The organism is Anaerozeibacter quisquiliarum (assembly GCF_051162045.1).
Lineage (GTDB): Bacteria > Bacillota > Clostridia > Christensenellales > Aristaeellaceae > Anaerozeibacter > Anaerozeibacter quisquiliarum.
Window position 1 is genome coordinate 1 of record NZ_JBISDI010000031.1, and the last position, 45,629, is coordinate 45,629.

A 45,629-nucleotide genomic window follows, 5' to 3' on the forward strand; every position below is an offset into this window, starting at 1 on the left:
AAGAAGATAGGCGCCTACGAAGCCGAAGAGGGCTGTGCCGCGCTCTGTTCTCGCTCGAGCGCATGACTTTTCGCTCATGCCGCATAAGGTCTTATGCACTCTGCACCCGATAGAGCCCGTGGAATAAGGCTTTTCTAACCCATGCAAAAACGAATCCGCCCGGTTTCCCGAACGGATTCGTCTCTATCACCTTTGAGGTGATGTCGTGGTACCCCCAAGGGGACTCGAACCCCTGTTTTCGCCGTGAGAGGGCGACGTCTTAACCGCTTGACCATGGAGGCACATTGGCTGCCGAACTAGGATTCGAACCTAGACAATACGAGTCAGAGTCGTAGGTGCTACCGTTACACCATTCGGCAATGTGTCAACCGGACGCCGCTTGATACAGCCGCACCCAATCGACAAGCGATAGTATAGCAAATCTAGGCGCAATTTGTCAATACCATTGAACGTTAAATCCAGAACCGTCCCATTTAATTAGGCAACTCATCTGGCCGTTGATGGCATCGGTCGGCGTCAAGGCTCCGTACCCCGTGAATTCCAAGCCTTTGCCCGGAACGCTTCGTAGCGCTTGCGCGCCTCATCGTCTTGCGAGAAGAACTCCAGCAAGGTTCTCAATCGAAACGTGGTGTCCTTTTCCAGCGAGTGTTCCACAAGCTCCGCTTCCTTCAGCGGATTTGGGTTCCCGATGAATCCCAGGAAGCGCTCCACGATATCATGGCGCTTCAAGAGGTAAGCACCTTTTTCTTTGCCCTTTTCTGTTAAAAGAATGCTGTCATAGCGGTCGTATTCAAGGTATCCAAGATCGACGAGCCGGAAGATCATCTTGGATGTGGACGACGGCTTGACATGGAGCATCTCGGATAACCTGCCTACGCGGGCGTAGCCGCACTCGAGGCTCAGCCTAAAAACCATCTCCAGGTAATCCTCCAGCGCCGGCGTCATCTGGCCCTCGCGCCGGTTCACAAGCTGGTATCCGCGGACGGTTCGAAAGCCCGCGTCCGTAGTCTTCTTCATAGCTTCGCCCCCCATTCTAACAGCTTATTCGGAACGCTTCGGCCTTAGGCTTCATAGGATTAGGCAAGGGAAACACAATTTGCCATGACTATCAGAACGGGGGTGCCTAAATGGAGACGGATTTCATCACGCTGGGTCAACTGTCTATTGGCACGGCCGCCAGGGTCGTCTCGATCAAATCGAGCGGCCACGAACGAAGACGCATTCTGGATCTTGGGCTCACAGAGGGCACACGGGTGGAGGCGCTCTTGCGCAGCCCATCCGGAAACCCGGTTGCTTACCTGATCCGGGGCGCGGTCATCGCCCTCAGGGCGGATTCGTCGAACGGAATCATGGTTACGCAGAGCGTAAGCGAATGCATTTAGGAGGAAAGGCAATGGACCTGACGACTCAGTTTGCTCAAGCCGACGCCGGAACTTATGAGGAAGTGCGCATCGCAAAGAAGCTCTCCGGTGACAAAGTCGTCGCGCTGGGCGGAAACCCCAATGTGGGGAAAAGCACAGTTTTCAACAGCTTGACCGGGCTCAAACAGCACACGGGAAATTGGCCGGGGAAAACGGTCGTCAACGCGCAGGGGCGATACCGCTATGAAGGCCGCAGCTTCATCATGGTGGATATTCCGGGCACATATTCGTTGATGGCGAACTCGACCGAGGAAGAAATCGCGCGCGACTTCATCTGCTTCGGTGATCCTGACGTTACGGTCATTGTCGCAGACGCCACATGTCTTGAGCGGAACCTGAACCTGGTGATGCAGGTGATGGAGATCACCGACCGAGTCGTATTGTGCGTTAATCTGATGGACGAGGCGCGGAAAAAGCATATCCGAATTGATCTGGACGAGCTGTCCGCAAAACTCGGGATCCCAGTGATCGGAACCGCCGCCCGCAGCGGGAAAGGGCTAAAGGATCTCATGGCATCGGTCAGCAAGGTCGCCGAGGCTAAACAGGCGCTTCAACCCCTGCGCGTCGAGTATGGCGACGCCATCGAACAAGCCGTATCCATGCTGGAACCCGCGGTCAAACGCGCCATACAAGGTCGCCTCAACAGCCGATGGACAACCTTAAGGGTGCTGGAAGGCGATGTGAGGCTTATGGCTTCCATCCGAAAATACCTGGGTTACGACATTCAGGAGGATGCCGAGATCGCGGTTCAGCGGGGCGAAGCGAATCGATTTCTGGCAAGCCAGGGCATCGAGCCGGATGTCTTTCAGGATCAGTTGGTTACCCGGATTGTAAAAGCCTGTGAAACCATCGCCCGGGAGGTCGTAACGGCCGAGGACGAACAGTATCTCACCCGCGATCTACGGTTTGACAGAGTGCTCACCTCAAAGCGCACCGGAATTCCCATCATGATCCTGATGCTGTTCGGAATTTTCTGGATCACCATTGAGGGCGCGAACGTGCCGTCGTCCCTGATCGCGGACGTCTTGTTTGGTCTCATGGACCGCCTTCGTCAGTTCTTCGAGGCGATTTCGGCGCCCGCATGGCTCTCCGGTATCTTGATAGACGGCGTATACAAGACGCTGGCGTGGGTTGTGTCCGTCATGCTGCCGCCCATGGCCATCTTCTTTCCGCTTTTTACGCTGCTGGAGGATTTGGGTTACCTGCCTCGCGTGGCGTTCAACCTGGACAACCATTTCCGGAAGGCCTGCGCCCACGGCAAACAGGCGCTTACGATGTGCATGGGGTTCGGCTGCAACGCCTGCGGCGTGATCGGCTGCCGGATCATTGACTCGCCCCGGGAGCGCCTGATCGCCATCCTGACCAACAACTTCGTCCCCTGCAACGGGCGATTCCCGACATTGATCGCGATCATCACGATGTTCTTTGCCGGCGCCGCGGGCGGCGCGTTCGGCTCGGTCGCCTCGACGCTTCTTCTGACCGGCACGATCGTGCTCGGCGTCGTAACGACGCTCATTCTCTCCAAGCTGCTATCCAAGACCATCTTGGAGGGCGTTCCATCCTCGTTCCAGCTTGAGCTGCCGCCTTACCGGCGGCCGCAGATCGGCAAGGTCATCGTGCGCTCCATTCTGGACAGGACGCTCTTTGTGCTTGGACGGGCGGTCGTCGTGGCCGCGCCGGCAGGGCTAATCATCTGGCTGCTTGCCAACCTGCATGTCGGCAATGTCAGCATTCTCGCCGCATGCGCGCTCTTCCTTGATCCGTTTGCGCGTCTGATGGGGCTGGACGGCTATATCCTCATGGCCTTTATCCTCGGTTTCCCGGCCAACGAGATCGTCATTCCCATTCTGATTATGAGCTATATGGCAACGGGTTCCTTACTGGAACTGGACAGCCTGACTGAGTTGCGCACGCTTTTCGTGAGTCATGGCTGGACCTGGGTGACGGCCGTCTGCATGATGCTGTTTTCGCTGATGCACTGGCCATGCGGAACTACAATCCTGACGATAAAAAAAGAGACGCAGAGCGTCAAATGGACGATCGCATCGTTCATCATCCCCACGGTTACCGGTATCGCCGTATGTATGATCGTCGCCGGTGTGGCCCGCCTGCTTGGACTCGCATAACAATTGCGTTTGAGTACCATTATGCCCGAAGGCGAGCCGTCCCCCTCCAATTTTCCGCGCTCCAGCGCATCAGGCCGTAACCCCCAGGCGGTTTCCGTATCCAAGCCAAACCAAAGCCGTCGGAATGATGTGCTCCTCCAAATCCAGTATTGCCCGCACTTTTTACCGGAGACATTATGGAATTTCTCACTTCTATCATTTTAGGGCCAAAATCCCCGGCGGAGAATCGGAGCGTCTTGGACGCATCCGTCTGCGCCGGGGCATAAGTTGGATCGGTATCGTTCGAGGACATGTAATCCGTTCTCATCGACCGTGTCCGTCAACAGGGACGGGTGGGGTTATTATTGAAGGGCGCCTGCCTTCTGGTGGATGACGAACAGCTCGTCGACATTCTCGATGGTGTACAGCGGGTTGCCCACGTCTGTGTCGATCTGCTTTTCCGCGCCGGTCAACAGCTTATGGGAGGTGGAGAGGATCAGCTCGGCCAGTTCATAGGCATTCTGCAGACACGTGGCGGTCATGCGGCCTTCCTTTATCAAAAGGCACGCCTCGGCGGTACCATCCACGCCGAAGGACAGCGTGTCCTTGTAGGCGAGGTTGTCCTTGATGACTTCGAGCGCGCCGGCGCACATGTTGTCGTTCATGGCGGCGATCAGGCCGATGGTGTCGTTGGCGGTGACCCAGTCTTCCATCAGGGCCATGGCCTCGTCCTTGTTCCAGTTGGCATAGTCGTCGCCCACGATGGCGACATCCGGCCGCTTCTCGAAGAACTCCTTCTGCCAGGCCACCAGGCGCTCGTCTGCGTGGAAGTTGCCGGCCGGGCCCCGGAGGATGACCGCCTTGGCGCCCTGGGGCACATGTTCGAGGGCATAGCGGGCGTTGACAGCAGCCTGCTCATAGGGTTGGGCATCGACGGAGGAGGCGCCTTCAACGCCTTCGATTCGGGCGTTGGTGGTGATGCAGATGATGCCCGCCTGTACGACCTTCTCGGCATAGGGGCGCTGCGCTTCGCCGTTATTCGGCTGGATGATGATGGCGTCGTACTTGTTGGTGATGGCGTTCTCGATCAGGGAGTTCTCGATCTCGTCATTGGCCTGGCCGTCGAACACGTCCAGCGTGATGTCCGGGTACTTGGCGGCTTCTTCTTTGATGCCGTTAGCCAGCCAGGCCGCGAAGGAGTCCGCTTGGGCGCGGGCGATGTAGGCTACGCGATAGCCTTCGGCGCCGGCCGTAGCCGCCACGGACAAGACCAGAATCAGGGTCAGGACGACGAGTATCAGCTTCTTCATGAAATACCCTCCTTTAAGATGATTGGATTCCTATCTCCGATGCGGATGTCCGCATTGGTTCCGCTACCGTTTCGCCTCGACTTGTTCCTCGATGTTGCCGAGCTTTCTGCGGGTGCGCTTGGTCTTGGCGAAGATATCGTAGATGACGGCCAGTGCGATGATCAGGCCGCGGATGATCTGCTGTACGTAGGAGTTGACGCTGGTCAGGTTCATGATGTTGTTGAGGAAGCCCACGATAAACGCGCCAATCAGCGTGCCGCCGGCGGTGCCGATGCCGCCGGAGAAGCTTGTGCCGCCAATGATGGTGGTGGTCAGCGCGTCAAACTCGTAGTTCTGCGCGCCGTTGGGGAGCCCGGCGTTGACGCGCGACATGAACAGCACCGCCGCCACGCCCACGAGCACGCCGTTAATCAGGTACGCGTTCATCTTGACCTTTTTGACCGCGATGCCCGATGCGTTGGCAGCCTCCTCATTGCCTCCGATGGCGTAGAGCGAGCGGCCGAACTTTGTGTCGTTGAGCATGTACCATGTCATGGCGAAGAAGAAGAGCATGAAAAGGATCGGCGTTGGGATCATCCAGACGGAACCCTGCCCCAAAATCGTGTAGTCGCCGATCTGATAAACGTTCTGACCGGCGGTCAGAAGGAGCGCTGCGCCGCGCGCCATCGTCTGCATAGCCAGCGTGGCGATGAACGCAGGGGTTTTGAACTGGGTGACCATGAGGCCATTGAGCGCGTTGCAGATGACCGCCACAGCGACCGAAACCAGGATCGCCAGCGGCATCGACCCGGTCGCCTTGTAGCACATGACCGAAAGAGTGCCCGCAAATGCGATCACCGAGCCGCTTGAAAGATCCAAAAGGCCGCAGATAATCAAAATCGTCTCGCCGAAGGCGAGGATCGTCGTGACCGAAATCTGCCGGGAGATGTTGGTGAGGTTCCCCCAGGTCAGAAAGTTTTCGTTCAGCAGTGAGCAGACCACGAACAGCAGCATCAAAACCATGATGATGCTGTACCTGCTCCGAAGCGTGGCCCAGAAACCGGCCCGGTTGTTTTTTGCCTGCATATCACGCACCCCGCTTTTTGTCTGGTTGTTGCTTGGCCGTGCCAGTCGCCAACGCCATGATGGTTTCGGCGGAGAATTCTTCGCGGCGAAGCTCGCCGTTGATCCGGCCCTGTCCCATTACGTAGATCCGGTCGCACATGCCGATCAATTCCGGCAACTCCGACGAAACCATGAGAAGCGCCTTTTTGCCGCGGGCCAATTCAATCATCAGCCTGTAGATCTCATATTTCGCGCCCACGTCGATGCCGCGCGTGGGCTCGTCCATCATCAGGATTTCAGGGCCCACGACCATCCACTTCGCCAGCACGATCTTCTGCTGGTTCCCGCCGGAAAGCGCCTCGACGGTGGTTTCCAGCGTCGGCGTCTTGACGTTCATCCGGGCGCAGGTCTCCGAAACGGCGGACTGTTCGTGCCTCCTGTGCAGGCGCCCCTTGAAAATGAACTTCTTCAGGCTGGCCAGAGATACGTTCTCCAGCACCGAGCGAATGGGCACCAGGCCGAACCGTCGCCTGTCCTCGCTAAGCATGACCATGCCATTATCGATGGAGTTGCGGACCGAAAGCCACGAAAGCCTCTTCCCCTTCACCCGCACCTCGCCCGCCGTATGAGGGTCCAGCCCAAACAGCGCGCGCACGACCTCCGTGCGCCCGGCGCCCATCAGTCCCGCAAAGCCGACGATCTCGCCCGCGTCAACGTGGAAGCTGATGTCTGAGAAAACCCCGTCGCTCGAGAAGTTTTTGACGTCCAGCAGCGTCTCGCCCTTCGGGATGTGCTCGTAGGGGTACTTATTCTCCATGCGGCGGCCCACCATCATCGCAATCACGTCGTCGATGTTGAGCTCGCTTGCGGGCTTCGTGCCCACGATCGCACCGTCGCGCAGCACCGTAATCTCGTCGGCGATTCGGAAGATTTCGTCCAGTTTGTGCGAGATGTAGATGATGCTCGCGCCGCGCTGCTTCATGCTCCCAATCATGGCGAACAACCGTTCAATTTCCTTTTGGGTGATGGCGGAGGTCGGTTCGTCCATGATAATGATGTCCGAGTTGTTGGAAACCGCCTTGATGATCTCCAGCACCTGGATGTCGGAAACCGAGAGGTTCTTGAGCTGCTCGTCCGGCGAATAGTGCAGGCCTTCCTTCTGGAGAAGCTCCTGGGTGCGCCTTCGCATCTCGCCGCGGTTGACCCGTCCGAACCGATCCGTGGGCCAGCGGCCCAGAAAGATGTTCTCGGCCACCGTCAATTCCGGTACGTACGACAATTCCTGAAAGATCATCGATATGCCCAGTGCCCGTGCGTGGATGGGGTTTTCGATGGCGACGGGCTTTCCGTCCAGAAAGATCTGGCCCTCGTCGGGCGTGTAGATTCCGTTGATGATCTTCATCAGCGTGGACTTGCCGGCGCCGTTTTCGCCGCATAGCACGTGCGTCGTGCCCCGCTTTACGCGAAACGAAATCTTGTCCAGCGCCTTGACGCCGGGAAAGGATTTCGAGATATCGCGCACCTCAAGTTTGACGCGCGCGTCTCCATCGGCCATGAGCTCCCCTCCCCTCCCCTGGAAACCCTTGAGCAAATCCCTTTAGTAAAACCATTTTCTGTTAGTTGTTATCAATTATACACGACGTTCCGAGGCATGTCAATATATGTTTGACAACATACTAATACTATTTCGTGTGATATGCGCTATTGACATCGCCACGGTTTAACGATATATTTGTACGGTAAAGACTTTCGCAAACCGGATTCACTAATGTTTTATTGATATAAACCGGAAGGGGTATAGATCCTTGACGAGACAAAAAGCAGTCTCCAGTGAGATCCGAAAGATCAACCGGAACCTGATCTACCATTATTTGTACGATCACCCTGCCGTTTCCAAGCAGGAACTTTCCAATGCGCTGAACATGAGCATGCCCACGATCACACAGAACCTGACAGAGTTGATCGGCCAGGGGCTCGTGGTAAACACCGAGCCATTGCAATCCACCGGTGGCCGCAAGGCGCGGACGCTTTCGATCAATCCGTGCGCAAAGCATGCCATCGGGCTGGATGTGACAGCGCAGAACATCGGCGCGGTCATCGTGGATCTGGGCGGTTCGATCGTGGTGAGCAAGCGCATAGAGGCGCCCTTCTCCAGCACGGAGTTTTACTTCAAGGGCCTCGCCATGCTGATCGAGGAGTTGATCGATGAGGCCGGGATCGACCGCGGGACCATCCTCGGCGCGGGGCTGGCGGTGCCCGCCATCATCTCAAAGGACGGGCAGGAACTGGCTTATGCGTCCTTCATCAATTTCACCAAGGGGCAATTGCGCGATTTCTCCGAATTCATCAAGTACCCTTCCCGCTTTATCAACGACGCCAGCGCAGGCGGCTTTGCGGAGTTCTGGACCAACGCGGCGCTGCGAAACAGCGAGGGCCTGGGCGTAGCGTACCTATCCGTCAACAACAGCGTCGGTGGCGCGTTCCTGGTGAATGGGCGTATCTTCGAGGGCGACAACCAGCGCGCCAGCGAATTTGGCCATATGACGCTGATCCCCGGCGGGCGCACCTGCTACTGCGGCCAGAGCGGCTGCGTGGACGCATACCTGGGCGCGGGGCGCCTGACCGATGGCCATGGGGGCAGCCTGCGGGCGTTTTTTGAGTCGCTCGCGGATGGTAATCCCGCCTCTGTCGTCAGGTGGTCGGAGTATACGGACTATCTGGCCCTGGCGATCAATAACCTCCACATGGCGCTGGACACGGACGTAATTTTCGGCGGCCATGTGGGCGGCTTTGCGACGCCCTACATCGGCCCTCTAAGGGAGAAAATCGCCCGAAAGAACCCCTTTTCCCAAAGCGGGGCGTACCTGAAGGATTGCGCGTACAAGCGCGAAGCAACCGCGGTCGGGGCTGCGTTGCTGTACATCAGTGGTTTTATAAAGTCCATCTGAATGGTTTTGCCGCACAAAAGGCTTCGTGACTTCACGGAAAGCACAGCTGCCGCAGATGGCGTCCGTCCTGCGTCCGCTTAATGTTAAGAATTAACTTGCGCCTTGGACCCATCTCCCATATAATGGGTATCGGGAAATTGCCCCAAAAAGCGTTGGAAGGCGTTGTGAGGTCTGCAATGACCATTTGGGCGGATGGCGCAAACCTGACCCTTGGGGGGATTCCTTTTCATATCATCAAGCCGATAGGTACGCCGGATGCGAAGTTCTGCTCTGCATCCGGCGTTTTCCGTAGGACTGATACCGATAAAGAACATTGGCGTGTTGACGATATGGAGGTATGAAAGATGAAAAAGGCCAATCTCTGTTTGATGCTGATCGCCATGCTTGCGTTGATGCCGTGCCATACGGCGGTTGCGGAAAAGACGGCGAATCCCGCCGCGATGTTGACAACCGACGAACAAGCGGCATCGATCGCGTCGATCGAGGACATCGACGATGGGTTGTTCTATACGATGGACTACACCGCGGATTACAAGCTCGACGAAGTCTTGCGGGGAGGCATTGTCGATTCTCCGTCCATGGTGGCGTTTGTGCAGGAAAACCTGCTCTCCGGCGAGGCGCCGGCCAATCCTGACGCAGGCGCCGGTTGCAGCGCATTTGTCGTCACCACCGAGGACGGCCGTGTGCTCTATGGGCGCAATTTCGACTATAAGATGGATATGGCCGCCGTGCTGATCCGGACGGCGCCGAAGGACGGCTATAAATCCATCGGCATCGTGGATACAGGCTGGATGGGCTACGGGATTGGCAGCCTCGATGACGGTGCGACCGACCTGTCTATGGCCGTCAGCTTTCCCTATCTCATCATGGACGGCATGAATGAAAAGGGGCTTGCGGTGAGCGTACTCTATCTGGACGGCGACCCCACGCGGCAGGACAGGGGCAACCCCAAGATCATGACGACCGTTGCCATGCGCCTCGTCCTCGACCGCGCGGCGACTGTGGATGAAGCCATCGCGCTGCTGGATCGGTACGATATGCAATCCGCCTCGCCGGACGCCAACTATCATTTCCTGTTCGCAGACGCGACGGGCAAGGCCGTCGTCGTTGAATACTGCAACCATGCCATGTCGGTGGTCAATGAAACCTATGTAACCAACTTTTACCTCGATCCCTCTATGAATGGGTTCGGGCATGGGCAAAACCGGTACGATGTGATGGCGGCGGCATTGAGCTTCAAAAACCATGTGCTGACAAAGAGCGAGGCGATGTCGCTGCTGGAGTTGGTCAGTCAAGCGGAGACCAAGGAATCCACAAGCATGACCCAGTGGTCGGTGGTTTATAACCTTTCCGAGCTGGACGCGACGGTATCCATCCGCAGAGACTATGAAAAGCTGTTCGCCTTTCGCGTTGAATGACCTGCCCAGGGATACGGTTGACGCGTTCTGAGCACAAGGGGCGCTGCCGACGGCAGCGCCCACGCGCTCAAAACATCCTATTAGCTATCCTTCTGCCGGATGATCTTCCTTTGAATCTTGCCCGAGACCGTCTTGGGCAGTTCCTCCACGAATTCGATGATCCTTGGGTATTTATACGGCGCGGTCACGCGCTTGACGTGCTGTTGCAGTTCCTTCTTCAGCGCGTCGCTCGCCTGATACCCCTTTGCCAGCACCACCGTGGCCTTGACCGCCTGGCCGCGGTCGGGGTCGGGCACGCCGGTGACCGCGCACTCCACCACCGCCGGGTGCGCCACCAGCGCGCTCTCCACCTCGAACGGCCCGATCCGGTAGCCTGACGACTTGATGACGTCGTCCGCGCGCCCGATGAACCAGAAATACCCGTCCTCATCCCGCCACGCCATGTCGCCGGTGTGGTATACGTTGTTATAAAACGCCGCCTTTGTCGCCTCCGCGTCCTTGTAATACCCGACGAACAGCCCCGGCGGGTGACCGCGCCGCGTGTCGACGCAGATCTCCCCTTCCTCACCCGCCTCCACGTCGTTGCCCTCCGCGTCCAGCAGCCGGATGTCGTAGTGCGGCGAGGGTACGCCGATCGAGCCCGCGCGCGGCGGCAGGAACGCGCTGGTCAACAAGAGCGGCGTGGTCTCGCTCTGCCCGAAGCCCTCCCTCGGTTCGCAGCCGGTCGCCTTCTCAAATTGCTTGGCCACATCCGGGTTCAGCGGCTCGCCCGCGGCGGTGCACCACTTGAGCGAGGACAGGTCGTACTCCTTCAACTCCTCGCGCACCAGGAACCGGTAGATCGTGGGCGGCGCGCAGAACGAGGTCACGCGGTACTTCACCAGCACATTCAACAGGTCTTGCGCCGCGAACTTCTCAAAATCGTACACGAACACCGTCGCGCCCGCGATCCACTGGCCGTAGATCTTGCCCCAGGCGCACTTGGCCCAGCCGGAATCGGCCACGGTCAGGTGGATGGAGCGCTCGTTCAGGTTATGCCAGAACCGGCCCGTGATAAGGTGGCCGAGCGGATAGGTGAAGTCGTGCGCGGCCATCTTGGGCATGCCGGTGGTGCCCGACGTGAAGTACATCAGCATCACGTCCTGGTTGAGCGCGCGCTGTTCGGCCGGCAGGAACACATCCGAGGCCGATTCCAGCCGCTGCGAGAAATCGACGAAGCCCTCCCGCGCGCCGAGGGTCGCGGCCACCCTCACCTTCGGGCAGTCGCCGAGCGCCGCCGCGACGTGACTCGTCACTTCCTCCTCGCCCACGGCGATCACGGCCACCGCGTCCGAGGCGTTCAGCCGATAGACGATGTCCTTCTTCTGCAATTGCGCGGTGGCCGGGATCTGCACGCAGCCCAGCTTCATCAGCGCCAGCGCGATCACCCAATATTCCCAGCGGCGCTTGAGCAGCAGCAGCACGGCATCGCCCTTGCGCAGCCCCAGGTCGTAGAGCGCGTTCGCCGCCTTGTCGGACAGCCGCTTCAGGTCGCCGAACGAGAACACGCGCGCATCGCCCCGGGCACTCACCCAGATCATGGCGCGCTGGCCGGGCGCGTAGTGGGCGTATTCGTCGATCACGTCGTAGGCGAAGTTGAACGACGAGGGCACGTTCACCCGATAATTTTCTTGGAAATCCGACATCGACGCGTAGTCGGCATAGGTATAGCGTTCAATGAGGCGCATATCCTTCTACTCCTTGTTGGCGCCCACCGGGATGACCATCGCCAGCAGCTTGCACGGCACATCGCCCGCCGCCTGCATCGCGTGCGGGTAGATCGAGTCGTAGTAGGCCGAGTCGCCTTCCTCAAGCATCATGTCGTGGTTTCCCACCTTCAGGTGCAGCGTGCCCTCGAGCACGTAGTCGAACTCGTGGCCGGGGTGGCGGTCGGGCTCCATGTTGGGATTGATGCCCGGATTCACCGTCACCAGTAGCGGTTCGATCTTGCGCCCCGTGAAGTTGTAGGCCAGATTTTTGTAGATATAGTGGTGCTCGCGCACGATGTCCACGCCCATGTCCTTGCGGGTCAGCGCGCACACCGACAGGCGCGGCGCTTCGCCGGTCAGAATCGTGGTGGTGTCGATCTCGTACAGCTTGCTCAGTTTCAGCAGAAAGCTGATCGGGATGTCCACCGTGCCGCTCTCGTAGGAGAGGTAGTCGTGCAGGTCCACGCCAGTCTCCTTGGCGACCGCTTCGGCCGTCTTGTCATAGACCTCGCGCAGTTCACGGATGCGCCTGCCAACCTGCTTAACCTGATCGGTCAATGCTATCATCTCCCTTGTCGTCTATTACGTGATAGTATAATGAAGTGAGCCCCTGTTTATCAAGGGGGGCGGACAAACTTTATATATCGGCACCGGCCGATTGACACAGGCATGGCGCGGCGCTATAATCGAATACGGAATGTAAATGTACGAGGAGGAACGACATGGTTCGCCACATCGTGCTGTTCAAGATCAAGCCGGAATTCAAGGCGGAGATTCCGCAGCTGGTGCAAGCGTTCTACGGCATGCTCGGGCGCGTCGAGGGGCTGACCGCGCTCGAGTCGGGCGCGGATTTCCTGGGATCCGAGCGCTCCTACGACCTGGCGCTGGTCGCCACCTTTGTCGATCGCGAGGCCCTTGCGGCCTATCAGACCCACCCGGCGCACCTGCCGGTCAAGAAGCGCATGCACGAGGTGCGCGAGGCTTCGGTCGCCTGCGACTTTGAGCTATAAACTGAGAGGCTTCGCCGCGCGAGCGCTGCGAAGCAGGGCGAGCGAAATACCGAGCGCGCATTGCGGCGCGAAAAGGAGGATACGGCCATGCTCAACCACATTCCCAAGATCCTGCCCCCGGAACTCGTCAAGATCATGATGCAGATGGGCCACGGCGACGAGATGGTGATCGGCGACGGCAACTACCCCTGCGACGCGATGGGCACGCGCGTGGTGCGCGTGGACGGGCACTGCGTGCCCGAGGTGCTGGACGCGGTGCTCACGCTCATGCCGCTGGACGCCTATGTGGAAAGGCCCACGGCGCTGATGCAGGTCGTGCCCGGCGACCCGGTCGGCGAGCCCGAGGTGTGGGACACCTATGCCGGCATCCTCAAAAACCACGGCCACGACACCCCGAGCGAGATGGTGGAGCGCTTCGCGTTCTACGAGCGCGCCAAGCGGGCGTTCGTCGTGGTCGCCACCTCCGAACCCAGGCAGTACGCCAACATCATCTTGAAGAAGGGGATTGTGAAATAACCTTCCGCCCCACGTACATCAGGTGCTCCGCCCAGCTGAGCAGCGCTTCCCGCTCGGCCAATTGTACCGCCATGTCGATCCAGGCGTCGACGATTGCTTGGGGCTTTTCCATGATGCCCGCCTCGCAGGGAGAGAGGATGCCCTCCTGGCCGAAGAAGTGCAGCTTTTCGAGCGCGAATCGCGCCATGAAGGGCAGCACTTCTTTTTGGTTGATGAAGAACGCCTGCGTGAAGGCCTGACCGGCAAAGTTCCGATCATGAAGCACCGTCTGATAGAATTCGTTCTCTCCCTCGTCGAGGATCAGCTCGGGCGCGAACTTCATCGCGTAGATCATGCCGGCGAACAGCGCGATGAACGACGCAAACAGCACCCCGCCGGGCTTTAACCGCTTGAGGCTTTCGTTTACCGCCTTTACGCGGTCCGATTCCTCCAGCAGGTGGTACAGCGGCCCCATCAGCAGCACGCAGTCGAACGCCCCGCCCACCGCCTCGGAGGCGGCGCGCGCGTCGCCGACCAAGGCCACAAGCGGCAGGCCGAGCGCGGCGGCTTTTTCGCGCGCAAACCGCACGTTCTCGCTCGACAGATCGACCAAGGTCACGTCGCAGCCCCTTTCGGCCAGCCACAGCGCATAGCGCCCCGGCCCGCCGCCGATGTCGAGCACCTTGTCGCCCGGCTTTACATAGCGCTCAATGTAGCGGCGGGTGATGAGAAATTCCGGCCGGTTATCGATGCGCCCCCACTCCGCCTCCACCTCGCCGTCGTAATAATCGCGAATCGCCGCCGTCACATCCATGTCCAGCCCCCCTCGATCATGATGAAAAAGCGGATGGTAGCTTTTTGACGCTTCCATCCGCTGATACCCCTCAAAGGCCGCCTACCGGCGTTGCAAGGTAGCATGGACAAAAGCCCGGCGGCCATTCGGCTTGCCAGGATTCGCGCAGGTGGTAGAACAGAACAGCGTGCGCGTCGTCACGGCCCTTGCCCTCCCCGTCAGATTTTCGCCATTATAGCATCGGCCCCGGGCGGTGTCAACCCCTATGCAAACCCCGCCCAAAACCGCACCCCGCGCTCGGTGTTCTCGATCCGGCAGGTCGCACCGTGCAGGTTCAGGATGACTTTCACAAGGTATAGCCCCAGGCCGCTGCCGCCCGAGTTGCGGTTGCGCGACTGCTCGACGCGGTAGAATGGTGTGAATAGTTGCGCGAGGGACTCCTCGGGGATCGACACGCCGGTATTCTCGACGCTAAGCGAGAGGTCCCCGGCTTCTATGAGAATTGAAGCGCCGGGCGGCGAGTAGAGCATCGCGTTGTTCAGCACGTTCGATACGACCTTGGAAAGCAGCGCCTCGTCGCCCTGGACGACGGCGGATTCTATCCGCGTATCCGGCGTCAACCCCTTCTGCTCAAGCAGCTCGCCGTCCAGCTCGAGCTGCTTTTTGATGAGCGCGGCCAGGTCGACCGGCCTGGCCTTGAGCGAGAAGCTGCCCGACTCGATCCGGCTGACGGTCAATATCTCTCCGACCAGCCCTTCCATGCGGCCGGTCACCTTAAGCGCGCGCGCCAGGTACTTCTCCCGGTCGCGGTAGACGCCCACCTGCGCCAGCATGCCGTTCAATTGCCCCTGCAATATGGTGATCGGGGTCTTGAGCTCGTGCGACACCGCCGAGAAGAAATTGAGCCGCTGCCGCTCCAGTTCGCGCTCGCGCTCGATGTCGCGCACGAGCGACCGGTTGGCGTCCTCCAACTGCGTGAGCGCGCCCGACAGGTTGTCCGACAGCAGGTTGAGGCTATAGCCCAGCGCGCCGATCTCGTCGCTTCGGCGCTTTGTCCAGCGCGCGTCGAAGTCCAGCGCGGCGATGCGGCGGGCAATGCGGCTGATCGAGACGATCGGGCGCGTGATGTAGCGCGCGTAGAAAAAGGAACCCATGAGCGAGATCAGCGCGACCACGGCGGCCAGGAAGGGCAGCACGCGCATCAGCGCCTCGGTCGCCTGGTTGACCGGGCGCACCCCGCCCGAGACGCCCAGCGTGGCGCCTGTGCCGTCGGCAAACGCGAAGGCGTACAAGCCGCCCGGCTGCGCCGACACCGCTTCGGTGAACATCTCCACGGCTGCCATCGAGTTGCCGGTTGTGATCGGCGCCGCGCCCGGCTGCATGGCGGCGTCGGACGCAGGCACGGCTTGCGTCGCAGACTCGACGCTGTAGGCCGGGAACGCATCCTCACCCTGAACATCCTCGACGACCGTAACCGTCGTCTGCGTGATCGCCGTCTCGTACAGCGTCCGCCCCCATTCGTCCCAGACGTAGACCACCACGCCGGTGTCGCGGGCGAAATCGTCGAGCAGTTGCTCCCCTTCCGCCGGCGCGACCTTCGCGAGCGCGCCGACCAGCGTATGGCTCTTGTCCGCCAATTCGTCTTCCAATATCGAGGTGTAGGTGATCGGCGTCAGGTAGGCGATCGCCGCGTAGGTGATCGCACAGGCGGCCATCATCAGCGCCGAGGTCGTCAGGAAGATGCGCGCGGTTAGGCTGATTCTAAACCTTTTCAACGCGGTATCCCACCCCTCTGACCGTTTGGATGTAGTCATCCTCGAGTTTGCGCCGCAGGTTCTTGATGTGGCTGTACACCACGCGGTCGTCGCCTAGGTAGTCGTAGTTCCACAGCCGCGCGATCAGCATCTGGTAGGTCATCACCCGGCCCTGGTGCCCGATCAGCTCGCGCAGCAGCTCGAACTCGCGCGTAGTCAGCGCAAGCTCGCGTTCGCCGCGCCGGGCGGTGTAGGCGTCCAGGTCCAGCGTCAAATCGCGGTAGCGCAGCAGGTGCGCGTCCACCCCAGCGCCGCCCGAACGCCGCAAAATCGCACCGATCCGCTGAAGCAGCACCGGCATCGAAAAGGGCTTGGTCACGTAGTCGTCGATCTTAAGCTCGTACCCGCGCAGCTGTTCGGCTTCCCCGTCGAGCGCGGTCAGCATGACGACCGGCACGCCCGAGCGCCGGCGAATCCACTCGCACACGCCGAAGCCGTCGATCTTGGGCAGCATCAGGTCGAGCAGCACCAGGTCGAACGCCCCGTCCGCGAACCGGTCGAGCGCCTCCATGCCGTCCTGCGCGCAGACGGTCTCGTACCCGGCCTCGTTCAGCCAGGTCGCCAGCATTTCCAAAATATCGGGGTCGTCCTCCACAATCAGGATGCGTGCCATGCGCTCACCCTCCTGTGGGGCAGTATAACATAGATTTTTGGATTTCAGTTGAAGACGGCAGGAGAAAGCGGACGCCCCTGCACGCAGGGGCGTCCGCGCGTTAATCAATGCCGCGCCATCACTGCGCACGCATGCCGATTAGCTTGCCATTGCCTCGGCGTCGGGGCTTAAGTAGTCGCGGACGATGGTGACGTCGATCGTGCCCTCTTCGTTGTACAAGCTGGTCATCGATCCCGCGAAGTTGCCGCTCTCGAGGGGTTCGCCGTTGCTCTTGCGCACGTCCAGGAACCGGCGCACCAACTGGCCTTGATAGATCAGGGCGCCGGCCTTGGCGTCGTAGGTCAGACCGAACGGAGCGTAGGGGGCGTAGAAGGCCCGCGCCTCTTCGGCGCTCATGGGGGTTCCGGAGGAGGCGTGGGTGACGTTAACGCGCGGCTGCGTCCACTTGCTCAAGTCGCGCGCGGAGAATTCGGCGGCGCTCAGCACGCGCAGGCCGGTCAGCGTTCCGCTGGGATCGTAGGAACCGTCGGGGCGGCGGATGGCCGCCGGATCGCGCTGCGCCGCCACGTCGATCGTGCCCTGCGCGTCAAAATACTCGGTCTGTGTGCAGCTGTTTCCGTCATCCAGCGCATAGGCGTCCTCGAAGACGCGCACCCGCTGCCCTTGATGGTAGAGGATGCCCTGCTCGGCGTCGTAGCTGAGGCCGAACCGCGCGTAGCGGCTGAACGACTCGCGCTGCTCGATGGTCGAGATGGTGATGGTATCGAGCGCCTCGTCCGCACGGACGGCCTCGTGGGTCCCTATGTAGATAGCCTCCTGCACCGGCAGGATCTCCTCCGCCTCGACCGCCGTGATGGTGACCTCGCTCGTCGCCGCGCCGCTCACGGCGGCGGCGTCTTCCGTCAACACCGCCTCGGAAAGGTCGGCTTCGGTCTGCATCTCCAGCACCCGGTCGGGTTTCCCCGCTTCCTGAATCCGCACGCTGTCCTTGCCGATGATGAAGGTCTTCCCGTCCGCCTCGAAGCTCGATCGATCGCCGTAGACCACGTAGGTCTTGCCGTCCATCGCGATCGCCGTCGTCGCGGCCGCCGCGTTCGCGCCGAGCGCCGCCGTCAGCAATAGGGCGCCGATTGCCGTCCACCCAAGTTTTCTCATGGTACACCATTCCTTTCTTCGCTTGAGATGATGCCAGTATAACGATCCCGGTTGGATTTGGGCTGGACGCGGTCTGAATTTTGGTTGAAGATTGCACCCTGCCAACCGATAACAGAGTGCGCCGGGGAATAGCGCAGCAGCACCAGCGGCACCGAGGCCGGCATCGGCCGCTTGTGCCAGCGGCGGCAGACAGGCGCGGCGCGTGCATGCGGCGCTTCGCAATACTTCATGAACGGCCCTACTTGACAGCGCGCGCCATCCCGTGTATCTTGTTTACGCAGATGGAAGGGAGATGTATGACGGTGAGAAAAGCGATAGAGGCGGCGGGCGCGGCGACGGTCGGGCCGTATTCGCATGCGGTGGAAGCGAATGGAATGCTGTACCTGTCCGGCCAGACCCCGCTCGTGCCCTCGACCGGGCGACTGGTCGAGGGCGGGGCGGCGGAGCAGGCGCAGCAGTGCTTTGACAACCTGTTCCAGGTGCTGCGCGCGGCCGCTCTGACGCCGGACGATGTGCAGAAGGTAAACGTCTACTTAACCGACATGGCCGATTTTGCCGCGATGAACGCGGTGTACGAGCTTCAGTTCTCAAAGCCCTACCCGGCGCGCACCACCGTGGGCGTGGCGTCGCTGCCGCTGGGCGCGCGGGTGGAGATCGAGTTGGTCGCGAAGATGTAGCGGGGAGGCATGGAGATGAAGAGGATCGGGTTTGTCGGCGTGGGGATCATGGGCAAGTCGATGGTGCGCAATTTGATGAAGGCCGGCTTCGAGGTGGACTTTTTCGCGCGGAACAGGGAAAAGGCCGCGGATTTGATCGCCGAGGGCGCGCGGTTTCATGGGACGATCGGCGATTGCGCGAAGGGCGCGGATGCGGTGATTACCATCGTGGGGTATCCTGCGGACGTGGAGGAGGTATACCTCGCGCCCGGCAACATCATGGACAGCGCCGCGCCGGGCGCATACCTGATCGACATGACCACCAGCAGCCCGGCGCTGGCCGGGCGGCTGCACGCGCTGGGCGCGCAAAGGGGTTTGCGCGTGCTGGACGCGCCGGTGACCGGCGGCGACGTGGGCGCGAAGAAGGGTACGCTGTCCATCCTGGTGGGCGGCGAGCGAAGCGATTACGACGCCTGCATGCCCCTATTCCAAGCGATGGGCACGAACATCAACCACCTGGGCGCAGCCGGCTGCGGCCAGCACGCCAAGCTCGCCAATCAGATCATGATCGCGGGCACGCTGTCGGGCGTCTGCGAGGCGCTGGCCTACGCCAGGGCCAAGGGCCTCGATTTGCCGACGCTCTCGGCGGCCGTGGCCACGGGCGCGGCCGGCAGCCGCCAGCTCGACAACCTGGGCCCCAAGATCATGGCCGGCGACTACGCCCCCGGCTTCTTCGTCAAGCACTTCATCAAGGACATGAAGCTGGCCGCAGAGGAAGCTGAGCAAGGCGGGCTTGTGCTCGACGTGCTTGGGCAGGTGCTCGGCAACTTCGAGGGCCTGGCCGAAGCCGGGTATGCGGACCTGGGCACACAGGCGCTGATTAAGCATTACGAAAGGTAGCCGCGCGGTGCGTACGCGCCGGATGCTATCGAGCATGAACGAGCGCGGCGCATCCTGCTCGGATGCGTCGCGCTCGTTTGAAAACCCCGATTGAATCCCCGATCAGGCGACGGGCGGCGCGGCCTTGAGCGCGTCGTCCAGCTGCTTCTTGAGCTCCGTGATCTGGGCGTTCAGCTCGGCTTCCTTCTTGGCGGCGGCGTCCTGCGCGGCCTTGAGCGCCTGTTTGGCCTCATCGGCGGCGGCCTTCAGGTCGGCCTCTGCCTTCGCGACGGCATCCTTGGCTTCCTGGAGCGACTTCTCGGCGTTGGCCTTGAGTTCGGCTTCCTTTTTGGCGGCGGCATCCTGCGCGGCCTTGAGCTCCTTGGCGGCGGCGTCCTTGAGTTCCGCTTCCTTGGCGGCCAGATCGGCCTCGCCATTCTTCACGGCTTCGGCGACGGCCTCCTTGCCCTTCTTGATGGCGTCGGCCAGTTGCAGCTCGGACATCGCCTCGAGTTCGCCCTTGGCCTTGTTGGAATTGGCATACATGATGCCCAACACGACGGCGGCGACGAGTACGATCACAAACAGCACCTTCAGAAACTTGTTCACAATTTGCCTCCTTGCGGTGTAAATCACCGATTTATGGCGTAAGTGTAGCATAAACCCGCCGCATTTTCAATGCGCGGCGGGCGCTTAACCCAATTATATCGTCGCATGGCATCCCATGACTTGGCAATGCTATGATATAATGGGAAAAAACCGTGGGAGGCAGCTATGCACGTCTTCGACATCATCGGCCCAATCATGATCGGGCCGTCGAGTTCCCACACGGCGGGCGCGGCGCGCATCGGACGGGTGGCGCGTCGACTGTTGGACGAGGAGCCGGTGCGCGCGCGCATCGCGCTGTACGGTTCGTTTGCCGCCACCGCGCGCGGGCACGGCACCGACCGCGCGCTGGTCGCGGGGCTCTTGGACATGGGCGTGGACGACGCGCGCATCCGCGACAGCTTTGCGCATGCCGAGGCGGCCGGGCTGTCGTTTGAGTTCTGCGAGGCGACCGGCCTTCGCGACGCACATCCCAACACCGCCGTGATCGAGGTGGAAGGCCGCTCGCGCAAGCTCACGCTGCGCGCGGCGTCGGTGGGCGGCGGCGCGATCCGCGTGGACGAACTCGACGCGCTGCCGGTCAGCTTCACCGGCAGCGCGCACACGCTGATTATCGTGCATTGCGACCAGCCGGGCATGATCGCGCAGGTGTCGGGGCTGCTCGCGTATCAGGCGGTCAACATCGGCCAGATGCAGGTGTTCCGCCAACAATTGGGCGGCACGGCGGTGATGGTGATCGAGGTGGACGCGGTGCCTTCCGCGCGGTCGCTCAGCGCGCTGAACGCGCTGCCGGGCATCGAGCGGGCGGTGTTACTGAAAAAGCTATAGGAGGGCGCACATGCAGAAGCGATACGCGGTGAGCGAGCTGGTGACACAGGCGGGCGAGGGCCCGATCTGGCGCGTGGTGCTGCGCGACCAAGCGATCGAGGACGGGGCGCCCGAGCAAGTGCTGATCGATCAGATGAGCGAGGTCTTTCAGGTGATGCGCGAGGCGGCGGCGGAGGGCATGGACCCGCAACTGCGCTCGATGTCGGGCATGACGGGCGGTGCGGCGGCCAAGTACCGCGACGCGGTGCGCCTGGGGCGCACGGCGGGCGGCGCGCTGCTGGGCGAGGCGGCGTCGCGCGCGCTGGCGGTGGCGGAACTCAACGCCGCGATGGGGCGGATCGTAGCCGCGCCCACGGCGGGCGCGTGCGGGGTGCTGCCCGGCGTGCTGCTCGCGCTTAAGGAGGCGCACGGCATTGCCACCGAGGATGTGGTAAAGGCGCTGTTCACGGCGGCGGGCGTGGGCGCGGTGATCGCGCAGCGCGCCAGCATCTCGGGCGCGGAGGGCGGCTGCCAAGCGGAGGTGGGTACGGCGGCGGCGATGGCGGCGGCGGCGGCGGTGGAGCTGCGCGGCGGCACGGCGCGCCAAGCGGCCGACGCCGTGGCGTTCGCGCTGATGAACCTTATGGGGCTGGTCTGCGACCCGGTCGGCGGGTTGGTGGAGGTGCCCTGCGTCTACCGCAATGTGGCGGGGGTGTCGGTGGCGCTGACCGCGGCCGACCTGGCGCTGTCGGGCACCTGCTCGATCCTGCCCGCGGACGAGGTGATCGACGCGATGGGCCGCGTGGGCCGTATGCTGCCCGCCGCGCTGCGCGAGACAGGAGAGGGCGGCTGCGCGAGCTGCGTGGCCTCGCGGGCCTGAACAACTGCTAAAATGTCAATCAGTCCGCCTGTTCTACGGCGGACTGATTTGCGTGGTCTCGTGGGCGTAAACAACTTCTGGACACCACGACCCGGGCACACCTTCGGGCCTTCCATCATAATGTGCTTATGCCGGCAGGCGGACAGCATAGCCCCCGCGTCCGCTCCGGCGTACGCCATGTACCCGCGGCGATGGGGGGGATCCATCGATGATTGAAGAACTTACGCCCGATGCCCTGCCCCATATGATGGCATTGCAACAGGACTGCCTGGACTTGAAAGACCCGTTTACACCCACCAGCGCGCAAGGATACGAGCGCTGCTACCGTTTTCAGAACTTCTGCCTCGGGGTGTGGTCGGCGCGTCGCGAGCAACTGATTGCGTTTTTGTGCTGCACCATGCCCACGGCCCGCGCGGCGCGCAACCTGGGGCGCGGCCGTGTGCCCGACGCGCTGCTGGACAGCGTGGGTCATATGAACACGCTGCTGGTCCGCGCCGGTCATCGCGGCCAGGGCCTGGGCAAGCGGCTGATGCGCCAGGGCATCGAGCACTTGCGCGCGCGCGGCGCCGTTCAAATCTACGCGGTGGCCAGCCCGGAAAACGCCGCCTCCCTCCACATGCTGCGCTCGTTGGGCTTTGACGAGATCGAGCGGATGGAGTTGGATGGAGTCCCCAAGCTGCTGCTTGCCCTGACCGAGTGAGCGGCTGCCTACGGCGCAGCGTACGGCGGGACGCTGAACAGCTGCGTGAGCGTGGCCTCACCCCGGCCCGTGTTTTCGCCGAGGGCCCGGTAGGTGGCCAAATCGTTGAAATGCCACCACTCGGACGCCAGCGGCGTCAAGCCCGCGCCTGCGCAATAGCGTTGCAGTGACAGCGCCGCCCTGTTCATGGCCGGAGCAGGTGCTGCGCTTTTCCATGCGGTCTCCGATGAGGAGACCACCGGCGCGCTGAATGCGGCGGAGGCGATGCTCAACTCGTGGATGGGCGAGGGCATGTCGTATTCTTTGTATTTCACGACCGCGTTGTACGCACAGTCGCCCGACCAATGGTGCTTGACAGCCTCGACCTTGACCAGGCTCACGTCGATCGCGCAGCCGCGCTGGTGGTTGGATGTGCCCAGCGATATGAACCAGGACATCTTCCACGGCGGCGCGCTGATGCCCTCTTGGACCTCGGGATCCCGCTCGGCCAGCGCGGCCAGCGCCTCGACCATGGCGCGCTGCGCGCCGTCGGGGCGGTAGGCTTCGTAGAGCTTGAGCGAGTCGCCCTGCGCCAATGCCGCCTGCTGCGCGGCGCAAACTTTTCTGGCCATCGAGTACATCACCGGCATGATGAATTCCTCCCGGCCCAGCCGTTCGTCGTATGCCCGGGCCTGGTACAGCGCCTCGCCGGTGACGCCCGGCACCCTCTTGCCCGACGAATGCACCCGCGATTGGGAGGCGTTGGTGTTTTCATAGACGATGGACGGGATTACGTCGGGCAGGTTGACCATGCAGTACTTGTGCGCCAGATAGCCGGTGAAGCTGTCGTTTTCGACGCGCCAGTACGCGCCCTCCTCCTCGAGGATCCGAAACGCCGTGCCGGGCGGCACCTGCCGCAGTAGCGTCGCTTGGGCGCTGGGCTCGCTTCTCAGGTTCAATTGGATCGAGGAAAACCCGGTCGCCCCCCGGATCGGCAGCTCGAGCGCGCCCGCCGGCACCCGCACCGGCGCCTGGCGCGGCGATGCGGGCACGGGCGTCGGTGTCGGGGTGGGCGCGGGCGGCGCCGTCGGCAGCGATGCGGGCGCGGGCGTGGGAACGGGCGGCGCGGTTTCGGCCCCGATCTGGGCGGCGATCACCGCCCCCAGGACTGCGGCCGACAAGGCGGCCAGGAAAAATTTGGTGTGTCGCGGCATGTAAACTCCTCCCGCCTTGCGGCGCAAAACAAACGCCCGCTCCGGGGGCGCATGGCATGCCCAGGTAATCGCTGATTAAAGCGCGCGTGCGATGGCGAGTTGAATTTTCGTCAGATCGTGCTCGCAAAAGACGAAGGCATAACAACGCTACGTCGAGGATTTTGCGGGCGCGAGATGACGAAAAGGCAGCCGCCATCGCGCGTGGGATTTGATCAGCGCTTACCTAGTATGCGAAAACCCGCCGGTATCTATCCCGGCGGGTGCGTGAACGGCGAGCGTCATCAACCTACTTGAACACCTTGAACCGCCCCTCGAGCGGCGCGAACTGCTTGGCGTCGGGTTCGGCGGTCGGGTTGCCAAAGGGCATCTGCGCCAGCAACTTCCACTCGGCGGGCAGTTGCCAGATGCGCTTGACCTCGTCGTCGATCAGCGGGTTGTAGTGCTGCAACGAGGCGCCCAGTCCCTCGGCCGACAAAGCCGTCCACACGACGTATTCCAGCATCCCGTTGCTCTCAAGCGACCAGATCGGGAAATTGTCCTTGTACAGCGGGAACTGCGCCTGCAGCGCGCCGATTGCCGACTGATCCTCAAAGAACAGCACCGTGCCGTAGCCGGCGTCGAAGGCGGCCAGCTTTTGCGCGGTGCCGCCGAATGCGTCGGCCGGTACGATCGCGCGCAGCGTCTCCCGGACGATGCTCCACAGCCTTTCGTGCTGCTCGCCCAGCAGCAGCACCGTGCGCGCGCTCTGCACGTTGAACGGGGACGGGACGTGCTTGACCGCGTGCGCGATCATTTCCTCAATGCGCTCGTCAGAGATATGAACCTGCTTGTCGATCGCGTATCGGCTGCGCCGGCGCTCCACGGCGCTTTTCAATGTATGTTCCATAAAAGAACCCCTCCTTGAATTCCTATCTACCACATAGGCGATGGGTTCAAACATTGCGCCGATGCCCGCGCCATCGCCCTGCCGCGAGCAGCGCCGCGGCCAAGGCGAGCGCGGTCAGCAGCGCCCATTGGGGATACGTCGCGCGGAAGTACACCGCGCCCTCGCCCGGCGGCGGCAGCGGCGCGGGATCGTAGGGCAGGCCGTTTTGCGCGCACAGCCCGCGCACGTTGAGCAGGTTGATTACCGGCACGCCCCGCGCGGCGTACTCATAGGCGAGGCCGCGGTTGGGCGAAGTCGGAACCGGCGGCGGATCCAGCACTAGGCCGTTTGGGAAGGCCAGCGTGTAGGCGCTCTCGCCGCTGTTTGCGCTCGCGCCGCCCACGTTCACAAAGCAGCGAATGTCCTCCCCATACAGCGCAAGCCTCCGGGCGATGCTCTCCTCGAGCGAGGGCCGATCGATGAACTCGACGCCCGCCTCGGCCGCCAGACGCGCAACGAGCGGGCGTACGTCGCCGAACAGGAAGCTCTCCGGCATCCGGTCGCCGCTGCCGCCGGGCGATGTGGCCAGCAGGGTGTAGTCGACAAGGCCCTCGTCGCGCAGAATCCCGAACATCCGCGGCACGGTCAGCTCGGGCCGCGTAGCGCCGTACATCGACGCCCCGAACGAGGCGATCACGCGCACGTCGAGCCCCATCTCGCCGGCCGCGCACAGCGCGGCGATGGACAACCCCGGAAACGAGCCGCTCAGTCCCAGCGCGACCCGGTCGCCCGCCTTGAGTCCGGCCTGCTCGTAGTAGTGTACCATCAGCGCCGCGAAGTTGGGGTTGAGCGCGCTGCGCTTGGCTTCGATCGCGCCGGGCGTGGTGGTGAGAAACGTCCATTCGGGCCCGATCAGCCCGGTTTTATTGAGGTCGTCCGCAAGGATCTCGATGCGCTCGCGCAACACCACTTCCTTGAGGCGGGCCTCGGCCGCGAGCATCCGTTCGGCGGCGGCGCGCTGCACATGCGCGTAGGGATGAAGCGCCCGCCCGCCCAGCGCAATCGCCAGCTGGTGTCCCGCGATCAGCGCAAGCAGCGCGGCCAGCAGCCAGCCCGCGCCGATTCTGCCCGCCGTGAACGACCGCCTCATCCGAAGACCCCCGTCATCAGGATCATGCGAATCGCAAACGCCAGCAGCAGCGTGAGCGGCAGCGTCCTCAGCACGCCCTGCCGAAGCATATCGTTTGCAATCAGGCCCGGAACGATGTACCCCACCGCCCGCATGTCCTGCGGGATGGCGCAGGCGTAGTAGAAGCCCTTTTCCAGCAGCCAGCCGCCCAGCAGGCTCAAAAGCACCGACAGCATGAAGCGGCGGCTGCCGTACACGATCAAGAAGCGCGAAAGCAAGCGGACCGCGCCGTAGATCGCGAGCGCCATGAGCAGCGTGCTCAGCAGCCGGTAGGGCTGCTCCACGTAAAACGCCAGGTAGCCCGCGCTGATAAGCCCGCCGGTGTGCAGCCCCAACAGCTCCGCCGACAGAAAGCCAAAGATTACGCTCAATGCGATCGCCGCTTGCTGCATCGTCAGACCTCCCCTTGCGCGCGGCAGCGCTCGATGAAGTCGAGCCCCGCGCCCTTGATGTTCCCCAGGCACAACACGATTCCCGGCATGCCCAGCAGTTCCTCCGGTTCGCCGGCCGACGCGGGCACGCAGGCGCGCCGGCCGTAGTAGCGCGCCACCTTGCCCGCGTTTTCTCCGATCGCGATCAGGCGGAAAACGCGCCCCGACAGCGCGCATACGAGCGGCAGGAACGCGCGCAGTCGGTATTCGCGGTCGGCGCGGTTGTTAAACACAATGCCGATCGGCGCGCCCTCGAGGCCCCGCGCGCGCTCGATCTGTTCAAGCAGCGCGGCGCTCGACTGGGTGTCGTTGGCCGCGAACGCGTTGACCACCACGCACTCGCCGATTCGAAACGGCCCAGCCTGCCCCGGATCGGGCGCGGCGCGGCGCATGCCAGCAAGCGCGGTCGCGCGGTCGATCCCGAGCAAAGCGCACGCCGCGAGCACCAGGCGCACGTTGTCCTCAAACATCGGGTAGCCAAACCCCGACAGGTAAGCTTCGTCCACCGGCTCGTCCGACGGATCGACGGGCGAAAAACCGAGGGCGCGAAGCCCCGCCTCGGCCGACACCACGGTCGCGCCCTCGGGGATGGACTGCGCGAGCGCCCAAAGCGTGTCCCGCTCGGTTTTGCCCAGCTCGTCCACGTGGTCGACGCGCGCGTTGGTAATCAGCACCATCGTCGGGCGCACCAGTTGGGCCATGGCGCGCTGCGACTCGGGACGGATCGCCATGCACTCGACCACCGCCGCGCGCGCGCCTGAGCGCGCCGCACGCCGAAAAAACGGCAGCTGCTCGGTCAGCCGCGCGCCGCGCCGCCGCCGAAGCGGCTTTTCCGTGCCGTCCGGCAGAATCCATACGGCGGCGGTGCCGGTGCATTTGGCGAAGGTCACATGCCCCGCCTCGCGCAGCGCCGCCGCCAGCAGGCGGGTGACGCTGGTCTTGCCGCGCGTGCCGTTGACCAGCACGCGCACGGGAGCGCGCCGCAGGTTTTTCTCGTGCAGCGCGCGTTCGACCGCGCCGACCGCGATCAGTACGAGCGTCAACAGCGCCGCCAGTCGCATCGGCGCGCCTCCCCTCATCGGGCTGTTCTTCACCCATTATACGCCATTTCGTCAATGATTTGGGGCTGCCCTGCCGGGACAGCCCCAAAAAACACGGCTATTTCGCAATCAGTTCACGGGCGCGGCGCCGGCCGGGCCGGGGTTGCGCGGCGCGTTCTTCATGATGTCCTTCCAGTAATCCGGCCAGGTCGACCCCTTGCCGCTCATGTCCTTGCGGCCCCACATGTAGGTGCCCATCATGTCGTCGCCCAGCTCGAGCCACTTCTCATGCCACTGGGCGGCGTTGTTGTAGGCGTAGGCGGTGATAAGCTCGCGGGCCTCGGCCGCCTTGCCCTCGGCGATCAGCTTCGCGCCGACCTCCTGGAGCTTGGGCACGATCTCATACTGCGCGTTCATCTTGTCCTCGCGCGCGGCGTGAATCTCCTTGATGGCTTCCTGGTAGTTGATGGTGGCGATCTGCTGCACGTAGGAGTTGGTCCACCAGCCGCTGTCGCGGTTGAACTCCTCGTAGCGGTTGCCGATGGTGTACAGGTCGGGCAGCGCGTTCATCGTGGGCCACAGCGGCGTCAGGTAGGTGGAGTCGGGCGCGCCGTAGCCGTACCACACCAGGCACTTCATCTCGTCGGGCAGGTCGGCCTTGACGTTGGCGATCATCACGTAGCAGGTGCGGAACATGTTGATCGTGCGCTCGACGTTGTTGAAGTCGATGGGGTTGCCGAACGGGCCGGCCTGGGGAGAGAGCGACACGTCGTAATCGGTACCCTGGTAGTAGTCGCCCTTGAGCTCGAACACGTCCTGAACCGACAGCTTCTTCTCGGGGATGACCCACAGCGGGAAGCGCTTGGCGTTGGGATCGAGCTTGAGGCTCGGGGCCACCAGGTCGAGCGCGCGCCATTCGCGGCGGGTGGAGTAGAGTCCGTCGCCGGGCGCGTAGATCTCGGCGGGAGAGAACTTCTCCGAGCCCTCTTTCCATAGGCCGTTCTCGATGGCGAACGACTTGAGGTTCGGGGAGTACATGTAGTTTTCGCTATCCTCAAAGTCGATGTGGTCGATGCGGGCGCGGTTGGCGGCCACGAAGAAGCCGTCGCTGGGCATGCGCACCGCGGCCCACAGGTCGCGGCCGTAGAACTCGGCGATCCAGCACTCGTTGCCGTCGGCGACGTTGATCGTCTCGCCCGGGTCGCGCCAGATGTATTCCTCGGCCAGCCGGCCCATGATCTCGACGGCTTCGCGCGCGGTGGAGGCGCGCTCAAGCGCGATGTCCTGCGCGTTCCAGCAGTCGATCAGACCGTCGTTGTTTTTGTAGATCAGGTCGTTGACCTTCTTGCCGTACTCGGTGGAATCGTCGATGCCGAAGGTGGATTCACCCATCGACACGCCCTTCTCGTTGATGAACGAGTAGCGCGAATGGAAGTAGGCGAAGGTCTCCTCGGGCTGGGGCATCTGGGCGGCCAGCAGGCCGTTGCCGTAATCCTTGACCGCGGGATACTGGCCGTAGTCGCCGTAGTTGTGGGAATCGACGACGATGTCGCGCGTCTTGCCTTCGCCGCCCTCCATGCGCGGAATGGTCCACAGGCGGAAGTCGGCGCTCGAGGAGTCGTCGTTGTGCGTCGCGATGGTCGATCCGTCGGTGGTGGCATCCCGGCCCACCAGCACGGTGGTGCACGCGAAGGCGCTCTGGCAGGCCATGACCAGCATGGCGACCAGCAGGACGATGGAGATGACCCTGGTTTTCCGCTTCATCTTTTTCCCTCCTATATTTTATGGACCCCGTCCATAGGATTTCGAAAATCAGACGCGCTTCACCCGGTCGGGATCGGCGGTCGCCGGATCGTGCAGGAAGTAGCCGCAGTCGTGCTCCTTGAGCTCCTCAAACGTGGGCCAACTGGCAATGACCTCCTTTTCGGGGAAGAACGCGGCGGTCTGCCGGATCACCTCGAGCGCGCCCGACAGATGCCGCCCCACGCGGTACCACATCGGGAAGCCGAAATCGATGTCGTAGGGCACGAACGTCAGCCCGTGCTCGGCCGCCACGGCCAGGAACTCGTCCTTGCCCTCGGTCAACAGCTCGGTCGTCATCGGGCCCACCACCCGGTCGATGAACGGCTCGGGCGTCTCCATCAGCACGGCCAGCGTGTCGGTGTAGTCGCCCCACTCGCGGTGCGACAGCCCCTTAAGGCTCTTGGGCGAGGCCTCGCACTTCATGTCGAAGCTGGTGGCGGTCAGCATCATCGAGGCCATCATGGCGATGTCGAGCGCGTCGTCGTGCGCCACGTAGGTGCCCACCACCGGATACATGATGGACGCCTCATGCACGTCGATCGACAAGTCGATCTGCTCCTGGCGGATCAGCTCGCCGATCGCGAACGAGCCGCGCTCGGTGAGCGTACCGTCCGGCCGGCCCGGATGGGTGCGGTTGAAGTTGCGAATGTCCTGATACGCCAGGTTCTGCCCCGATGGGTAGTTCACGTAGGTGAACGGGTCGGGCCACTGGTCGAGCGGGTTGGTGCCGCGGTCGCCGATCTTGTAGCGGACCTCGCCCCAGGGCGTCTTTACCGTGTAGAACATCGGGTAGGCGTTGCCCGGCATGCCGGTGGTCGAGGCCGAGCGGTTGCACTGCGGAATCACGAACACCCTGCCCTTTTCCACCTTGATGTTCTCGAGCATGATGTAGGCCGACAGGCTGGACGCCGGTTCATAGGGATGCGGGTTGGCGGCGTACAGCACGCTCCCGCCCGGCACACCCGAGTCGAACACGAAGATGGGCGTGTCCATGTAGGTGCCCTTGAGGTTGGGCAGGTAGTCGCTCAGGTGCCGGACCTCGGTCAGATCCTCGCTGGCGACAAAGGTCTCCTCAAAGGTGCGCAGCGCGCGGAATTGTAAGCCCGCGACGCCCGCGAGCGCCAGCATGACCGCCAGCGCGATCAGCTTAAACAGCAGGGGGCGTCTCCGGTACGCATTTTGCCTTTCACTCATGACGCTTTCCCCCCTTACTTAATCCAGAGCAGCCGCAGCAGAAATGGAATGATGCAGTAGGCGTACACGATGTCGTACGTAAGGCCCTGGCGCTTCTCCCGCCTGAACAGGTTCTTGAGCAGGAAGAGCCCAACGATCGCGGCAAACGCGAAATACAGATAGCGAATGATTGTCTCCAATACGACCACGCGGATCCCTCCTTACGCTAAATCAAGAACGCAAACCGGCCGGGCATCATCATCATGACGAGCGCCAGCGCACCCAGCAGCAGGCAGGGCACGAGGACCTGGGCCAGGAACGAGGTGTAGCTGCCCTGATAGCCCACCGTTTCAATGGTGATGCGCCCGACGATCCGGGACGGCGGCAGGCAGTCGCCGATCGGGAACATCAAGCTGAGCGCGGCCGCCACCACGGTGGTGTTGAAGCCGGCGGTATTGAACATGAAGATCAGCGGGGTGGCGATCACGATGGCGCTGCCGTAGCTCATGCACGCCTGGCTGAACGGAGCCACCAGCAGGATCGCCGCGTAGATCCACGCCATGGGCAGCGTGACGAAGGTGATGCCGATCAGGCCCTTGACGCCCACGGCGGCCATGACGTTTTGCATGACGCCCACCGACAGTACGGTGGCCAGCAGCGGGAACACCTGCTCCATTGTGCGGTTCATGACGCCGTAGTATTCCTTGAACGAGGTCTTCCGAGGGCTGACCAGCATGGCCACCACGGTCGAAAGCACGAAGATCAGCGGCATGCCCATGACCGGGACGCGGAACGGGATCACCAGCGACGCCACCAGCAGCAAAACCAGCACCAACGGCGGCAACGCGATGCGCACCCAGTTCATGCCCTCGGGCGCCTCGGGCAGTTCGGACAGGATCTTTTCCTTGGATTCACGCTTGCTGCCCCACCCGAGAAAGGCGATGGTGAACGCGCCCACGATCACAATCGGGATCAGCAGCAGCCAGGTAAAGCCGACGTAGGGCATGTTGGCCTGCGCGGTCATCATCATCGTCCACAGGTTGATCGGCGGCGCGGCCGCGCTCAAAATGGCGAAGATGAATACGAACGCCGCGGTCTTTTTGGGCGACAGGCCCATGTAGCCGACCACGGTGGACACCAGCGCGCCCATGACGAACACCGACACGCTGCCCGCGCCGGTGATCGCGCCCGGAATCAGCATAAAGACGGCCATGAAGGACAAAAGCGCCCACTTGCTGTCAAACCTGCTGACCAGCTTGCGCGTCACCGCCGCGAGCGCGCCGCCGTGGGCGTAGACGTTGACAAACAGCGACGCCGTCACGAACAAAAGCGCCAGATCCAGGTTGGTGAACAGCCCCTCGACCAGAATCCGGCCCGCGTCCGCGAACGATTGCCAGCCGTGGGCGACGCCGAACGCCATGCCGACCACGCCGGCGATCACCATGGAGATTTCCGTCGATTTCAGAAAGATGCCGCTCAGCACGAAGGCGGCCGCCATCGCAATCAGGATGACCGTGGTATTGAGAAACATTGCGCGCCCCCTCCACCCTCCTCTTTATTTGACGAAGGCCTGCCTGGCCAGCTCGGTGAAGTCGATCGAGTTGTCGATGATGGTCAGCGGGATGCCATGCGCCTCCTTGAGCGCGTCAAACCGGCCGTCGGCGTTGCCGTCCTTGACCACCACCATCCACTCGGCGGCGGGGCAGATCACGTCGATGCAGCGCTCGTTGGCGTTGGTTTTGATTTCGGAGCGCTTGTCCTTCTCGAGCAGCACCGCCACGATGGGCAGTTTAATCTCCTGAGCGCAGGCCACCATCTTTTCAAGGCGCGCGATCTCGTCCTCGATCGTGATGCCGGACGCGCCCAGGCCCTTGTCGGTCGAGCCGATCACACAGATAAGCGCCGTGTAATCCCGCGCCTTCAGATCCTCCTCCACCGGCTCGGCGTTGTAGAAGAAGTCGGTCTCCAGTTCCACCGTCTTGGCCTGCCCCACCAGCAGCCGCGCCATCTTGCCGCCTGGGCCCTGGCCCGCATTGGTAATCAGAAAGGGGGCCGGATAGGTCTTGACCGGGTCGCCGGAAATGGCGGCAAACACCGTGGTCGGCAGGGATACGAGCAACGCAGCCAGCAACAGGATAGAGAGAACCTTGCGCATCGTGATGACCTCCTCATTCTTCTGTCCGTTTTTACATACCACGAGCAGGGCAACCTTGTCCCCCTCGACAATGCATGTCCGCTTGACGGCCCGATGCCAACGCCGATCGGGTGTCGGGATTTGTTGAGGCGGCAATGGCCGCGGGATGTGCGGCACAACCGAGAACGGCGGCACCCGCATCCCAAACCGGCGTTGCGTCAGGGCTCCGTGTCCCGCTTGGCGGCCCGCGCGGCCCCGGTCCCGACTTGCGGCCAGCGCACGTTCACCGGCGTTGAAAACACGATTTGCGTGTAGGTCTTGCCAAAGCGCTGAAGCTCGCCGATGAAGGCGTCCAGCTCCATCGTGTTGTGAAAGCACGCCTTGACCAGCATGGAGTAATCGCCGGTCACGCAGTTGCACTCGAGCACATTGGGCACCGAATCGATATAGGGATAAAACTGTGGTTTATCGGAAGGCTGCACCTGCAAGCTGATAAAGGCCAATATGTTGTAATCAAAAACCAGGGGGTTGAGCATGGGCTGATAGCCCAGAATCACGCCGTCCTTCTCGAGGCGGGCCAGCCGGGCCGCCACCGCGGGCGGAGACATGAACACCTTCTCCGCCAGTTGCTTGATGGTGCTGCGCGCGTTTTCCTGAAGCAAGCCAATCAACTGGTAATCGATCGCGTCGAGATTGTGCATTGCGCATCTCCACCCCTTCTTAGCGATACCATTCTATCAAATATACCAAGGTTAGGGTACCTTTTTCCCCCAATCGCCGAGAATTTTACGATTCAAAAGTTTTATGGTGGTCTCCCCTTCGAAAAATAGACCATCTGCATGAAATCCTTCACATTTGACGCGATCGCACCGGGCTCGTTGACGCGGCCCATGCGGTGGGGTATCATGACAGAAAGGGACGAAGAGCGGGAGGATAAAGGAAGTGGACGATGTGGCGGCGCGCGCAGTGTTTGAGCCGAGCGGCCTGACGCGGATCGAGCGCGATTCGGTGGGCGCGATTGAGGTGCCCGAGGCGGCCTACTACGGCGTGCACACGCTGCGCGCCGTGGAGAACTTTCCGATCACCGCTCGCGCGATGCACCCGGCGCTGACGGGCAACATCGTGCGCATCAAGCGCGCGGCGGCGCGGGCCAACGCCGAGGCGGGCGTGCTGGCCATCGACGTGGCCGAGGCCATCGAGCGCGCGTGCGACGAGGTGCTGTCGGGCGCGCTGTGCGATCAGTTCATCGTCGATCAGATTCAGGGCGGCGCGGGCACGTCGGCCAACATGAACGCCAACGAGGTGATCGCCAACCGGGCGCTGGAGTTGATGGGCTATAAAAAGGGCGACTACGCGCACGTGCATCCCAACGACCACGTAAACCTGGGCCAGTCGACCAACGACGTCTACCCCACGGCCGGGCGCATGACGGCCTACCAGTTGCTGGGCAAGCTTGAGGCGTCGCTGTCGTGGCTGTGCGAGGCGCTGCGCGTCAAGGCGAGGGAATTCGACGACGTGGTGAAGATGGGGCGCACGCAGTTGGAGGACGCGGTGCCCGTACGGTTGGGGCAGAGCTTCGCGGCGTACGAATCGGTGCTGCGGCGCGACCTTGCGCGCATCGAGACCACTCGGCGCGCGCTGTGCGAGGTGAATCTGGGCGGCACGGCGATTGGCACGGCGCTCAACGCCGCCCCGGTGTACCTTGAAAGGGTGCTGCCGATCCTGAGCGCGCAGGCGGGCATACCGCTGACGCGGGCGAAGGACATGATCGACGCCACGCAGAACACCGACGCGTTTACCGCGGCATCGGGCGTGCTCAAGACCTGCGCGCTCAACCTGTCGAAGATCGCGAACGACCTCAGGCTGCTGTCGAGCGGGCCGCGCACGGGCATCGGGGAGATCGTGCTGCCGGCGCGCCAAAATGGCTCGTCGATCATGCCGGGCAAGATCAACCCGGTAATTCCGGAAGTGGTCAATCAGGTGGCGTTTTTGGTGGCCGGCAACGACGTGACGATCGCGATGGCGTCGGAAGCCGGGCAGCTGGAACTCAACGCGTTCGAGCCGGTGATGTTCTGCCGCCTGTTCGAGTCGATCGAGTGCTTGGCGCACGCGGCGGACACGTTTGAGAAGCATTGCGTGTCCGGCATCACCGCCAACCGGGAACACTGTTTGGAGCTGGTGCGCCATAGCGCGGGTTTGGTGACGGCGCTGTGCCCGGTGCTGGGCTATGTAAAGGCCGCCGAGATCGCCAAGGAAGCGCTGCGAACCGGCCGGCCGATCGCCGATGTCGTGCAAGCCTACACGGGGCTGCCGGCGGGAGAGATCGAAGCGATGCTGGATTTGCGGGCGATGACCGAGATGCCACCGGCGCATTCCCCCGCGTGAGCGGTGAGGGAAGCTTATACGCAAAACCCTTGAGCGGGATCCGGGGCCAGCCCGGATCCCGCTCAAGGGTTTTCGTTCCTTAGAGAACCCCCATGGGCGCTCACGCGCGGTACGCCAGGGCTGCGCCGCACAAATCCCTCTGCGCACGTGGGATTTGGTCGGCGGTTACCCAGGTAAGCGCCGATTAAAGCACGCGTGCGGCGGCGTGCTGAATTTCCGTCAGATTGCGCTTGCAAAATCTGAAGGCGTAGCGGCGCTACGTCGAGGATTTTGCAGGCGCAAGATGGCGCAAAGGCAGCCGCCACCGCACGTGGGATTTGGTCGGCGGTTACCTAGCTCACGCTGAACAGCAGATTGCCGTAGTTCGGATACGGCCAGAGCTTGGTCGGCACCAGGGGCTCGGCGGCGTCGACTGCCTGGCGCAGCGCGGCCATGGCGGGGAAGATCGACTGGCGGTAGTAGAGCGCCAGCAGTTCCGCGTTTTGCGACTCGTCCGCGCCGTGCAGGCGCTCGTCGAGCTCCGCCGCCGCGCGGTGCACGCCTGCCGCCAACTCCGACAGCTGCTCGCACAGCGCCTTGTCGAGCGCGTTCGTCACCCCGATCTCCTGCTTCACCCGCGCGTCGCCGCCCAGCTTCGCGGAGTAGTTCATGATACCCGGCAGGATGTCGCGGCTGACCATGTCGAGCATCGTCAGCGCCTCGATCGACAGCACCTTGACGTAGTGCTCCAGCATGATCTCCTTGCGCGAGTTGAGCTCCACCTCGGTAAACACCGCGTGGCGCTTGAACAATGCCACATTGCGCGCGTCGGTCAGGCGGGGGATCGCCTCGGCGGCCGAGCGCAGGTCGGCGAGGCCGCGGCGTTGCGCCTCCGCAACCCAAGAGGGACAGTAGCTGTTGCCGCCGAAGATGATGCGCTTATGCGCGCGGATCGTCTGGCGGATCAATGCGTTCAGCGCCTGCGTGAAGTCCTCGGCCTGCTCCAACCGGTCGGCGAATTCCATGAGCACGTCGGCCACGATCGTGTTCAGCATGATGTTGGGCTCGGCCACCGACGCGGGCGCGCCCAGCATGCGGAACTCGAACTTATTGCCGGTGAAGGCAAACGGCGAGGTGCGGTTGCGGTCGGTGGTGTCCTTGGGGAAGCGCGGCAGCACGTTGACGCCGATGTTCATCTCGGTGCGTTTGACGCCCGCGTAGTCGTTCTCGGCTTCGAGCGCCTTAAGCAGCCCCGTCAGCTCGTCGCCCAGAAACACCGAGATGATCGCGGGCGGCGCTTCGTTCCCGCCGAGCCGGTGGTCGTTGCCGGCGCTGGCGGTCGAAATACGCAACAAATCCTGGTGCTCGTCCACCGCCTTCAGCACCGCGCACAGGAACAGCAGAAACTGCGCGTTGTCGCGCGGGGTGTCGCCCGGCTCGAGCAGGTTGATCCCTAGATCGGTGGTCATCGACCAATTGTTGTGCTTGCCGCTGCCGTTGACGCCCTCGAACGGCTTCTCGTGCAGCAGGCAGGCCATACCGAAGCGGCTGGCGGTCTTCTTCATCAGCTCCATGATCAGCTGGTTGTGATCGGTGGCGATGTTGGCGGTGGTGAAGATGGGCGCAAGCTCGTGCTGCGCGGGCGCGGCTTCGTTATGCTCGGTCTTGACCGGCACGCCCAGCTTCCACAGCTCCTCGTCCAGCTCCTTCATGAACGCGGCCACGCGCGGCTTGAGCACCCCGAAGTAGTGGTCGTCCAGCTCCTGCCCCTTGGGCGGACGCGCGCCGAACAGCGTGCGTCCGGTGTAGATCAGGTCGGGCCGGCGGTTGAACACCGCCTGGTCGATCAAGAAGTACTCCTGTTCCGCGCCGACCGTGGGCGACACGCGGCGCACGTCCTTGCCGAACAGCTTCAGGATGCGCTTGGCCTGTACGTTCAGCGCCTCCATCGAGCGCAGCAGCGGCGTCTTCTTGTCGAGCGCCTCGCCGTTGTAGCCGCAGAACGCGGTGGGGATGCACAGCGTATTGTCCTTGAGGAAGGCATAGGAGGTCGGGTCCCAGGCGGTGTAGCCGCGCGCCTCGAATGTGGCGCGCAGGCCCCCGGACGGGAAGCTCGACGCGTCGGGCTCGCTGACGATCAGCGCCTTGCCCGAGAACTCCTGGATGACGCCTTCGCCCTCGGTGGACAGAAAGGCGTCGTGCTTCTCGGCGGTGATGCCGGTCATCGGCTGGAACCAATGGGTGTAGTGGGTCGCGCCCTTGGAGGTCGCCCAGTCCATCATGGCCGCGGCCATCTGGTCGGCCAGGTCGCGCGTGAGCGCCCGGCCCTCGGCGAGCCGGGCCTTGAACGCCGCGTACACCTCGGCGCTCAGCCACTGTCGCATGGTGCTGTCACCAAACACCTGCGCGCCAAACATCTCGCTGAGTCGCTCCATTCCGATTCCCCCCGTCGCAAAGTATCAGATAGCAGTATACGGCGCGCCGCCAAGCGCTGTCAAGCGCGTGTCCGCCAAGTTTTGGCCAATCGCCGCACCCCCGGGGATTTCTGGGCCGCAGCCGGATGCGCGCGACCAGGGGAATTGCCGCCGGGCGCGCGGGGCATAATGAAGGCATCCGTGGACAATCAAAGAAGGAGTGAACCCATCGATGAACCCGTTTGACCAAAAGCCGATTGTAATGGACGATTGCCTGATGGACTGGGCGGCGATGTATCCGTTGCCCTACGACAAGCGCACGGTCGATCCCTACACCCGTACCCGCGTGATCCTGATGAGCGGCACCGAGTTTGAGAATGTGTGGTATACCCACCAGCTCTCGCGCCACCAACCCGACCAGGAGGTGCGCCGGCAGGTGGCGCTGATCCGCAGGATCGAACAACAGCAGCAGAAGGCGGTCGCCATGCTCAAACCGCCGGACGAGACCGTGCTCGAGCACACCATCGGCTACGAGCAGCTGGCGGTTGACCTGACCGCCGCGCTGGCCAAGCGCGAGCGGGAGGAGATTGTGCGCGACGCGCTCAACTTCGCGCTGCTCGAGGATTTCGACCACCTGTACCGCTACGCGCAGCTGCTCGACATGGATCAGGGCGTCAAGGCCGAGGACCTGGTCGGGCGCTACACCGAGGTCATGCCCGCGCGCCCCACGATCGCGCACCACCGCTATCCGTTCGACTCGATCAAGCCCCACATCGACAACAAGCAGTCGAACCTCGAGACCAAGCTGTGCGTGGGCATCATCACCGCCGCCGAGCAGCAGACGATGAACTTCTACATGAACGTGTGCAACAGCTACAAGACCGACCGCGGGCGCAAGCTGTACGAGGAGATCGGCATGGTGGAGGAGCAGCATGTGACCGAGTACGGCAGCCTGATGGACGTGAACGCAAGCTGGCTCGAGGGCCTCTTGATGCACCAATACACCGAGTGCTATCTGTACTGGTCGTGCATGGAGACCGAGAGCGATCCCCGGATCCGCCAGTTCTGGGCGATGCTGTACGAACAGGAAATCGCGCACCTGCATCTGGCCAAGGCGCTGCTGAAACGCTACGAGGGCAAGGACTACCAACAGGTGGTGGGCGCGGGTGATTTCCCGGCCCCGCTCAAGCTGGAAAGCAACATAGACCATGTGCGCAAGGTGCTCGCCGGCACGGTACAGATGACCGGGGTCCGCGAGAGCTACGGCGACATCGGCGACCTCAAGCCCGACTACGACTTCTTCCTCTACCAAAACCGCGTCAACCGCGACCTCGGTCAGGTCGCCAGCCACACGGTGGTCGGGGACTACATCAACCAGCGCGGCCAGGATTACCGGTTCGAGACCGCGCCCAACCCCATCGAGGCGCTGCGCGACCGCAAGGCGGACAATGTGGATGTGGGCCGCACGCCGATGCGCGCGGGTGCGGCGGTTACCCGATAAACATCGCGTCGCCGAAGCTGAAGAAGCGGTAGCGCTCGCGCACCGCGCATGCGTAGGCGGCGAGCGTGCGCTCGCGGCCCAGGAACGCCGAAATCAGCATGAGCAGCGTGGAGCCGGGCAGGTGGAAGTTGGTAATCAGCGCGTCGACCGCCTTGAAGCGGTAGCCGGGCGTGATGAAGATGCTCGTCTGGCCGGAGAGGGCGCAAATCCGGCCCGAGTCGTCCGCCGCCGATTCCAGCGTACGCACGCTGGTGGTGCCGGTCGCGACGATCCGGCCGCCGCGCGCGCGGGCCAAGTTGATGCGCTCGGCGGCGTCCTCGGTCACTTCGTAGTATTCGGCGTGCATCACGTGGTCCTCGACGCGCTCGGCCTTGACCGGGCGGAAGGTGCCGAGGCCCACGTGCAGCAAAATGGGCACGATATCGATGCCGCGCGCGCGGATCCGGTCCATCAGCTCGGGCGTAAAGTGGAGCCCCGCCGTGGGCGCGGCGGCGGAGCCCCGGGCGCGCGCGTAGACGGTCTGGTAGCGCTCCTTGTCGGTTAGTTTTTCGTGGATATAGGGCGGCAGCGGCATCTCACCCAGTTCGTCGAGCGCGGCTTCCATCGTGCCTTCGCAGGCGAATTCCACGACGCGCCCGCCGGCGTCGGTGGGGGAGAGAATCGTGGCGGTAAGGCGTCCGCCGCCGAACGAGACCCGCGCGCCGGGGCGCAGCTTTTTGCCGGGACGGACCAGGGTTTCCCAAGTCTTGGGGGCGAGCTGTTTGAGCAGGAGCAGCTCGCAGGTTCCGCCTTGCGCGGCGTCGCCGACGCGTTCGCCGATCAGGCGGGCGGGCAGCACGCGGGTTTCGTTGACGATGAGCGCGTCGCCGGGGCGGAGGTGGGCGGGGATGTCGTAGAAGTGTTCGTGGGTGATGGCGCCGGTTAAGCGGTCGATGGACATCAGCCGCGAATGGTCGCGCGGCGTGGCGGGGGTCTGAGCGATCAGCGATTCGGGCAGGTCGTAGAAGAAGTCGGCGGTTTTCATAGGGGGGAAGTCCTTTCTTAACGGTATGGGTTCCCCGCGCAAGCGGTTCAGGGCGTCCAGAGGGCAAAGCCCTTTGGCGGGTTCCAAGGGCAGCGCCCTTGGCGGGGTTTGGGGCGGAGCCCCAACGTCCTCCGCGCCGCCGTATCGGGTCCGGGCACGAGGAACGAAGCGCTGAGTTCCGGGAGACGGCGGCGCGGCGTTCCCCGATGCGACCGCAGGGAGCGAGGCCGTACCTGATGCGTAAAACAAGGCCCCACGCAGGGGCGACCCGTTTGGCGGATGGCTCAAATCGTCATCAATGAGACCCGCGGGAATCCCCTCCCATTCCCCTCTTTGGAGGGGTGCCCGCAGGCGGGGTGGTGAACCTGCTGGTCGCATAGATATAGTTTCATTTTACGCGCAACTGGACGGGAACCACCCCGCCCTTCGGGCACCCCTCCGCCGGAGGGGAATGGGATGTGCCAGTCCCGAGGGAATGGCGCGCGGTTTTACGCGGCGGGGGAACTCGTTCTGTCGGCGAAGGCGTCGCCTGCGGGCAGCGCCTTCGCCGGCAGAACATCGGGAACGCCGCGCCGCCGTCGACCGTATCCAACGCTCCGGTCCGATTGCTTGGGAACCGATACGGCGGCGCGGGATTACGAAAGGACATTGGGGCTCTGCCCCAAACCCCGCCAAGGGCGCTGCCCTTGGAACCCGCCAAAGGGCTTTGCCCTCTGGACTCCCTGAACCGCTCACGCGGGGTTGATGACTTCCTACCCCTCCGTCATCTCAAACCCCAGCTGCTCCGCGCCCATTTCCGGCTTCGGCTGCTGAAGCTTCAAATGCGCGTACGCCGCCGGGGTACACACGCGCCCCCTTGGCGTGCGCATCAAAAACCCCAGCTGCAGCAAATACGGCTCATACACATCCTCGATCGTGGTCGCGTCCTCCCCCGTCGAGGCGGCCAGCGTGTCCAGCCCCACCGGCCCGCCGCCGAACTTCTCGATCATGGTCCGCAGCATCGTGCGGTCGGTGTGGTCGAGCCCGAGCCGGTCGACCTCCAGCATGTCCAGCGCCTCGCGCGCGACCGCGCGCGTAATCACACCCTGCGCCTTCACCTGCGCAAAGTCGCGCACGCGCTTGACCAGCCGGTTCGCGATGCGCGGCGTGCCGCGCGATCTTGACGCGATCTCCAGCGCCCCCTCCCGCTCGCACTCGATCCTCAGAATGCGCGTCGAGCGCAGCGCGATCACCGCAAGCTCCTCGGGCGAGTACAGCTCCAGCCGGAAGCTGATGCCAAACCGGTCGCGCAGGGGCGAGGTCAACAGCCCCGCGCGCGTCGTCGCGCCGATCAGCGTGAACCGCGGCAGGTCCAGCCGGATCGAACGCGCCGACGGGCCCTTGCCGATCATGATGTCCAGCGCGTAGTCCTCCATCGCCGGATAGAGCACCTCCTCAACCGAATGGCTGAGCCGATGGATCTCGTCGATGAACAGCACGTCGCCCGCGTTCAGGTTGGTCAGGATCGAGGCCAGGTCACCCGGCCGCTCGATCGCGGGGCCGCTCGTCACCCTTATGTTATGGCCCATCTCCGAGGCGATGATGCCGGCCAGCGTGGTCTTGCCGAGCCCCGGCGGGCCGTACAGCAGCAGATGGTCAAGCGGCTCGCGCCGCCCGAGCGCCGCCTGCATGTAGACGGTCAGGCTGTCCTTCAACTTGGGCTGACCGATGTATTCGGCAAGCGTCTGGGGGCGGAGCGAGCGCTCGGCGTCGTCGTCTTCGCGGTTGAAGCCCGCCCCGATCACGCGGTTGTCCTCCATCAGCTCACCATCCCCCTCAGCGCCAGCCTGATCGTTTCATCGAGCGTAGCGGCCTTATCCGCAACAGAGGCCACCGCCTTGGCGGCCTCGCTCGAGGCGTAGCCCAGCGCCATCAGCGCCTCGATCGCCTCGCCCTGAATGCCGCCCGAGCGCACGGGCGCGCCGGTCGTCGCGGGCGCGCCCGTCAGATCACAGTCGTCCACCTTATCGCGCAATTCGAGCACCAGCCGCTGCGCGGTCTTCTTGCCGATGCCGGGCGCGCGCGTGAGCGCGGCGGAGTCGCCGGTCACCAGCGCGATCGACAGCTCGCGTACGCTGAGCGCCGACAGGATGTTGAGCGACATGCGCGCGCCCACGCCGGATACGCTCTTGAGTTTTTCGAACATGGCCTTTTCTTCGCGCGTAGCGAAACCGAACAGCTCCATCGCGTCCTCGCGCACGCTCAAAACGGTGTAGCACTTCATGGGGCTGCCCACCGCCGGCGCGGCCGCCAGCGTGCCCGCGCTGACGGACAGCCAATACCCCACGCCGCCCGCGTCGATCACCAGCGCGTCGGAGGTCTTTTCGGCCACCAGGCCCTGGATGTGTGCGTACACTTAAGATCCCCTCACTTGATTTTGTACAGGTGGCGCGCGTTCATGCAGTGCGCGTGGGTGACGGCCACCGCCAGCGCGTCGGCGGCGTCGTCGGGCCGCGCGATCTCGTCCATGCCGAGCAATATCTTGACCATCATCTGCATCTGATGCTTGTCGGCCTTGCCGTGGCCGGTCACCGCCTGCTTGATCTGCATCGGCGTATACTCGTATAGATTCTCGGTGCGCTGCGCCACCGCCACCAGCGCCGCGCCCCGCGCCGCGCTGACCGCCATGCCCGTGGTCACATTCTTCGAAAAGAACAACTCCTCGAACGCCACCTCGTCGGGCGAAAACATGTCCATCAGCTGGTTGACGCCGAGGAAGATCGCCCGCAACCGCTGCGGCATCGGCTGCCCCGCCGCCGTGGTCAGCGCGCCGAACTGAATCAGCCGGTGCCTATCCCCCGCCGTCTCGATCACGCCCCAGCCCATCGTCGCGAGCCCGGGGTCGATGCCCAATATCGTCATTTCAATCCACGCCTTCTTGCCAACAGGGAGAAGGTCTGCCATTCATTTTAGCCATCATCATACCAGCAAACAGGCGTTCTGTCAAGCGCGCCCCTACTAAGATTTAACGCAGCCGCGCCTTGCAATTTTATGCACGGAAGACGTATAATTATGCCCATCATCGGATGGAGGCGAACCCAAATGGCGAAGGAGAAAATCGTACTGGCATATTCGGGCGGGCTGGACACCACGGTCATCATTCCGTGGCTCAAGGAAAACTATCCGGGCTGCGAAGTGATCGCGGTGGCGGTGGATGTGGGGCAGGGCGAGGAGTTGGCCCCGCTCGAGGAGAAGGCCATCAAGTCGGGCGCGAGCAAGATCTACATCGAGGACGTGCGGCTTAAGTTTGTGACCGACTACATCTGGCCGACGCTCAAGATGGGCGCGGTGTACGAGCAGAAGTACCTGCTGGGCACGAGCTTTGCGCGCCCGATCATCGCGGAAAAGTTGGTGGAGATCGCGCTTCGGGAAGGCGCTACGGCCATCTGCCACGGCGCGACCGGCAAGGGCAACGACCAGGTGCGCTTTGAGCTGACGATCAAGTCGCGCGCGCCGTTCATGAAGATCATCGCGCCGTGGCGCGTGTGGGACATCAAGACGCGCGAGCAGGCGGTGGAGTACGCGCAGGCGCGCGGGCTGTCGGTGCCGGTCAAGAAGGATCGGCCCTATTCGATGGACCGGAACCTGTGGCATTTGAGCCACGAGGGCTGTGAATTGGAGAACCCGGCGAACGAGCCGAGCGCGGATCTATGCATGATCTGCGCCTCGCCCGAGCAAGCGCCCGACGAGGCGGAGTACGTCGAAATCGAATTTGAAAAGGGCGTGCCGGTCGCGGTGAACGGCAAGGCGCTCGGCCCGATCGAATTGATCGAAGCGCTCAATGGAATCGGCGCGCGGCACGGCATCGGCATCGCCGATCTGGTGGAAAACCGGCTGGTGGGGATGAAGTCGCGCGGCGTGTATGAGAATCCGGCCGGGAAGCTGCTGTTTGACGCGCATCAGATATTGGAGACGATCACGCTCGACCGCTCGACGGCGCACTATAAGGATATGATGGCGATCCGGTTTGCGGAATTGGTGTACGACGGGCAGTGGAACACGCCGCTGCGCGAGGCGATGAGCGCGTTTGCCGACAGCACGCAAGAGACCGTGACCGGCAAGGTGCGGCTCAAGCTGTACAAGGGCAACGCAATCCCGGCGGGCGTGACCTCGCCGCATTCGCTGTACATGGAGGAAATCGCCACCTTCGGCGACAGCAAGGAGCTGTACAACCACGCCGATTCGGCCGGGTTCATCAATCTGTTTGGATTGCCGATGAAGGTGCGCGCCATGATGCAGCAAAAAGCAAGCAAGGGCGAGTAATCGGTATCCCCGCGTGAGCGGGAAGGCCCGCCCCAACCACATCAAGGAGGACGCTCTTATGAAACTCTGGGCCGGGCGGTTCGAAAAGGCGACCGATCACATGGTGGACGATTTTCACTCGTCCATCCCCTTCGACCAACGCCTCTACCGCCACGACATCTTAGGCTCGATCGCCCACGCCACCATGCTCGGCGAGACCGGCATCATCTCCGCCGCCGACGCCGCCGCGATCATACGCGGCTTAAACGGCATCCTCGCCGACCTCGATTCGGGCGCGCTCCCATTCGACCCCGAGGCCGAGGACATCCACATGTTCGTCGAACAGGTGCTCACCGAGCGCATCGGCCCCGCAGGCGGGCGACTCCACACCGGGCGCAGCCGCAACGATCAGGTCGCCCTCGACATGCACCTATTCGTCAAGGCCGCCTGCCATGAGACGAGCGCCTTGCTCCGCGACCTGCTCTCCCAACTGGTCCGGACCGCCAAGCGCCACACCCGCACCGTTATGCCCGGCTACACCCATCTGCAAAAGGCGCAGCCGGTCACGCTCGCCCATCACCTGATGGCCTGGGCGCAGATGTTCAGGCGCGACGACCAGCGGCTCGCCGACTGCTTTTGCCGTGCCGACGTGATGCCGCTCGGCTCCGGCGCGCTCGCGGGCACCACCTACCCGCTCGACCGCGCGCGCGTGGCCGAGCTGCTCGGCTTTTCCGCGATCTCCGAAAATTCGATGGACGCCGTAGCCGACCGCGATTTCGCGCTCGAATACATGGCCGCGGCCTCGATTTCGATGATGCACCTGTCGCGCTGCTGCGAGGAACTGATCCTGTGGTCGACCGACGAGTTCCGCTTTGTCAGGATGGACGACGCGTTCTCGACCGGCTCCTCGATCATGCCGCAAAAGAAGAACCCCGATGTCGCCGAGCTGATCCGCGGCAAGACCGGGCGCGTCTACGGCGACCTGGTCGCACTGCTCACCGCGCTCAAGGGGCTGCCGCTGGCCTACAACAAGGACATGCAGGAGGACAAAGAAGCGCTGTTCGACGCGCACGACACCTGGACCAAGTGCCTCGTCGTGTTCGGCGGCATGTTTGGCGCGCTTATGTTCAACGAACCGGAGATGGAAAAGGGCGCGGCGGGCGGCTTCACCAACGCGACCGACGCCGCCGATTATCTGGTCAAAAAGGGCCTGCCGTTCAGGCAGGCGCACGAGGTCGCGGGCAAGCTGGTGTTGGATTGCGTCAAGTCGGGCCGAGCCTTGCTCGATGTGACGCTTGAGGAGTTTCAAGCGTACTCGCCGCTGTTCGAGGAGGATCTGTTCGACGCGCTGTCGATCCTGAACTGCGCGATGCGCCGCGCGGTGCCCGGCGGGCCCGCCCCGGACGCGGTCGCGCAGTCGATTGCATCGATGGAGGCGTATCTTGCGACTGCCGCCGAGCAGAGGACGCGCGCGTTGCCGTAGGGACCGATGCCCGCATCGGCCCGTCCCATTGCTCGCACCTATGATGTGAGGTGTACGCCAAACAGGTTCGGGGCGATGTGGGCACCGGCCGATTGTCAAGTCAAGTGCAAAATTGACGAGTGAAGCAGGTGTACGGGCGTCAAACACAGGTTACAGAGCGTGGCAGAGCACAGAGGTATGCGCATAGCCAAGGGAAGGGTGGAGATTTGCGAAGCAAATACGACCCGGCCTTGACGAATGGCCCCCTCGGTCCTTTGCCCTCGAGGTGTAGCCTATGTTTGGCGCCCGTACATAGTTTTTTGGCTCTTTGTCAACCGTAGGGGTGCGAAGAA

General features: G+C 63.0%; 44 protein-coding genes and 2 tRNA genes. 16 read left to right on the forward strand and 30 right to left on the reverse strand.

The annotated features are described in order from the left end of the window. Window positions 1–206: 206 nt before the first annotated feature. The 3 genes from ACH6CV_RS13255 to ACH6CV_RS13265 all read right to left on the reverse strand — a co-directional run bounded on the left by ACH6CV_RS13255 (window position 207) and on the right by ACH6CV_RS13265 (window position 1,017). Window positions 207–281, reverse strand: a tRNA-Glu gene (locus ACH6CV_RS13255). A 4-nt stretch (window positions 282–285) separates the two neighbouring features. Further along, window positions 286–359: transfer RNA gene (locus tag ACH6CV_RS13260), tRNA-Gln, on the reverse strand. A gap of 157 nt (window positions 360–516) precedes the next feature. Continuing rightward, window positions 517–1,017, reverse strand: coding sequence for a metal-dependent transcriptional regulator (locus ACH6CV_RS13265; RefSeq protein WP_456358682.1), 501 nt, complete (start codon window positions 1,015–1,017; stop codon window positions 517–519). Between the two features lie 110 nt (window positions 1,018–1,127). Here ACH6CV_RS13265 and ACH6CV_RS13270 point away from each other — a divergent pair, with 110 nt between their 5' ends. Together ACH6CV_RS13270 and feoB are read left to right on the forward strand one after the other, a co-directional pair. Beyond that, a complete protein-coding gene (locus ACH6CV_RS13270; RefSeq protein WP_456358683.1) occupies window positions 1,128–1,382 on the forward strand; it encodes a FeoA family protein in 255 nt (84 codons plus the stop codon). Between the two features lie 11 nt (window positions 1,383–1,393). Next, window positions 1,394–3,547 carry a ferrous iron transport protein B gene (gene feoB / locus ACH6CV_RS13275; RefSeq protein ID WP_456358684.1) on the forward strand — a complete coding sequence of 718 codons (2,154 nt, stop codon included), beginning with the start codon at window positions 1,394–1,396 and terminating at the stop codon, window positions 3,545–3,547. 341 nt (window positions 3,548–3,888) lie between these two features. Here the strand turns inward: feoB and ACH6CV_RS13280 are convergent, their stop codons facing one another. The 3 genes from ACH6CV_RS13280 to ACH6CV_RS13290 all read right to left on the reverse strand — a co-directional run bounded on the left by ACH6CV_RS13280 (window position 3,889) and on the right by ACH6CV_RS13290 (window position 7,435). Continuing rightward, entirely contained in the window at window positions 3,889–4,836 is a 948-nt protein-coding gene (locus ACH6CV_RS13280) for a sugar ABC transporter substrate-binding protein (RefSeq protein ID WP_456358685.1), read from the reverse strand. Window positions 4,837–4,899: 63 nt separating this feature from the next. Continuing rightward, window positions 4,900–5,901 carry an ABC transporter permease gene (locus ACH6CV_RS13285; protein WP_456358686.1) on the reverse strand — a complete coding sequence of 334 codons (1,002 nt, stop codon included), beginning with the start codon at window positions 5,899–5,901 and terminating at the stop codon, window positions 4,900–4,902. 1 nt (window position 5,902) lies between these two features. Next, complete coding sequence (locus ACH6CV_RS13290) at window positions 5,903–7,435, reverse strand: sugar ABC transporter ATP-binding protein (RefSeq protein WP_456358687.1); 1,533 nt, start codon at window positions 7,433–7,435, stop codon at window positions 5,903–5,905. 250 nt (window positions 7,436–7,685) lie between these two features. On the opposite strand from ACH6CV_RS13290, the gene ACH6CV_RS13295 reads away from it, so the two are divergent. The 3 genes from ACH6CV_RS13295 (at window position 7,686) to ACH6CV_RS13305 (ending at window position 10,246) form a co-directional block, all read left to right on the forward strand. Then, window positions 7,686–8,828 carry an ROK family protein gene (locus ACH6CV_RS13295; protein ID WP_456358688.1) on the forward strand — a complete coding sequence of 381 codons (1,143 nt, stop codon included), beginning with the start codon at window positions 7,686–7,688 and terminating at the stop codon, window positions 8,826–8,828. A 176-nt stretch (window positions 8,829–9,004) separates the two neighbouring features. Next, window positions 9,005–9,169 (forward strand): hypothetical protein, encoded by a 165-nt coding sequence (locus ACH6CV_RS13300; protein WP_456358689.1) that lies wholly within the window; start codon window positions 9,005–9,007, stop codon window positions 9,167–9,169. 3 nt (window positions 9,170–9,172) lie between these two features. After that, on the forward strand, window positions 9,173–10,246 hold the full coding sequence (locus ACH6CV_RS13305; RefSeq protein ID WP_456358690.1) for a C45 family autoproteolytic acyltransferase/hydolase: 1,074 nt from the start codon (window positions 9,173–9,175) through the stop codon (window positions 10,244–10,246). A gap of 80 nt (window positions 10,247–10,326) precedes the next feature. Here the strand turns inward: ACH6CV_RS13305 and ACH6CV_RS13310 are convergent, their stop codons facing one another. Continuing rightward, window positions 10,327–11,973, reverse strand: a complete 1,647-nt coding sequence (locus ACH6CV_RS13310) for an AMP-binding protein (protein WP_456358691.1) — start codon at window positions 11,971–11,973, stop codon at window positions 10,327–10,329. Window positions 11,974–11,979: 6 nt separating this feature from the next. Then, window positions 11,980–12,552, reverse strand: a complete 573-nt coding sequence (locus tag ACH6CV_RS13315) for a helix-turn-helix domain-containing protein (RefSeq protein ID WP_456358692.1) — start codon at window positions 12,550–12,552, stop codon at window positions 11,980–11,982. A 164-nt stretch (window positions 12,553–12,716) separates the two neighbouring features. Here ACH6CV_RS13315 and ACH6CV_RS13320 point away from each other — a divergent pair, with 164 nt between their 5' ends. After that, a complete protein-coding gene (locus tag ACH6CV_RS13320) occupies window positions 12,717–13,004 on the forward strand; it encodes a Dabb family protein (protein WP_456358693.1) in 288 nt (95 codons plus the stop codon). Window positions 13,005–13,091: 87 nt separating this feature from the next. Next, the gene (locus ACH6CV_RS13325; protein ID WP_456358694.1) at window positions 13,092–13,520 is read left to right on the forward strand and encodes an RbsD/FucU family protein; all 429 of its coding nucleotides are present in this window, start codon (window positions 13,092–13,094) and stop codon (window positions 13,518–13,520) included. Here the strand turns inward: ACH6CV_RS13325 and ACH6CV_RS13330 are convergent. The 5 genes from ACH6CV_RS13330 to ACH6CV_RS13350 all read right to left on the reverse strand — a co-directional run bounded on the left by ACH6CV_RS13330 (window position 13,492) and on the right by ACH6CV_RS13350 (window position 18,104). Then, entirely contained in the window at window positions 13,492–14,313 is an 822-nt protein-coding gene (locus ACH6CV_RS13330) for a class I SAM-dependent methyltransferase (protein ID WP_456358695.1), read from the reverse strand. The two genes, ACH6CV_RS13325 and ACH6CV_RS13330, sit on opposite strands and share 29 nt — an antisense overlap. A 242-nt stretch (window positions 14,314–14,555) precedes the next feature. Further along, on the reverse strand, window positions 14,556–16,067 hold the full coding sequence (locus ACH6CV_RS13335; protein WP_456358696.1) for an ATP-binding protein: 1,512 nt from the start codon (window positions 16,065–16,067) through the stop codon (window positions 14,556–14,558). Continuing rightward, the gene (locus tag ACH6CV_RS13340) at window positions 16,054–16,719 is read right to left on the reverse strand and encodes a response regulator transcription factor (RefSeq protein WP_456358697.1); all 666 of its coding nucleotides are present in this window, start codon (window positions 16,717–16,719) and stop codon (window positions 16,054–16,056) included. Before ACH6CV_RS13340 ends, ACH6CV_RS13335 begins: the two co-directional genes overlap by 14 nt. A 138-nt stretch (window positions 16,720–16,857) precedes the next feature. Beyond that, complete coding sequence (locus ACH6CV_RS13345; protein WP_456358698.1) at window positions 16,858–17,874, reverse strand: hypothetical protein; 1,017 nt, start codon at window positions 17,872–17,874, stop codon at window positions 16,858–16,860. After that, window positions 17,871–18,104, reverse strand: a complete 234-nt coding sequence (locus ACH6CV_RS13350; protein WP_456358699.1) for a hypothetical protein — start codon at window positions 18,102–18,104, stop codon at window positions 17,871–17,873. The genes ACH6CV_RS13345 and ACH6CV_RS13350 overlap by 4 nt, the downstream gene beginning before the upstream one ends. A gap of 66 nt (window positions 18,105–18,170) precedes the next feature. Here ACH6CV_RS13350 and ACH6CV_RS13355 point away from each other — a divergent pair, with 66 nt between their 5' ends. Further along, on the forward strand, window positions 18,171–18,551 hold the full coding sequence (locus tag ACH6CV_RS13355; RefSeq protein ID WP_456358700.1) for a Rid family detoxifying hydrolase: 381 nt from the start codon (window positions 18,171–18,173) through the stop codon (window positions 18,549–18,551). A 15-nt stretch (window positions 18,552–18,566) separates the two neighbouring features. Continuing rightward, window positions 18,567–19,430 carry an NAD(P)-dependent oxidoreductase gene (locus ACH6CV_RS13360; RefSeq protein WP_456358701.1) on the forward strand — a complete coding sequence of 288 codons (864 nt, stop codon included), beginning with the start codon at window positions 18,567–18,569 and terminating at the stop codon, window positions 19,428–19,430. Window positions 19,431–19,532: 102 nt separating this feature from the next. On the opposite strand, the gene ACH6CV_RS13365 is transcribed toward ACH6CV_RS13360, so the two are convergent. Next, window positions 19,533–20,018 carry a hypothetical protein gene (locus ACH6CV_RS13365; RefSeq protein WP_456358702.1) on the reverse strand — a complete coding sequence of 162 codons (486 nt, stop codon included), beginning with the start codon at window positions 20,016–20,018 and terminating at the stop codon, window positions 19,533–19,535. 165 nt (window positions 20,019–20,183) lie between these two features. On the opposite strand from ACH6CV_RS13365, the gene sdaAB reads away from it, so the two are divergent. The 3 genes from sdaAB (at window position 20,184) to ACH6CV_RS13380 (ending at window position 22,402) form a co-directional block, all read left to right on the forward strand. Further along, on the forward strand, window positions 20,184–20,843 hold the full coding sequence (gene sdaAB / locus ACH6CV_RS13370) for an L-serine ammonia-lyase, iron-sulfur-dependent subunit beta (RefSeq protein ID WP_456358703.1): 660 nt from the start codon (window positions 20,184–20,186) through the stop codon (window positions 20,841–20,843). 10 nt (window positions 20,844–20,853) lie between these two features. Next, entirely contained in the window at window positions 20,854–21,702 is an 849-nt protein-coding gene (gene sdaAA, locus ACH6CV_RS13375) for an L-serine ammonia-lyase, iron-sulfur-dependent, subunit alpha (RefSeq protein WP_456358704.1), read from the forward strand. A 208-nt stretch (window positions 21,703–21,910) separates the two neighbouring features. Continuing rightward, window positions 21,911–22,402 (forward strand): GNAT family N-acetyltransferase, encoded by a 492-nt coding sequence (locus tag ACH6CV_RS13380; protein ID WP_456358705.1) that lies wholly within the window; start codon window positions 21,911–21,913, stop codon window positions 22,400–22,402. An 8-nt stretch (window positions 22,403–22,410) separates the two neighbouring features. On the opposite strand, the gene ACH6CV_RS13385 is transcribed toward ACH6CV_RS13380, so the two are convergent. From ACH6CV_RS13385 to ACH6CV_RS13435, 11 genes are all read right to left on the reverse strand, one after another. Further along, entirely contained in the window at window positions 22,411–23,595 is a 1,185-nt protein-coding gene (locus ACH6CV_RS13385; protein WP_456358706.1) for an SH3 domain-containing protein, read from the reverse strand. 286 nt (window positions 23,596–23,881) lie between these two features. Further along, complete coding sequence (locus tag ACH6CV_RS13390) at window positions 23,882–24,481, reverse strand: nitroreductase family protein (protein WP_456358707.1); 600 nt, start codon at window positions 24,479–24,481, stop codon at window positions 23,882–23,884. A 46-nt stretch (window positions 24,482–24,527) separates the two neighbouring features. After that, on the reverse strand, window positions 24,528–25,610 hold the full coding sequence (pgsW, locus tag ACH6CV_RS13395) for a poly-gamma-glutamate system protein (protein ID WP_456358708.1): 1,083 nt from the start codon (window positions 25,608–25,610) through the stop codon (window positions 24,528–24,530). Beyond that, the gene (gene pgsC, locus ACH6CV_RS13400) at window positions 25,607–26,041 is read right to left on the reverse strand and encodes a poly-gamma-glutamate biosynthesis protein PgsC (protein WP_456358709.1); all 435 of its coding nucleotides are present in this window, start codon (window positions 26,039–26,041) and stop codon (window positions 25,607–25,609) included. The genes pgsW and pgsC overlap by 4 nt, the downstream gene beginning before the upstream one ends. 2 nt (window positions 26,042–26,043) lie before the next feature. Beyond that, window positions 26,044–27,141: a poly-gamma-glutamate synthase PgsB gene (gene pgsB, locus ACH6CV_RS13405; RefSeq protein ID WP_456358710.1), complete on the reverse strand. Its 1,098-nt coding sequence runs from the start codon at window positions 27,139–27,141 to the stop codon at window positions 26,044–26,046. Window positions 27,142–27,249: 108 nt separating this feature from the next. Beyond that, window positions 27,250–28,884 carry a dipeptidase gene (locus ACH6CV_RS13410; protein ID WP_456358711.1) on the reverse strand — a complete coding sequence of 545 codons (1,635 nt, stop codon included), beginning with the start codon at window positions 28,882–28,884 and terminating at the stop codon, window positions 27,250–27,252. A gap of 48 nt (window positions 28,885–28,932) precedes the next feature. Beyond that, window positions 28,933–30,117, reverse strand: coding sequence for a deacylase (locus ACH6CV_RS13415; RefSeq protein WP_456358712.1), 1,185 nt, complete (start codon window positions 30,115–30,117; stop codon window positions 28,933–28,935). A gap of 14 nt (window positions 30,118–30,131) precedes the next feature. Continuing rightward, window positions 30,132–30,305, reverse strand: coding sequence for a hypothetical protein (locus tag ACH6CV_RS13420; protein WP_456358713.1), 174 nt, complete (start codon window positions 30,303–30,305; stop codon window positions 30,132–30,134). A gap of 17 nt (window positions 30,306–30,322) precedes the next feature. Continuing rightward, window positions 30,323–31,627, reverse strand: coding sequence for a Na+/H+ antiporter NhaC family protein (locus tag ACH6CV_RS13425; protein WP_456358714.1), 1,305 nt, complete (start codon window positions 31,625–31,627; stop codon window positions 30,323–30,325). 24 nt (window positions 31,628–31,651) lie between these two features. Next, window positions 31,652–32,251: a DUF6305 family protein gene (locus ACH6CV_RS13430; protein ID WP_456358715.1), complete on the reverse strand. Its 600-nt coding sequence runs from the start codon at window positions 32,249–32,251 to the stop codon at window positions 31,652–31,654. Between the two features lie 197 nt (window positions 32,252–32,448). Further along, window positions 32,449–32,931, reverse strand: coding sequence for an Lrp/AsnC family transcriptional regulator (locus ACH6CV_RS13435; RefSeq protein ID WP_456358716.1), 483 nt, complete (start codon window positions 32,929–32,931; stop codon window positions 32,449–32,451). 241 nt (window positions 32,932–33,172) lie between these two features. Between ACH6CV_RS13435 and ACH6CV_RS13440 the strand changes: the two genes are divergently transcribed. Next, complete coding sequence (locus tag ACH6CV_RS13440) at window positions 33,173–34,615, forward strand: aspartate ammonia-lyase (RefSeq protein ID WP_456358717.1); 1,443 nt, start codon at window positions 33,173–33,175, stop codon at window positions 34,613–34,615. 332 nt (window positions 34,616–34,947) lie between these two features. On the opposite strand, the gene ACH6CV_RS13445 is transcribed toward ACH6CV_RS13440, so the two are convergent. Then, window positions 34,948–37,029 (reverse strand): glutamine synthetase III family protein, encoded by a 2,082-nt coding sequence (locus tag ACH6CV_RS13445; protein ID WP_456358718.1) that lies wholly within the window; start codon window positions 37,027–37,029, stop codon window positions 34,948–34,950. 211 nt (window positions 37,030–37,240) lie between these two features. Between ACH6CV_RS13445 and ACH6CV_RS13450 the strand changes: the two genes are divergently transcribed. Next, window positions 37,241–38,509: a hypothetical protein gene (locus ACH6CV_RS13450; protein ID WP_456358719.1), complete on the forward strand. Its 1,269-nt coding sequence runs from the start codon at window positions 37,241–37,243 to the stop codon at window positions 38,507–38,509. Here ACH6CV_RS13450 and queA read toward each other — a convergent pair. The 4 genes from queA to ruvC all read right to left on the reverse strand — a co-directional run bounded on the left by queA (window position 38,499) and on the right by ruvC (window position 42,476). Further along, window positions 38,499–39,533: a tRNA preQ1(34) S-adenosylmethionine ribosyltransferase-isomerase QueA gene (queA, locus tag ACH6CV_RS13455; RefSeq protein WP_456358720.1), complete on the reverse strand. Its 1,035-nt coding sequence runs from the start codon at window positions 39,531–39,533 to the stop codon at window positions 38,499–38,501. The two genes, ACH6CV_RS13450 and queA, sit on opposite strands and share 11 nt — an antisense overlap. A gap of 752 nt (window positions 39,534–40,285) precedes the next feature. Then, on the reverse strand, window positions 40,286–41,332 hold the full coding sequence (ruvB, locus tag ACH6CV_RS13460; RefSeq protein WP_456358721.1) for a Holliday junction branch migration DNA helicase RuvB: 1,047 nt from the start codon (window positions 41,330–41,332) through the stop codon (window positions 40,286–40,288). Further along, window positions 41,332–41,928: a Holliday junction branch migration protein RuvA gene (ruvA, locus tag ACH6CV_RS13465; RefSeq protein ID WP_456358722.1), complete on the reverse strand. Its 597-nt coding sequence runs from the start codon at window positions 41,926–41,928 to the stop codon at window positions 41,332–41,334. The genes ruvB and ruvA overlap by 1 nt, the downstream gene beginning before the upstream one ends. Window positions 41,929–41,939: 11 nt before the next feature. Continuing rightward, complete coding sequence (gene ruvC, locus ACH6CV_RS13470) at window positions 41,940–42,476, reverse strand: crossover junction endodeoxyribonuclease RuvC (protein ID WP_456358723.1); 537 nt, start codon at window positions 42,474–42,476, stop codon at window positions 41,940–41,942. Between the two features lie 138 nt (window positions 42,477–42,614). Here ruvC and ACH6CV_RS13475 point away from each other — a divergent pair, with 138 nt between their 5' ends. Further along, a complete protein-coding gene (locus tag ACH6CV_RS13475) occupies window positions 42,615–43,835 on the forward strand; it encodes an argininosuccinate synthase (protein WP_456358724.1) in 1,221 nt (406 codons plus the stop codon). A gap of 58 nt (window positions 43,836–43,893) precedes the next feature. Further along, window positions 43,894–45,297 (forward strand): argininosuccinate lyase, encoded by a 1,404-nt coding sequence (argH, locus tag ACH6CV_RS13480; RefSeq protein WP_456358725.1) that lies wholly within the window; start codon window positions 43,894–43,896, stop codon window positions 45,295–45,297. Window positions 45,298–45,629: the final 332 nt, after the last annotated feature.

Bases quoted from the DNA above. Each gene is read 5' to 3' on its own strand.
- ACH6CV_RS13475 (WP_456358724.1), top strand. From the start codon at position 42,615: ATGGCGAAGGAGAAAATCGTACTGGCATATTCGGGCGGGCTGGACACC.
- ACH6CV_RS13450 (WP_456358719.1), top strand. From the start codon at position 37,241: ATGAACCCGTTTGACCAAAAGCCGATTGTAATGGACGATTGCCTGATG.
- ACH6CV_RS13325 (WP_456358694.1), top strand. From the start codon at position 13,092: ATGCTCAACCACATTCCCAAGATCCTGCCCCCGGAACTCGTCAAGATC.
- ACH6CV_RS13290 (WP_456358687.1), bottom strand. From the start codon at position 7,435: ATGGCCGATGGAGACGCGCGCGTCAAACTTGAGGTGCGCGATATCTCG.
- ACH6CV_RS13270 (WP_456358683.1), top strand. From the start codon at position 1,128: ATGGAGACGGATTTCATCACGCTGGGTCAACTGTCTATTGGCACGGCC.
- ACH6CV_RS13410 (WP_456358711.1), bottom strand. From the start codon at position 28,884: ATGAAGCGGAAAACCAGGGTCATCTCCATCGTCCTGCTGGTCGCCATG.
- ACH6CV_RS13360 (WP_456358701.1), top strand. From the start codon at position 18,567: ATGAAGAGGATCGGGTTTGTCGGCGTGGGGATCATGGGCAAGTCGATG.
- sdaAA (WP_456358704.1), top strand. From the start codon at position 20,854: ATGCAGAAGCGATACGCGGTGAGCGAGCTGGTGACACAGGCGGGCGAG.
- ACH6CV_RS13300 (WP_456358689.1), top strand. From the start codon at position 9,005: ATGACCATTTGGGCGGATGGCGCAAACCTGACCCTTGGGGGGATTCCT.
- ruvC (WP_456358723.1), bottom strand. From the start codon at position 42,476: ATGGCAGACCTTCTCCCTGTTGGCAAGAAGGCGTGGATTGAAATGACG.
- pgsW (WP_456358708.1), bottom strand. From the start codon at position 25,610: ATGAGGCGGTCGTTCACGGCGGGCAGAATCGGCGCGGGCTGGCTGCTG.
- ACH6CV_RS13305 (WP_456358690.1), top strand. From the start codon at position 9,173: ATGAAAAAGGCCAATCTCTGTTTGATGCTGATCGCCATGCTTGCGTTG.
- feoB (WP_456358684.1), top strand. From the start codon at position 1,394: ATGGACCTGACGACTCAGTTTGCTCAAGCCGACGCCGGAACTTATGAG.
- ACH6CV_RS13380 (WP_456358705.1), top strand. From the start codon at position 21,911: ATGATTGAAGAACTTACGCCCGATGCCCTGCCCCATATGATGGCATTG.
- ACH6CV_RS13285 (WP_456358686.1), bottom strand. From the start codon at position 5,901: ATGCAGGCAAAAAACAACCGGGCCGGTTTCTGGGCCACGCTTCGGAGC.
- ACH6CV_RS13350 (WP_456358699.1), bottom strand. From the start codon at position 18,104: ATGAAGTATTGCGAAGCGCCGCATGCACGCGCCGCGCCTGTCTGCCGC.
- ACH6CV_RS13320 (WP_456358693.1), top strand. From the start codon at position 12,717: ATGGTTCGCCACATCGTGCTGTTCAAGATCAAGCCGGAATTCAAGGCG.
- ACH6CV_RS13430 (WP_456358715.1), bottom strand. From the start codon at position 32,251: ATGCGCAAGGTTCTCTCTATCCTGTTGCTGGCTGCGTTGCTCGTATCC.
- ACH6CV_RS13310 (WP_456358691.1), bottom strand. From the start codon at position 11,973: ATGCGCCTCATTGAACGCTATACCTATGCCGACTACGCGTCGATGTCG.
- ACH6CV_RS13390 (WP_456358707.1), bottom strand. From the start codon at position 24,481: ATGGAACATACATTGAAAAGCGCCGTGGAGCGCCGGCGCAGCCGATAC.
- queA (WP_456358720.1), bottom strand. From the start codon at position 39,533: ATGAAAACCGCCGACTTCTTCTACGACCTGCCCGAATCGCTGATCGCT.
- ACH6CV_RS13280 (WP_456358685.1), bottom strand. From the start codon at position 4,836: ATGAAGAAGCTGATACTCGTCGTCCTGACCCTGATTCTGGTCTTGTCC.
- ACH6CV_RS13425 (WP_456358714.1), bottom strand. From the start codon at position 31,627: ATGTTTCTCAATACCACGGTCATCCTGATTGCGATGGCGGCCGCCTTC.
- ruvB (WP_456358721.1), bottom strand. From the start codon at position 41,332: ATGGAGGACAACCGCGTGATCGGGGCGGGCTTCAACCGCGAAGACGAC.
- argH (WP_456358725.1), top strand. From the start codon at position 43,894: ATGAAACTCTGGGCCGGGCGGTTCGAAAAGGCGACCGATCACATGGTG.
- ACH6CV_RS13330 (WP_456358695.1), bottom strand. From the start codon at position 14,313: ATGGATGTGACGGCGGCGATTCGCGATTATTACGACGGCGAGGTGGAG.
- ACH6CV_RS13265 (WP_456358682.1), bottom strand. From the start codon at position 1,017: ATGAAGAAGACTACGGACGCGGGCTTTCGAACCGTCCGCGGATACCAG.
- pgsC (WP_456358709.1), bottom strand. From the start codon at position 26,041: ATGCAGCAAGCGGCGATCGCATTGAGCGTAATCTTTGGCTTTCTGTCG.
- ACH6CV_RS13355 (WP_456358700.1), top strand. From the start codon at position 18,171: ATGACGGTGAGAAAAGCGATAGAGGCGGCGGGCGCGGCGACGGTCGGG.
- ACH6CV_RS13445 (WP_456358718.1), bottom strand. From the start codon at position 37,029: ATGGAGCGACTCAGCGAGATGTTTGGCGCGCAGGTGTTTGGTGACAGC.
- sdaAB (WP_456358703.1), top strand. From the start codon at position 20,184: ATGCACGTCTTCGACATCATCGGCCCAATCATGATCGGGCCGTCGAGT.
- ACH6CV_RS13345 (WP_456358698.1), bottom strand. From the start codon at position 17,874: ATGAGAAAACTTGGGTGGACGGCAATCGGCGCCCTATTGCTGACGGCG.
- ACH6CV_RS13415 (WP_456358712.1), bottom strand. From the start codon at position 30,117: ATGAGTGAAAGGCAAAATGCGTACCGGAGACGCCCCCTGCTGTTTAAG.
- ACH6CV_RS13385 (WP_456358706.1), bottom strand. From the start codon at position 23,595: ATGCCGCGACACACCAAATTTTTCCTGGCCGCCTTGTCGGCCGCAGTC.
- ACH6CV_RS13435 (WP_456358716.1), bottom strand. From the start codon at position 32,931: ATGCACAATCTCGACGCGATCGATTACCAGTTGATTGGCTTGCTTCAG.
- ACH6CV_RS13340 (WP_456358697.1), bottom strand. From the start codon at position 16,719: ATGGCACGCATCCTGATTGTGGAGGACGACCCCGATATTTTGGAAATG.
- pgsB (WP_456358710.1), bottom strand. From the start codon at position 27,141: ATGCGACTGGCGGCGCTGTTGACGCTCGTACTGATCGCGGTCGGCGCG.